The 56,035-nt window shown below is 74.3% G+C and carries 53 protein-coding genes (1 of these 53 cut by a window edge); 29 read left to right on the top strand and 24 right to left on the bottom strand.

The genetic code is table 11. The features are described from left to right. On the top strand, window positions 1-195 hold the 3' end of the coding sequence (locus tag IE332_RS35105; protein WP_189924587.1) for a hypothetical protein. 270 nt of this gene lie to the left of the window's left edge; only the last 195 of its 465 coding nucleotides appear in the window; its start codon lies beyond the left edge, outside the window; it ends in the stop codon at window positions 193-195. Between the two features lie 15 nt (window positions 196-210). Here IE332_RS35105 and IE332_RS35100 read toward each other — a convergent pair whose 3' ends face one another. Further along, the gene (locus IE332_RS35100; RefSeq protein ID WP_189924585.1) at window positions 211-627 is read right to left on the bottom strand and encodes a winged helix-turn-helix transcriptional regulator; all 417 of its coding nucleotides are present in this window, start codon (window positions 625-627) and stop codon (window positions 211-213) included. Between the two features lie 82 nt (window positions 628-709). Here IE332_RS35100 and IE332_RS35095 point away from each other — a divergent pair, with 82 nt between their 5' ends. Next, window positions 710-1,531 (top strand): NAD(P)H-binding protein, encoded by an 822-nt coding sequence (locus tag IE332_RS35095; RefSeq protein ID WP_189924582.1) that lies wholly within the window; start codon window positions 710-712, stop codon window positions 1,529-1,531. A 23-nt stretch (window positions 1,532-1,554) separates the two neighbouring features. Here IE332_RS35095 and IE332_RS35090 read toward each other — a convergent pair whose 3' ends face one another. The 4 genes from IE332_RS35090 to IE332_RS35075 all read right to left on the bottom strand — a co-directional run bounded on the left by IE332_RS35090 (window position 1,555) and on the right by IE332_RS35075 (window position 5,092). After that, entirely contained in the window at window positions 1,555-2,502 is a 948-nt protein-coding gene (locus IE332_RS35090) for an ADP-ribosylglycohydrolase family protein (RefSeq protein ID WP_189924580.1), read from the bottom strand. A gap of 81 nt (window positions 2,503-2,583) precedes the next feature. Then, on the bottom strand, window positions 2,584-3,555 hold the full coding sequence (locus IE332_RS35085; RefSeq protein WP_229929157.1) for an NADPH:quinone oxidoreductase family protein: 972 nt from the start codon (window positions 3,553-3,555) through the stop codon (window positions 2,584-2,586). After that, window positions 3,552-4,337, bottom strand: coding sequence for an SDR family NAD(P)-dependent oxidoreductase (locus IE332_RS35080; RefSeq protein WP_189924577.1), 786 nt, complete (start codon window positions 4,335-4,337; stop codon window positions 3,552-3,554). The genes IE332_RS35085 and IE332_RS35080 overlap by 4 nt, the downstream gene beginning before the upstream one ends. Next, entirely contained in the window at window positions 4,334-5,092 is a 759-nt protein-coding gene (locus tag IE332_RS35075) for an SDR family oxidoreductase (RefSeq protein WP_229929156.1), read from the bottom strand. The genes IE332_RS35080 and IE332_RS35075 overlap by 4 nt, the downstream gene beginning before the upstream one ends. 197 nt (window positions 5,093-5,289) lie before the next feature. Between IE332_RS35075 and IE332_RS35070 the strand changes: the two genes are divergently transcribed. The 4 genes from IE332_RS35070 (at window position 5,290) to IE332_RS35055 (ending at window position 8,760) form a co-directional block, all read left to right on the top strand. Then, complete coding sequence (locus IE332_RS35070; protein ID WP_189924575.1) at window positions 5,290-5,916, top strand: TetR/AcrR family transcriptional regulator; 627 nt, start codon at window positions 5,290-5,292, stop codon at window positions 5,914-5,916. A 396-nt stretch (window positions 5,917-6,312) separates the two neighbouring features. Further along, a complete protein-coding gene (locus IE332_RS35065) occupies window positions 6,313-6,576 on the top strand; it encodes an ABC transporter permease (RefSeq protein WP_189924573.1) in 264 nt (87 codons plus the stop codon). Between the two features lie 18 nt (window positions 6,577-6,594). Beyond that, a complete protein-coding gene (locus tag IE332_RS35060; protein WP_189924571.1) occupies window positions 6,595-7,368 on the top strand; it encodes a hypothetical protein in 774 nt (257 codons plus the stop codon). Between the two features lie 6 nt (window positions 7,369-7,374). Beyond that, entirely contained in the window at window positions 7,375-8,760 is a 1,386-nt protein-coding gene (locus IE332_RS35055; RefSeq protein WP_189924569.1) for a hypothetical protein, read from the top strand. A 105-nt stretch (window positions 8,761-8,865) separates the two neighbouring features. On the opposite strand, the gene IE332_RS35050 is transcribed toward IE332_RS35055, so the two are convergent. From IE332_RS35050 to IE332_RS35035, 4 genes are all read right to left on the bottom strand, one after another. After that, window positions 8,866-9,960: a M14 family metallopeptidase gene (locus IE332_RS35050; protein WP_189924567.1), complete on the bottom strand. Its 1,095-nt coding sequence runs from the start codon at window positions 9,958-9,960 to the stop codon at window positions 8,866-8,868. 15 nt (window positions 9,961-9,975) lie between these two features. After that, a complete protein-coding gene (locus IE332_RS35045; protein ID WP_189924565.1) occupies window positions 9,976-10,302 on the bottom strand; it encodes a hypothetical protein in 327 nt (108 codons plus the stop codon). A gap of 105 nt (window positions 10,303-10,407) precedes the next feature. Further along, a complete protein-coding gene (locus tag IE332_RS35040) occupies window positions 10,408-11,175 on the bottom strand; it encodes a TetR/AcrR family transcriptional regulator (RefSeq protein ID WP_189924563.1) in 768 nt (255 codons plus the stop codon). Window positions 11,176-11,389: 214 nt separating this feature from the next. Further along, window positions 11,390-12,013, bottom strand: a complete 624-nt coding sequence (locus tag IE332_RS35035) for a LysE family transporter (protein ID WP_189924561.1) — start codon at window positions 12,011-12,013, stop codon at window positions 11,390-11,392. A gap of 201 nt (window positions 12,014-12,214) precedes the next feature. On the opposite strand from IE332_RS35035, the gene IE332_RS35030 reads away from it, so the two are divergent. From IE332_RS35030 to IE332_RS35015, 4 genes are all read left to right on the top strand, one after another. Continuing rightward, the gene (locus tag IE332_RS35030) at window positions 12,215-12,844 is read left to right on the top strand and encodes a maleylpyruvate isomerase N-terminal domain-containing protein (protein WP_189924559.1); all 630 of its coding nucleotides are present in this window, start codon (window positions 12,215-12,217) and stop codon (window positions 12,842-12,844) included. Between the two features lie 161 nt (window positions 12,845-13,005). Then, window positions 13,006-13,359 (top strand): hypothetical protein, encoded by a 354-nt coding sequence (locus tag IE332_RS35025; protein WP_189924624.1) that lies wholly within the window; start codon window positions 13,006-13,008, stop codon window positions 13,357-13,359. Window positions 13,360-13,528: 169 nt separating this feature from the next. Continuing rightward, window positions 13,529-15,364 carry a M1 family aminopeptidase gene (locus tag IE332_RS35020; protein WP_189924557.1) on the top strand — a complete coding sequence of 612 codons (1,836 nt, stop codon included), beginning with the start codon at window positions 13,529-13,531 and terminating at the stop codon, window positions 15,362-15,364. 260 nt (window positions 15,365-15,624) lie between these two features. Continuing rightward, window positions 15,625-17,313, top strand: a complete 1,689-nt coding sequence (locus IE332_RS35015) for a S53 family peptidase (RefSeq protein WP_189924555.1) — start codon at window positions 15,625-15,627, stop codon at window positions 17,311-17,313. 296 nt (window positions 17,314-17,609) lie between these two features. Here the strand turns inward: IE332_RS35015 and IE332_RS35010 are convergent, their stop codons facing one another. From IE332_RS35010 to IE332_RS34990, 5 genes are all read right to left on the bottom strand, one after another. Next, entirely contained in the window at window positions 17,610-18,431 is an 822-nt protein-coding gene (locus tag IE332_RS35010) for an anti-sigma factor family protein (RefSeq protein ID WP_229929155.1), read from the bottom strand. Continuing rightward, window positions 18,428-18,988, bottom strand: coding sequence for a sigma-70 family RNA polymerase sigma factor (locus IE332_RS35005; RefSeq protein WP_189924553.1), 561 nt, complete (start codon window positions 18,986-18,988; stop codon window positions 18,428-18,430). Before IE332_RS35005 ends, IE332_RS35010 begins: the two co-directional genes overlap by 4 nt. A 57-nt stretch (window positions 18,989-19,045) precedes the next feature. Beyond that, window positions 19,046-20,056: a DUF1996 domain-containing protein gene (locus IE332_RS35000; RefSeq protein WP_189924551.1), complete on the bottom strand. Its 1,011-nt coding sequence runs from the start codon at window positions 20,054-20,056 to the stop codon at window positions 19,046-19,048. Window positions 20,057-20,127: 71 nt separating this feature from the next. Continuing rightward, on the bottom strand, window positions 20,128-20,763 hold the full coding sequence (locus tag IE332_RS34995; RefSeq protein ID WP_229929154.1) for a hypothetical protein: 636 nt from the start codon (window positions 20,761-20,763) through the stop codon (window positions 20,128-20,130). Between the two features lie 327 nt (window positions 20,764-21,090). Beyond that, window positions 21,091-22,071 (bottom strand): lysozyme, encoded by a 981-nt coding sequence (locus IE332_RS34990; protein ID WP_189924549.1) that lies wholly within the window; start codon window positions 22,069-22,071, stop codon window positions 21,091-21,093. A gap of 279 nt (window positions 22,072-22,350) precedes the next feature. Between IE332_RS34990 and IE332_RS34985 the strand changes: the two genes are divergently transcribed. From IE332_RS34985 to IE332_RS34975, 3 genes are all read left to right on the top strand, one after another. Continuing rightward, entirely contained in the window at window positions 22,351-22,917 is a 567-nt protein-coding gene (locus tag IE332_RS34985) for a GNAT family N-acetyltransferase (protein WP_189924547.1), read from the top strand. Window positions 22,918-23,160: 243 nt separating this feature from the next. Next, entirely contained in the window at window positions 23,161-24,897 is a 1,737-nt protein-coding gene (locus IE332_RS34980; protein ID WP_308437651.1) for a glycosyltransferase family 2 protein, read from the top strand. A gap of 147 nt (window positions 24,898-25,044) precedes the next feature. Continuing rightward, window positions 25,045-27,237: an acyltransferase family protein gene (locus IE332_RS34975; protein ID WP_229929153.1), complete on the top strand. Its 2,193-nt coding sequence runs from the start codon at window positions 25,045-25,047 to the stop codon at window positions 27,235-27,237. Here the strand turns inward: IE332_RS34975 and IE332_RS34970 are convergent. Continuing rightward, window positions 27,228-27,857: a hypothetical protein gene (locus IE332_RS34970; RefSeq protein WP_189924545.1), complete on the bottom strand. Its 630-nt coding sequence runs from the start codon at window positions 27,855-27,857 to the stop codon at window positions 27,228-27,230. The two genes, IE332_RS34975 and IE332_RS34970, sit on opposite strands and share 10 nt — an antisense overlap. Window positions 27,858-27,984: 127 nt before the next feature. On the opposite strand from IE332_RS34970, the gene IE332_RS34965 reads away from it, so the two are divergent. From IE332_RS34965 to IE332_RS34950, 4 genes are all read left to right on the top strand, one after another. Beyond that, complete coding sequence (locus IE332_RS34965; RefSeq protein WP_189924543.1) at window positions 27,985-28,215, top strand: hypothetical protein; 231 nt, start codon at window positions 27,985-27,987, stop codon at window positions 28,213-28,215. A 60-nt stretch (window positions 28,216-28,275) separates the two neighbouring features. Beyond that, the gene (locus IE332_RS34960; protein WP_189924541.1) at window positions 28,276-28,770 is read left to right on the top strand and encodes a hypothetical protein; all 495 of its coding nucleotides are present in this window, start codon (window positions 28,276-28,278) and stop codon (window positions 28,768-28,770) included. Further along, complete coding sequence (locus IE332_RS34955; protein WP_189924539.1) at window positions 28,767-29,420, top strand: class I SAM-dependent methyltransferase; 654 nt, start codon at window positions 28,767-28,769, stop codon at window positions 29,418-29,420. Before IE332_RS34960 ends, IE332_RS34955 begins: the two co-directional genes overlap by 4 nt. A gap of 136 nt (window positions 29,421-29,556) precedes the next feature. After that, window positions 29,557-30,267: a hypothetical protein gene (locus tag IE332_RS34950; protein WP_189924537.1), complete on the top strand. Its 711-nt coding sequence runs from the start codon at window positions 29,557-29,559 to the stop codon at window positions 30,265-30,267. Between the two features lie 90 nt (window positions 30,268-30,357). Here IE332_RS34950 and IE332_RS34945 read toward each other — a convergent pair whose 3' ends face one another. From IE332_RS34945 to IE332_RS34930, 4 genes are all read right to left on the bottom strand, one after another. Then, on the bottom strand, window positions 30,358-31,413 hold the full coding sequence (locus IE332_RS34945) for an SDR family oxidoreductase (RefSeq protein WP_189924535.1): 1,056 nt from the start codon (window positions 31,411-31,413) through the stop codon (window positions 30,358-30,360). Between the two features lie 142 nt (window positions 31,414-31,555). Continuing rightward, window positions 31,556-32,137, bottom strand: a complete 582-nt coding sequence (locus IE332_RS34940) for a TetR/AcrR family transcriptional regulator (RefSeq protein WP_189924533.1) — start codon at window positions 32,135-32,137, stop codon at window positions 31,556-31,558. Window positions 32,138-32,226: 89 nt separating this feature from the next. Then, the gene (locus tag IE332_RS34935; protein ID WP_189924531.1) at window positions 32,227-32,850 is read right to left on the bottom strand and encodes a histidine phosphatase family protein; all 624 of its coding nucleotides are present in this window, start codon (window positions 32,848-32,850) and stop codon (window positions 32,227-32,229) included. 113 nt (window positions 32,851-32,963) lie between these two features. Next, window positions 32,964-33,926 (bottom strand): aldo/keto reductase, encoded by a 963-nt coding sequence (locus IE332_RS34930; protein WP_189924529.1) that lies wholly within the window; start codon window positions 33,924-33,926, stop codon window positions 32,964-32,966. Window positions 33,927-34,000: 74 nt separating this feature from the next. Here IE332_RS34930 and IE332_RS34925 point away from each other — a divergent pair, with 74 nt between their 5' ends. The 4 genes from IE332_RS34925 to IE332_RS34910 all read left to right on the top strand — a co-directional run bounded on the left by IE332_RS34925 (window position 34,001) and on the right by IE332_RS34910 (window position 37,345). After that, complete coding sequence (locus IE332_RS34925; RefSeq protein WP_229929152.1) at window positions 34,001-35,014, top strand: ArsR/SmtB family transcription factor; 1,014 nt, start codon at window positions 34,001-34,003, stop codon at window positions 35,012-35,014. Between the two features lie 87 nt (window positions 35,015-35,101). Beyond that, window positions 35,102-36,070: a glycerophosphodiester phosphodiesterase gene (locus tag IE332_RS34920; protein ID WP_189924527.1), complete on the top strand. Its 969-nt coding sequence runs from the start codon at window positions 35,102-35,104 to the stop codon at window positions 36,068-36,070. 10 nt (window positions 36,071-36,080) lie between these two features. Further along, window positions 36,081-36,473 carry a response regulator transcription factor gene (locus tag IE332_RS34915; RefSeq protein WP_189924525.1) on the top strand — a complete coding sequence of 131 codons (393 nt, stop codon included), beginning with the start codon at window positions 36,081-36,083 and terminating at the stop codon, window positions 36,471-36,473. Between the two features lie 146 nt (window positions 36,474-36,619). After that, complete coding sequence (locus IE332_RS34910; RefSeq protein ID WP_189924523.1) at window positions 36,620-37,345, top strand: rhomboid family intramembrane serine protease; 726 nt, start codon at window positions 36,620-36,622, stop codon at window positions 37,343-37,345. Window positions 37,346-37,628: 283 nt separating this feature from the next. On the opposite strand, the gene IE332_RS34905 is transcribed toward IE332_RS34910, so the two are convergent. Beyond that, complete coding sequence (locus tag IE332_RS34905; protein ID WP_189924514.1) at window positions 37,629-38,828, bottom strand: MFS transporter; 1,200 nt, start codon at window positions 38,826-38,828, stop codon at window positions 37,629-37,631. A 59-nt stretch (window positions 38,829-38,887) separates the two neighbouring features. On the opposite strand from IE332_RS34905, the gene IE332_RS34900 reads away from it, so the two are divergent. Next, the gene (locus IE332_RS34900; RefSeq protein WP_189924512.1) at window positions 38,888-39,901 is read left to right on the top strand and encodes a transcriptional regulator; all 1,014 of its coding nucleotides are present in this window, start codon (window positions 38,888-38,890) and stop codon (window positions 39,899-39,901) included. A gap of 120 nt (window positions 39,902-40,021) precedes the next feature. Here the strand turns inward: IE332_RS34900 and IE332_RS34895 are convergent, their stop codons facing one another. Then, window positions 40,022-41,275, bottom strand: coding sequence for an RNA-guided endonuclease InsQ/TnpB family protein (locus tag IE332_RS34895; protein WP_189924510.1), 1,254 nt, complete (start codon window positions 41,273-41,275; stop codon window positions 40,022-40,024). 134 nt (window positions 41,276-41,409) lie between these two features. On the opposite strand from IE332_RS34895, the gene IE332_RS34890 reads away from it, so the two are divergent. After that, a complete protein-coding gene (locus tag IE332_RS34890; protein WP_229929151.1) occupies window positions 41,410-42,477 on the top strand; it encodes a hypothetical protein in 1,068 nt (355 codons plus the stop codon). A 25-nt stretch (window positions 42,478-42,502) separates the two neighbouring features. On the opposite strand, the gene IE332_RS34885 is transcribed toward IE332_RS34890, so the two are convergent. Then, window positions 42,503-44,161, bottom strand: coding sequence for a M4 family metallopeptidase (locus IE332_RS34885; RefSeq protein ID WP_373313926.1), 1,659 nt, complete (start codon window positions 44,159-44,161; stop codon window positions 42,503-42,505). Window positions 44,162-44,359: 198 nt separating this feature from the next. On the opposite strand from IE332_RS34885, the gene IE332_RS34880 reads away from it, so the two are divergent. Further along, entirely contained in the window at window positions 44,360-45,688 is a 1,329-nt protein-coding gene (locus IE332_RS34880) for a hypothetical protein (RefSeq protein ID WP_189924506.1), read from the top strand. A gap of 65 nt (window positions 45,689-45,753) precedes the next feature. Here the strand turns inward: IE332_RS34880 and IE332_RS34875 are convergent, their stop codons facing one another. Continuing rightward, entirely contained in the window at window positions 45,754-47,868 is a 2,115-nt protein-coding gene (locus tag IE332_RS34875) for an AMP-binding protein (protein ID WP_189924504.1), read from the bottom strand. Window positions 47,869-48,074: 206 nt separating this feature from the next. Here IE332_RS34875 and IE332_RS34870 point away from each other — a divergent pair, with 206 nt between their 5' ends. The 5 genes from IE332_RS34870 to IE332_RS34850 all read left to right on the top strand — a co-directional run bounded on the left by IE332_RS34870 (window position 48,075) and on the right by IE332_RS34850 (window position 53,290). Then, a complete protein-coding gene (locus IE332_RS34870; RefSeq protein ID WP_189924502.1) occupies window positions 48,075-48,890 on the top strand; it encodes an ABC transporter ATP-binding protein in 816 nt (271 codons plus the stop codon). Window positions 48,891-49,018: 128 nt separating this feature from the next. Further along, the gene (gene efeO / locus IE332_RS34865) at window positions 49,019-50,167 is read left to right on the top strand and encodes an iron uptake system protein EfeO (RefSeq protein WP_189924500.1); all 1,149 of its coding nucleotides are present in this window, start codon (window positions 49,019-49,021) and stop codon (window positions 50,165-50,167) included. A 115-nt stretch (window positions 50,168-50,282) separates the two neighbouring features. Beyond that, entirely contained in the window at window positions 50,283-51,587 is a 1,305-nt protein-coding gene (gene efeB / locus IE332_RS34860) for an iron uptake transporter deferrochelatase/peroxidase subunit (protein WP_189924498.1), read from the top strand. Between the two features lie 49 nt (window positions 51,588-51,636). After that, a complete protein-coding gene (efeU, locus tag IE332_RS34855) occupies window positions 51,637-52,488 on the top strand; it encodes an iron uptake transporter permease EfeU (protein WP_189924496.1) in 852 nt (283 codons plus the stop codon). Between the two features lie 142 nt (window positions 52,489-52,630). After that, complete coding sequence (locus tag IE332_RS34850; protein WP_189924493.1) at window positions 52,631-53,290, top strand: DUF4232 domain-containing protein; 660 nt, start codon at window positions 52,631-52,633, stop codon at window positions 53,288-53,290. A 63-nt stretch (window positions 53,291-53,353) separates the two neighbouring features. Here the strand turns inward: IE332_RS34850 and IE332_RS34845 are convergent, their stop codons facing one another. Then, complete coding sequence (locus IE332_RS34845) at window positions 53,354-55,924, bottom strand: ABC transporter permease (protein ID WP_189924491.1); 2,571 nt, start codon at window positions 55,922-55,924, stop codon at window positions 53,354-53,356. Window positions 55,925-56,035: the final 111 nt, after the last annotated feature.

Below are 56,035 nucleotides of genomic sequence, written 5' to 3'. Positions count from 1 at the left end.
CCGAACGGCACCCCGACCACCGCCACGTCGCCCTCGTGCCGTCCGGGCGGCGGCTGCGGCACGGTCACCGCCTCCTTCACCGCCCGCGCCCCGGGCACCGCCCGCCTCACCGCGACCCGCACCAGCTGCGGCGAGGCCCTCAACTGCCTGCCCGAGCAGCGTGATTACCAGCTCACCGTGAAGGTCGCCGGCTGAACCGGCCGAGCCGGCTCAGCGGATCTCCGAGCCCGGGTTGGCCTCGTCCCAGGCGCGGCGGGAGTCGACGATCGCGTCGTGGTGGCCGTAGGACCAGTCCACCATCGCCCGCACCAGGTGGGTCAGGCTGTGGCCGAGCGGGGTCAGCTCGTACTCCACCTGCGGGGGGACGGTCGGGTGGACGGTCCGGGAGACCAGGCCGTCCCGCTCCAGGCGGCGCACCGTGAGGGTCAGCATCCGCTGCGAGATGCCCGGCAGGGCGCGCTGCAGTTCGCGGAACCGCCTTACGCCCTGGGCGAGTTCGACCACGGTGAGGACCGACCACTTGTCGCCCAGGCGGTCCAGCAGGTCGCGGATCCCGCAGTCCACGCCGTCCTCGCACCAGACCACCGGACGGGGGGTGGTGGTTACCGCGGTGTGCCCTGCTGACATGAAAGTGCCTCCTTACGCCGGACGCCCAGGCTACCGAGGATGGACACGTCGCCAACGACCGATCATCCCCGGAGGGAACCCCATGCTGCTCGTCACCGGTGTCAACGGAGGCCTCGGCGCGCTCGTCCTGGAGCGGCTCGCCGGACGCGAGGGGGTCGTGGCCGGCTCGCGCACCCCCGAGCGGGTGCCGGCCGGGGTGCCCGCCCGGCTGGTGGACTTCGACCGGCCGCAGACGCTCGCGGAGGCGTTCAAGGACGTACGGACCCTGCTGCTGATCTCGGCCGGCGCCGCCGAGGACGACGTGGTGATCGCCCGGCACGGCGCGGTGATCGAGGCGGCGGAGCGGGCCGGGGTCGAGCACGTCGTCTACACCAGCCTCTCCGGCGACGGCGACCACCTGCCGTACGCCCTTGCCCACCGCTGGACCGAGCGCCGGCTGCGCGCCTCCGCCACCCTGCGCTGGACGGTGCTGCGCAACGGCCTGTACGCGGAGCTGCTGGGCGCGATCGCCGCGCCCGGCCCGGACGGGGTGATCGGCGCGCCGCTCGGGGACGGCAAGCTGGCGGCGGTGGCCCGGGCGGACCTCGCCGAGGTGGCGGTCACGGTCGCGCTGCGGCCCGAGGAGCACGCGGGCCGGACGTACGAGCTGGTGGGGGAGCGGGCGGTGGGCGGCGCGGAGGTGGCCGAGGCGCTCGGCGCCGAGTACCGGCCGGGCAGGCTGGGGGAGACCCGTACGGCGGTGGCGGCCTCGGACGCGCTGGACTTCCAGGTGCCGATGGTGGTCGGCACCTACTCGGCGATCGCCCACGGCTTCCTGGCCGGCCCGGGCGGGCCGGGCGACCTCGCGGCACTGCTCGGCCGCGAGCCCCGCCCGGCCCTGGAGGTCATCGCCGCCGGGCGTTAGGGCGGGTCAGGTGCCTCCGGGCGTTAGGGAGTGCCAGGTGCCGCCGCCTCCGCCGCGGCCGCGGCGACCCAGTCGGGCAGCGGCTCCCGGCAGGCCAGCCAGTCCCGCGGCGCGTCGGCGAGGCCGGTGCGGGCGGCGACCACGCCGCCGGTGATCGCGCAGGTGGTGTCCACGTCGCCGAGGCCCTCGGCGGTGGTCCACAGGGCGTCGGCGAGGCTGTCCGGGTGGTGCGCGGCCGACCACAGGGCGAACGGCACGGTGTCGCTCGCCCGGATCCGCCGACCGTTGCCCAACAGCTCGGAGGCGCGCCGGGGTTCGGTGTCCGCGGACAGGCCGGCGGCCCGGTGCAGGCCCTCGCGGACCTCGCCGGCCGGGGTGCGCCGGGCCACCTCCGCCAGCAGTTCCGCGCCGACCGGGGCGGGTCCGGAGCGGCCGCGGGCGGCCAGTGCCGCCGCCAGGGCGACGGCCACCGCCCCGGCCACGCCCTCCGGGTGGGCGTGGGTGACCTCGGCGGACAGCGCCGCCTGCTCCGCCGCCTCGTCCAGGTCCTCGTGGAACCAGGCGCCCAGCGGGGCCACCCGCATCGCCGCGCCGTTGCCGAGGCTGCCCTGGCCGTCGAACAACTCCCGCGCGGCGGTACGCCAACTCCCTGGCTCCTCAACGAGCTTGGGGAGCAGCAGGTGCATGCCGTGCCCGTAGCCACGGCCCGAGTCGGCCCGGTAGGCGGCCCCGAAGGCCTGGGCGAGCCGCTCCTGGTGGACGGCGTCGAAGGCGGTCAGGATCCCGAACACCGACAGCGCCATCGCGGTGTCGTCGGTCCAGTGCCAGGGCCCCTCCTCCGGCGTGCGCCGGGCCCGGATCTGCTCGAACGCGTCCTGCGGGGACCGGAAGAGCGGGAACCAGCGCTCCCCGAAGGCGTCTCCCAGGGCCAGGCCCTCCAACGAGTCGCGAGCAGCGGAAACGGATGTCATCCGGGCATCCTGGCAGCGGCGACAGCCCTGCCGCACCTGCTTTCCCGGGTGCGGCGGGACCGTCGCGGGGTCAGCCGGGGGTCAGTCGCCGAGGACGGCGATCCGGCCGGTGCTCAGCCCGTCGGCGACCCGCTGGACGGCGGCCGCGACGCCGGCCAGCGGCACCCGGTCGCTCACCAGCGGCCGGACCGTGCCCTTCGCGGCGAGCGCGGTGAGTTCGTCGTGCGCGGCGCGGACCGCACCCGGGTCGTGGGTGTTGTAGAGGCCCCAGTGCAGGCCGAGGATCGAGTAGTTCTTCACCAGGGCGTGGTTGAGGGCCGGCGCCGGGACCTGCCCGGCGGCGAAGCCGACCACCACGATCCGGCCCTCGAAGGCGACGCACTTGGTGGAGCCGGTGTAGGCCGCGCCGCCGACCGGGTCGAAGACCACGTCCGCGCCGCGCCCGTCGGTGGCCTCCTTGACGGCGGCCACGAAGTCCCGCTCCGTACGGTCGACCACCAGGTCGGCGCCGAGGGCGCGGGCCGCCTCCGCCTTGGCCGCGCCGCCGGCCACCGCGATCACCCGGGCGCCGGCGGCCCGCCCGAGCTGGACGGCTGCGCTGCCGACCCCGCCGGCCGCCGCGTGCACCAGCAGGGTCTCGCCGGCCCGCAGCCGGGCCCGGCGGTGCAGCGCGAACCACGCGGTCTGGTAGCCGATGTGCAGGGCGGCGGCCTCGGCGTCGTCCAGCGCCTCGGGCGCCGGGAAGGCGGCCGCGGCGTCCAGCAGCGCGTACTCGGCGAAGGCGCCGTGCGGCAGCACCGGGTTGCCGATCAGCCGCTCGCCCCGCCGGGGGCCGTCCGCCACCTCGCCGCAGAGCTCGACCCCGGGCGTGAAGGGCAGCGGCGGACGGACCTGGTACTGCCCGCGCACCATCAGCGCGTCCGGGAAGTTGACGGCGGCGGCCCGCACCCGGACCAGCAGCTGCCCCGGGCCGGGAGCCGGCCGCGGTACGTCCTCGGCGAGCCGCAGCACCGCGGCCGGCTCGCCGAGCTCTTGCACCTGCCAGGCCCTCACAGCAGCTCGCTCCTCTCCAGCCCCTGCTGGAGCCGGTTCATCCCGGCGATCCAGCGGTCCGGGTCGGTGGCCCGGACCCGGTAGTACTCGGCGACCTCGGGGTGCGGCAGGATCAGGAAGCGCTCCTCGCGCACCGCGGCGAGCGCGGACTCTGCGACGTCCTCCGGGTCGAGCGCGGTGGGCGCCAGCAGCGCCTCGCCGATCGGGCCGGTGGAGGCGAGCATGTCGGTGCGCACCCCCTGCGGGCAGAGGGCGTGCACCCGTACGCCGCGGTGGCGGTAGGTCGCGGAGAGCCACTCGGCGAAGGCGAGCGCGCCGTGCTTGGTGACGGCGTAGGGGGCGGAGCCGAGCATGGTGAGCAGCCCGGCGGCCGAGACGGTGGACAGGAAGCGGCCCTCGCCGCGCTCCAGCCAGCGGGGGAGCAGCAGTTCGGCGGCCCGTGCGTGGGCGAGCACGTTGACCTCCCAGGCGCTCGCCCAGGCGGTGGCGGCGGCGTCGGCCCCGCCGACCGGGGCGACGCCCGCGTTGGCGCACCAGACGTCGATCTCGCCGAGGGCCGCGCGGGCCCGGCCGACCAGGTCGGCGAGGCCGTCGGCGGAGGCGGCGTCCCCGGGCAGGGCGGTGCCGCCGCACTCCTCGGCGACGGCCCCGGCGGCCCCGGCGTCGAGGTCGTTGACCGCGACCCGGGCGCCGGCCGCGGCGAAGGCCCGGGCCAGCGCGGCCCCGATGCCCCGGCCGCCGCCGGTCACCACGACGCCCTGTCCGGCCAGGTCGGCGCTCACATGCCACCGCCCAGCGTGACGCCGCCGTCGATGACGAGGGTCTGGCCGGTGATCCAGCCGGAGCCGGGGGAGAGCAGGAAGGCGACGGCGCCCGCGATGTCCTCGGGGACGCCGAGGCGGCCGAGCGGGTAGGCGGCGGCGACCTTCTCCTCGCGGCCCTCGTACAGGGCCTCGGCGAACTTGGTCTTGACCACGGCGGGTGCGACGGCGTTGACCCGGATGCCCCGCGGGCCGAGTTCGGCGCCGAGCTCGACGGTGAGCCGGATCAGCGCGGCCTTGCTGACGCCGTACATGCCGATCCCGGCCGAGGAGCGGAGGCCGGCGATCGAGGCGACGTTGACGATCGAGCCGCCGTGCTCGCCCATCCAGGCGGCGAGGGCACGGCGGGTCCAGGCCAGCGGGCCGAGCACGTTCACGGCGAAGATCTTGGCTGCGGCGGCCTCGTCGGTGTCGAGGACCGGCCCGTAGACCGGGTTGATGCCGGTGTTGTTGACGAGGTGGTCGAGCCGGCCGAAGGCCTCCAGGGTGCGGGCGATCGCCTCCTCCTGGTGGGCCGGGTCGTCGGCCTTGCCCGCGACGGCGATGGCGTTCTCCGGGCCGCCGAGGTCCTGGACGGCTTCGGCCAGCGGCTCGGGGTTGCGGGCGGTGAGGCAGACCTTGGCGCCGCGGTCGACCAGTTCGCGCGCGATGCCGAGGCCGATGCCCCGGCTCGATCCGGTGACGACGGCCACCCGGCCCTTGAAGGAGTGCACCACGGAGCGTCCTGCCTTTCCCACGGGGGTCTCGGCCACGAGTTGCCGACTGAGCTGGCCATGCTGACTACGCTGACTAAGCGCTTGCTCAGCATGGTGTCGGTGCGGGAGCCTGTCAACAGTCCGCGGCCGCCCGGGCGGGCGGCCCGACGGGAAAGCCTGTACGAGTTCCGGTCCGAGTTCTCTGCGAGGATGACGCCATGACCAGCACCCCGATGGCCGACCTCTGGCCGACCCTGCCCGGAGCCGGCACCCGCCCCGAGGCGGCGCACCGGCTGCTCCGGGCGGCCGCCGAGTCGTTCGCGGAGCGCGGCTTCCACGCCACCACCACCCGGGACATCGCCACCGCCGCCGGAATGAGCCCGGCCGCGCTGTACATCCACTACCAGTCGAAGGCCGCGCTGCTGGCCGAGATCAGCCAGGCCGGGCACGCGGCCACGCTGACCCTGGTCCGGGAGGCGGTGGCCGGCGAGGGCGGCCCGGCGGAGCGGATGCGGCGGCTGGTCGAGCAGTTCACCGCCTGGCACGCCCGGGCCCGGACGGTCGGCCGGGTGGTCAACTACGAGCTGCACGCGCTGCCCGAGGACGCGTACGCGGTGGTCGCGGCGCTGCGGCTGGACATCGAGCGCGAGGTCAGCGCGCTGATCGAGGCGGGCGCGGCGGCCGGCGAGTTCCAGGTCTCGGAGGTGCGGACGGCGGCCCGCGCGGTCACCTCGCTGGGCATCGACGTGTCCCGCTGGTACACCGACCGCTCGACCGAGACGCCCGAGGAACTCGGCCGCCGCTACGGCGAGTTGGTGCTGCGGATGCTCGGCGCCCGGCTCTGACCGGGAAGCCCTCCGGCAGGCTCGGCCCGCCCTCCGGGAGGCGGCCCCGCGGCACCCCCCGCCGTACCCCCGGCCGGACCGCCCTTGACCTGCTCACGGGGTGCGAGCAGACTCGTATACGACGTACGTGTGCCTCGTAGGCGTACAGCGCTCAGCCGGCTACGCAGGGTGATCCTGCGGACCCTCCCTGACGCACTCCCACCGCAGCCCCGACGCTGCGGATCGAAGCAGATCAGCTCCCGCGGCGACCACGCCCCCCGACCGGCGGCGCCGAACGGGACCAACCCCCGACCCGGGCCGGCCCGGCCGGGTCCTGCCGCCCCACGCGGCGGCAGGACAACGGCGCGTGCCGCGTCACGGCGTGGCCCGGGCGGTTGGAGAAGGGGAGGCGCAGTGATGCCCTTCCGACAAACGAATCCGGTCCGGCCCCGCTTCTGGCTGGAGACGGCCCTCGGCGGGCTGTCCGGACTGCTGTTCCTGCTCACCCTGGTGTGGCCGGAGTGGATCGAGACGCTGTTCGGCCTCGACCCGGACGCCGGCAGCGGCGCGGCGGAGTGGCTCGTGGTCGCCGTGGCGGCCGCCGTCACCGCCGCCTGCCTGCTCGGTGCCCGGATCGAGTGGCGCCGGGCGCACCCGTCCTCGGTCCGCGCCGCGCGGTGAGGGAAGCGGAGGACCGTCATGAGTGACGCGACAGGGGCCGTCTCCCACGAGCGGCTCACCGAACTCGTCCGGCAGGCGCCGCTGAGTTTCCGCGGCACCGTGACCAGGATCGGCGGCACCTCACTGGCCGCCATCCCGGTCGAGGACCGGAACGAACGCACCGCGGTGGTGAAGGTGGACGAGGTGCTGCACGCGCCCGCCGCCTTCAGGCAGCTCGCGGGCAGCGAGGTCACCGTCCAACTGGCGCCCGACGCCGACCTGCTCTCGGTCGGCGACTCCGCGGCGTTCTTCACCCAGGGCCTGGTCTACGGCGAGGGCCTGGGCGTGACCGAGATCGGCCGGCTGCCCGCCGGGGCCGTCCAGCGCCATGTGGCGTTGGCCGCGACCACGGCCGACGAGCTGCCGTTCTCCTCGGTGCAGCGCACGATCCGGAACCAGGACATCGCCGCGCACGCCGCGTCCGCGGACGCCGTGGTGCTGGGCAGCGTGGTCGGTCTGGAGGACCTCGGCCTGCCCGCCTACTCCGAGCACGCCCCGCACTGGTGGCGCGCCACGATCGAGGTGTCGCACGTCGAGACCGGCCCGGTCGAGCCCGGGCGGATCGCCGTCCTCTACCCCAGCAGCGAGGACATCCGCTGGCGCCAGGTGCCGAAGCCGCAGGCCGGACAGCTGGGCCTGTGGCTGCTGCACGCGACCCGGGGCGAGCTGGAGCACGAGGGGCCGTACCAGCTGCTGGACGGCGACGACTACCAGCCGGCGCAGAAGCTCGCCGTGCTGCAGGAAGGGAGGTGAGCCGGCATGCCCACCATCAAGGTCGTCGACATCACTCCCAAGGCGCTGAGCGGCGACCCGCTGCTGGACAGTGAGCCCAGCATCGCGGTCAACCCGGAGAACCCGAAGGAGATGGTCGCGACCGCCTTCACCCCGGATCCGATGGGCGGATCGATGGCGCCGGTGTACGTCTCGACCGACGGCGGCGACACCTGGGTGCTGAACAGCGTCGTCCCGGGCAACGGCAGCCTCGGCACCGGGGACATCAGCGTCGGCTACGGCTCGCTGGGAGGCCGGCTCTACACCGGCATCCTCAACGGCGTGACCGGCGACATGCAGATCCTGCGCGCGCCGAAGATCACCTCGGCCGCTCCGATGAACGTACTGGTCGACCGGGTGGACGAGGACCAGCCCTGGGTGGTCGCCGTCACCGCCGCGGCCAACGGCCAGAGCAGCGACCGGGTGTACGTCGGCAACAACGACTTCTCCTCGCCGACCGGGACGGCCACCGTGGACGTCTCGGCCGACGCCGGTACGGCCGGCGCTCCGGCCGGGTTCGGGCCGATCCGGCTCGACCGGCGGGCCGGCACGATCTTCGACGGGCCGCCGATCCGGATCGCCGTACATCCGGACGGCACGGTCTACATCGCGTTCATGAGCTTCACCGCCGAGGACCCGGTGGACCGGGCCAAGAAGACCTTCGACCTCGTGGTCACCCGCGACGACAAGGGCGGCGTCGGCGCGGCGCCCTTCGAGGCCCTGCTGGACTCGACGGACGGCGAGGTGGGCCAGCGGGCCGCCGCCGACCGCAAGGTCCGCTTCGACCCGAGGCAGCGGTCGCTGGGCCAGGAACGCACCGGGGCGGACGTGTCCGTCGCGGTGGACAGCACGGACTCCAACAGCGTGTGGGTCGCCTACTGCGACAACCTCGGCGGAACGGCCCCCACCGACTACGTGCTGCACGTCCTGCACTCGGCGAACCGGGGCCAGAGCTGGTCCACGGGGCACCCGGACGTGGTCAACGGCAAGAACCCGTCGCTGGCGGTCAACGAGGACGGCCTGGTCGGCCTGGTCTACCAGCAACTGGCCCACGGCCAGTGGTCGACGGTGCTGGAGCTGTCCGACGACGGGTTCCAGACCGTCGAGAGCCATGTGCTGCACCAGGCGCCGGGCGACGTCCCGCGGGCCGGCGGCCAGCTGCCCTACCTCGGCGACTACATCCGGATGATCACCGTGGGAAAGGACTTCTACGGGATCTTCTGCGGCAACAACACGCCGGACCGGGCCAACTTCCCGGTGGGCGTGACGTACCAGCGCAACGCCAACTTCACCACCCGTCAACTGCTCAGCACGGACGGCGTGACCAGGGTCCCGCCGTCCATCGACCCGTTCTTCTTCCACCGGGCCGCCTGAGCCCACAGGGCTCGTACGGTTCACAGCCCAAGGCGCCCGCCACGACCTGGTCGTGGCGGGCGCCCTGCTGTCGGGCACTGTGGTTCGGGGGCGGACAGGGGCGGTTCAGAGGGCGGCCAGGCAGAACTGCACCAGCCCGGCGTCCACGTCGAGGACGATCTTCTTCATCTCCGCCCACGGCGGGTGGAACGGGTTGGGCGACTGGGCCTGGTCGTTGCCCCACTCGATCGTGAAGCCGAGCACCTTGCCCCGGTCGGGATCGGTGAAGTGGCGGGCGTAGACGTAGTCGTCACTGGTCCCGCTGGTGGGGTAGAGGTGGAAGCCGGTCATCGGCTTGTACGGCACGCCGCGCACGCCCTGCACGCCCTGGCAGAAGGCCTCGGCGAGCAGCCGGGCGGTGTCCTCGTCGCCCTTGGGGATGTACTCGGAGTACGCCAGGTCGCCGGGCAGGCCGCGCTTGCCGTCGTACTGGGAGTTGCGGAAGTTCATGTCCGGGTCGACCGACTGGTTGTCGTCGTCGCCCCAGTTGTAGAGCATGTCCTGCGCGTAGCTGTGGACGTCGATGAACCACCTGGTCTGCGGGTTCTGGTCGAGCAGCCAGCGGACGTTGCGGGTCTCCGGCTCGGAGAACGCGCTCGGGCCGCAGTAGACCTGCGGGTCGCACGGGTTCGTCGACACCTGGGGGTCGGCGCTCGGGTCGAAGGCGGTGGTGAAGTCGAAGAGGAAGTCGTAGTTGCGGTTGAGGTCGACGCCGACGCAGTCCGGGTTCGGGCTGCCGCCGGCGTTGGCCGGGTTGCGGTTCTTGCGCCACATCGACTGGACGGTCTGGCTGTAGCGCCGCCCGTCCGGGTTGACCAGCGGGAAGATCACCAGGTCCAGCCGGTTGACCAGCATCTCGACCTGGTCGGCGGTGAAGGTGGTGCCGCCGTAGCCGAGGCCGGTGCCGTCGCGGTGGGCCTCCAGCAGGTCGGCGGCGAAGTGGATGAGGACCTCGCAGCTGCCCCACTCGCGGGCGTGCACGCCGCCGATCATGATCAGGCTGCTCTTGGGGACGCGGGTGAGGGTGCCGATCCTCAGGGCGTGGGCCGTGCGGCCCTCGTACGAGGTCTCGGGCAGGGTGATGAGCTGGGAGGAGACCGGGTAGGCGGTGGCCAGGCTGGTCACGGCGGACTCGACCTCGGTGACGTTCAGGTACGGCATGACGGGCCTCCCGGGTCAGCCGGCGAGCTTGGCGGCCAGGCCGCGCGGAACGGCGTCGGCGGGGGCGAACCGGTCGCCGCTGCCGACCTCGGCCTGGGCGGCGCGCCCGGCCTCACTGGCGTTGCCGGCCCGGGTGACCGTGACGCCCTCGCGTTCGAGGGCGGGCACCTGGGCGGCGGTGGCGTAGACGTCGATGCCGACGCGGCCGTCCGCCTCGTGGTGCGGGCGTCCGCCGGTGTCGGAGCGGGTCTCGCGCAGCAGCGCGCGCAGGGTCTCCAGGTCCTTGGCGGTGACGCGGAGGCGCAGGATGTCGTCGTGTGGTGCGTTCGGAACGGCGGACATGGGGAGCTTCTTCCGGGCGCCGTCGGTACGGGGCCGGAGCGGTCTCTGGCGGCTCGCCCGGCGGCGCCGATGTGAAGGGATATGTCCGACGTGTACCTCGTATCCTCAGGATGCGTCGTCGCCGTAGAACGCGTCAAGGGGAGGCGGCGGCATCCCGTCCAGCAGGCTGTCGAGGCCGCGGATCATCTCCTCGTCGTCGTCGAAGTCGGGGAAGCGGGGCACCAGGGCGCGCAGCCGCGGGTACTCGGCGGCGGGCAGCCGGTGCAGGCCCATCCGCAGGGCCGGGTCCGGCTCCTCCGGGTTGTCGACCACCTGGCGCTTGCCGACCAGCAGGCTGCCGAGGTTCCAGGCGACGAAGGCGCGGTAGACGCTCAGCGCGGTCGCGTCGTCGAAGCCGGCCCGGCCGAGCACGGCGAGGATGTGTTCGGTGAGTTCGAGCACCGGCGCCGGCCGCCGCACCATCGGGACGGTCAGTGGACGGGTCGCCACCAGCGGCAGGATCTCCGGGTGGGCGTGCGCGGCGTCCGCGAACGCCCGGGCGATCCGGCGCAGTTCCAGCCGCCACTCGGGCCGGCGCCGGTCGGAGGAGCGCCGCTCCGGGCGGCGCCGCTCGGGGCCGTGCGGGTCGTTCGCGGCGCTGGTCCGCAGCCGGTCGTTGACCTCGGTGAAGTAGGCCTCGGTCAGGCCGTCGAGCAGGGCCTCCTTGCCCGGGGTGTAGCGGTAGAGGGCCATCGACTCGACGCCCAGTTCGGTGGCCAGCCTGCGCATGGTCAACGCGGTCAGGCCCTCGCGGTCGACCAGGGCCACGGCGGCGTCGAGCACCACCGGCCGGCTCAGCCGCCCCCGCTTCTCGGTGCCGTCCCGCTCAACCATGTCCGCACTCCTCACGGTCGGTGCCAGCGTCGTCGGCCGGGCCCGAGACGGTCGGGCGGACGGCGGGGCCCGCGGCGGATCCTTCCGCAGGGGAACTCTCCGGAACTCTCCGCAACGGATGTCACTCAGCGGATACAGAACCAGGATACAAGGTAGGAATCGGGCGTAAACGGTTATCAGCTGACGGATCCGGCAATTCGGCGGTCCCCGCTGGTCAGCCGACCAGCAGTCGGACGGCGAGCCAGGCGACCAGGGCGGCGGAGCCGAGTGCGGTGAGTAGTCGGCCGCGCGGGCCGGTCAGTGCACGACCCAGCAGTGCGCCACCTGAGGCGAGCAGCAGTTGCCAGCTCGCCGAGGCGGCGAACGCGGCGGCCACGAACACCGCCCGGGCGAGCGCGTCGGAGGTCGCCCCGTCCCGGCCGCCGCCGAGGACCAGCGCGGCGAAGTAGAGCACCGTGAGCGGGTTCAGCAGGGTGATCCCGAGCAGGGTGAGGAACGCCCGGGCGGGCGTGGGCGGCGGCTGCTCGGGCCCGGCGGCGGCCCCGGACCGGCTGCGCAGAGCGGTGTGCGCCGTTCGGGCGGCCAGGGCCAGCAGCACCACCGCGGAGCCGATCCGCAACGGCCGGGCGACCGGTTCGAGCAGGGGCGCGAGACCGCCGCCGCCGACCGCGGCGAGCAGCGCGTACAGCCCGTCCGCGGCGGCCACGCCGAGGGCGGCGCAGGCACCGGTGCGCAGCGAGGTCCGCGCGGTGAGCGCGACGAGGTAGGCCCCGACGGCCCCCACCGGGACGGCGACGCCGTACCCGGCGAGCAGCCCCGCGACCAGCGCGGCCCTCACGCGCGTGCGGCGTCGGGCCTCCGGGGGCGGCCGGGCTGCTGCTGGACCGGGGCCGGAGAGGCGGCGGTCACGGGCAGCGGGCGGGCGGGGGAGGAGGTCATGCGCCGATCCTGGCGGCCGGGGCCCGGGGCGGCAAGTGGTTTTCCGGGGCGCCGGGTAGCGTGGGCCGTTCCGTGACCGCCACCGTTGCGAGGAGACCCGATGGGCCGTCAGAACGATCCGCTGCGTGCCGTGTTGGCCATGACGTGGACCTCCTGGGCGCAGCGCGGCGCCGCCCTGGACGCCGAGGACTGGGACCGGCCGACCCGGCTGCCCGCGTGGACCGTCCGGGAGCTGTACGCGCACGCGGCGCCCGTGCCGGAGATGTTCACCGGGTTGCGCGCCGCCGTCCTGGACGCGCCGGCCGGGATCACCACCGGCGCCGGGATCCTGCGCGCCTACAACCGGCCCGGCGGCCTCGCCCACACCGCGGCCGGGCAGATCGCCGACGCGGCCAAGGAGGCCGCCGGGCGGACCGACCCCGCCGTACTGATCGCCCGGTTCGGGGTCGAGGGGCCGGCTGCCCTGGCCGCACTCGACGACCTGCCGCCGGACACCACGGTGGCGCACCCGCTGCTCGGCAGCGTGCGGCTGGGCGCGCTCGGCGAGGTGGCGCTGATGGAGGCGACCGTCCACCTGCTCGACCTGATCGCGGCCGTCGGCGGCCCGCCGCCCGCCGACGAGGCCCTGGCCGCGACCCGGGCCCTGCTGGCGGAGGTCGCCGACCCGGTGGCCTTCATCGAGGCGGCGACCGGCCGGACCGCGGGGGCGGTGCTGCCGGTCATCCGCTGAGCCGGCTCTCCACCGAGCCGGCCAACCGCTGAGCTCGGCGGCCCCCGGGCCGCCCCGGGGGCCCGGTCGTCCGGCGGGGGTCGGTAACCCCTGGTCAGCAGTATGATCAGCGGCCGGAATAGGCCCGATCGGGGGAGAGTTCAGTGGACCATGTCCTGAGCATGTGGTGGGTGCTGCCCGTCGTGCTGTACGGCAGCGGGTGGATCGTCAAGGACGCCCGGCAGGCGCTGAAGGTGCGGCACGAGCGCAAGATGGAGCTGCTCGCCGCCACCGAGCGCAAGCACGCCGCGCTGGAGGCAGCGAACCGGCCGCCGGAGCCGATCTGCGGCTGCACCCACCACCTGGCCAAGCACGACAAGCAGGGGCGCTGCCACGAGGTCGTCGAGGCCCCGACCGCCTGGGACGCCGACCGCCGTCCGCTGCAGTACGAGGCGCGGCCCTGCAACTGCCAGCAGTACATCGGCCCGGAGCCGCTCGGCACGGTCTTCGCGCAGGAGCTGGTCGACCCGCGCTGACGTTCCCGCGCTGACCTTCCCCGCGCGGGTCCCTCGGGGCCCCTCGGGGCCTCTCGGGGCCGTGAGGGGTCTTCGGGGTTCGCGTTCCGCTTGATGTCATGACCTTTTCAAAGGTGCGGGTTTGCTGTCACGCTGCTGCTCCCGGCCCGCTTCCCCACGAGAGGTCCCGATGAGAAGACTCCTGCCTGCCCTGACCGGCGCCGCCCTGTTCGCGGCCGCCGGTCTCACGGCGCTCGCCACCCCCACGGTGGCGAGCGCCGCGGACTGCACGCCCGCCCAGGTCGTGGCCAACGGCGGCTTCGAGTCCGGCAGTTCGCCCTGGACGGCGTCGAGCGGCGCGATCACCGCCGACAGCGGCCAGAGCGCCCACTCCGGCAGTTCCTACGTCTGGCTCGACGGCAACGGCTCGACCCACACCGACACCCTCACGCAGTCCGTCACCCTCCCCACCGGGTGCGGCACCGCGACGCTCGGGTTCTGGCTGCACATCGACACTGCCGAGACCACCACCTCCACCGCCTACGACAAGCTGACCGTCAAACTCGGCTCCACCACGCTGGCCACCTACTCCAACCTGGACGCCCAGAGCGGGTACGTGCACAAGACCGTCGACGTCTCCGCCTTCGCGGGCCAGACCGCGACGCTCTCCTTCACCGGCACCGAGGACTCCAGCCTGCAGACCAGCTTCGTGCTGGACGACGTCACCCTGGACGCCTTCGGCGGCACCACCCCGCCCCAGCCCGGCGACCCGACCCGCACCCCGGCCGCCCCCGGGTACACCGTCAACCTCACCAGCGACGCCTCGGGCGGCAGTTGGAGCGGGCACGAGAGCGTCACCTTCAGCAACGCCTCGCCCACGCCGCTCACCGAGGTGTACCTGCGGCTGTGGGACAACGCCCACGGCAGCTGCCCCAGCACCCCGATCACGGTGACCAACGTGACCGGCGGCACCCCCGCCCCGCTCAGCGTGAACTGCACCGCGCTCAAGGTCACCCTGCCGGCGCCGCTCGCGCAGGGCCAGAGCGGCACCGTCGGCTTCGACCTCGGCATCACCGTGCCCAGCGGCGCCGACCGCTTCGGCCACGACGGCGCGTACAACTTCCTCGGCAACGCCCTGCCCGTCCTCGCGATACGCGACGCGGCCGGCTGGCACCTCGACCCCTACACCAACAACGGCGAGTCCTTCTACTCGGTGGCCGCGGACTTCACCGTGACCCTGGACCACCCGACCGGCCTGCTGGTGCCCGCGACCGGTACCTCGGTGGACACCCCCGGCGCGGCCGGACGGACCGTCACCAAGGCCACCGCGAGCAAGGTGCGCGACTTCGCCTGGGGCGCCGGGCCGTTCACCAAGATCTCCGGCACCTCAGCGGCCGGGGTGAAGGTCAACGTCTACTCGGTGTCGGGGATCAGCGCCGCCGACGCCAAGTCGATGCTCACCACCGCGACCTCGGCGGTCGACGCCCACGCCCAGCGCTTCGGCGCCTACCCGTACGGCGAACTGGACGCGGTGATCGACAACAACTTCTGGTTCGGCGGCATGGAGTACCCGGGCTTCGTCCTCGACCTGGTCAGCACCACCGCGCTCACTCACGAGATCGGCCACCAGTGGTTCTACGGCATCGTGGGCGACGACGAGTACAACGCCCCCTGGCTGGACGAGGCCTTCACCGACTACGCCACCGACCTCGCCCTCGGCAAGACCGGCAACGGCTGCTGGAACAGCGTCTCCTGGGCCTCGGCGGCGGAGAAGATCACCAACTCCATGGCCTACTGGGACGCCAACTCCTCCCGCTACTCCACGGTCGTCTACGGCTACGGCAAGTGCGCCCTGCACGACCTGCGCCGCACCATCGGCGACAGCGCGATGACCACGCTGCTGCGCGGCTACGCACAGTCGCACTGGTACGGCGTCTCCACCACCGCTGAGTTCAAGGCTGCGGCCCAGGCCGCCACCACGGTGGACCTGACCTCCTTCTGGAGCCAGCACCGCATCGAGGGCTAGCTGTGACTCGCCCGCTCGCCCATGACGCGGCTCGGGGCGGGTGACTCGCCCGCTCGCCTCCGGGGCGCTCTGACCCGGTGCCGAAAGGTAGAAGCGAGGTGTCGCCCCCGGTTCCGGCCGGGGGCGGCACCGCTTGACGTCGCGCGGGACCGGAGAGACGCTGTCCGTATACGACATAAGCGTGTGCCGTATACGGACAGTCGAAAGCGCACGACCCACCGTCGCGAGCTCCCGGCGCAGCCCCGACCGCTGGAGCGATCATGTCGAGCACCCACTACGTGGCGCTGCCGGACAGCTCCCGCGTTCCGCTCGGCGGAGCGCGGGTCATCGGACCGGCCCACTCCCAGACCCCCCTGACCGTCACCGTCTACCTGCGGCGCGCCCCCGACGCGCCGGCCCGGCCGGACGTCTACCAGCTGGCGCTCCAGGCGCCGACCAGGCGCTCGCTGCCCACCGACGACCAGTACGCCGCGGCCCACCGGTGGCTGGACTCCGACCTCAGGGCGGTCGAGGACTTCGCCGCCCTGCACGACCTCAAGGTCGACAACCCCGACCCGATGGCCCGCAGCATCCAGCTCACCGGCACCACCCAGGACGTCGCCGACGCCTTCCGGGTCACCCTGGCCCGCTACCGCTACCAGGACGCCGGCGGGAACCCCCGGACGTACCGCGGCCGGGAAGGCCAGATCTACCTGCCCGCCGAGCTGGACGGCATCGTCACCGGGGTCTTCGGCCTGGACGACCGGCCGATCGGCGCACGGCTGCTGATCCGCCGGGCCGCCGACACCGTCCCGGTGGCGCACGCCGCCCCGACCGTCCGCCCGGGCGCCTTCCTCCCGCCGCAGCTGCAGGCGCCGTACGCCTACCCGGCCGGCACCGACGGCAGCGGGCAGTGCATCGCCGTCCTCGCCTTCAACGGCGAGACGCCGCCCGGCATCCCGTCCGGCGGCTACTCGCTCAAGGCACTGCGGAACTACTTCGTCAACGTCCTGCACCAGGACATGCCGGACATCACCAACGTGGTGATCCCGGGCGTCGGCACCCCCGGCAACGAACCGGGGCAGGACGCCGACTTCGAGACGGCCGACACCAGCGGCGAGATCATGCTCGACCTGGCGATCGTCGGCGCCCTCGCACCCAAGGCGAAGATCGTCGTCTACTTCAGCGCCTTCACCGAACAGGGCTGGGTGGACGTGATCACCCGGATCGTCAACGACACCGAGAACCGGCCCACGGTGATCTCCTCCAGCTACGGCAACCTGGAGGCCGTCCCGGGCGGTCGGTGGACGGCCGGGGCGATGAAGCGGGTCGACGCCGCCTTCGCCAACGCGGCCGAGAAGAACATCAGCATCTGCTGCGCCTCGGGCGACGACGGCTCCCGCGACCAGGCCGACGACGAGCGCGCCCACGCCGACTTCCCGGCGTCCAGCCCGCACGTGCTCGGCATCGGCGGCACCAGTCTGGTGGTCGACCACGGGAAGGTCGTCAGCGAGGTCTGCTGGGACGACGGCCCCGGCAGCCGCACCGGCGGCGGAATCAGCAAGGTCTTCCCGGTGCCGCCCTTCCAGGCCGCCGTCCACGTGCCGCCCTCCGTCAACCCGCCGCACGGCCACGGGCGCGGCGTGCCCGACGTGTCCGGGCTGGCCGACCCCCGTACCGGCGTGGTCATCCCGAGCGTGGACGGCGTGCACTTCAACCAGATCGGCGGCACCAGCGCCTCCGCCCCGATGTGGTCCGCCCTGCTCGCCCGGATCAACCAGGGACTGCCCGGCTCCGCCCAGGTCGGCTTCCTCAACCCGCTGCTCTACGCCAAGTTCGCGACCGGCGTGCTGCGGGACGTCACCCAGGGCAGCAACGGGGCCTACGCCTCCGGGCCCGGCTGGGACCCGTGCACCGGCCTCGGCAGCATCGACGGCCAGCGGCTCCTGGACGGCCTCAAGGCCCTGTGAACCTTCTCTTCGGTCCGACAGGCCGGTGCGGGGCGCGCTGCGGCGCCCCGCACCGGTGCGTGTGTCTGCGTTTGCGTCTGCGGGCGCGGGCGCGGGCGTGTCAGCCGAGGGCGAGGGCGGTCGGCGGCGCCGTTGAAGTGCGGCCTCAGTGACACGAGTTCTCCTCACGTTCTCCCGAGTACGCGGCGATCGCCGCCGACCGCCGCCGACCGCCGCGCCGGACTGCTCCCGGAGCAGCCGGCGCGGCCGGGCCTCCCGGTGTCGACCGGGACACCGGGGCGTCGTCGGGGCGGGCCCTACACCGGGACCGTCACGAAGGTCTGCCCGGACTCGTTGACGACCGACACCGAGACCACGTCATCCGGCGGGACGATCGCCGAACCGTCCAACGTGGTACCGGACTTGGCGCCGACAGTGGAGACCAGCCAGCTGCCCGCGTCCGACGTCGCCCCACCCCTGGCGTTGACCACCAGGTGGCAGCGCTGGCCGGCCGGGATTCCGGTGACCGCCGCGTTCACCCGCACCCAGCCCATCGCCGGGGTCATCGTCAGTGTCATTCGGGCACCGGTGGCCGGATCCGTCACGGAGCCGGTCCTGGTCCCGGCCGGCGGCGGGGTGACGGTCGCGGTCGGCGCTGCGGTCGGGGCCGGGCCGGCGGCCACCGGCGGTGCGGTGACCGTGCCGCGGCCCACGGCGATCCCGAGGACCAGCGCCGCCACCGCCGCGACGGCCGCGACCGCGCCGATCCGGGTCCGGCGCCGGACCAGCGACGCGCCGCGTTCCGCCCGTGCCTGCCGCAGGGTCCGCTGCAGCAGCAGGTCACCGCCCGCCGGCGGGCCGTCCACCAGTAGCTCGGGCGGTACCTCGCCCAGGACGGTCTCCAACTCCCGCAACTCGGCCACCTCCTGTCGGCAAGCGGGGCAGTCGGCCAGGTGTCGTTCGACCGCCGCCGACTCGTCCGGATCGAGCACACCCAGCACGTGGGCGCCGACGAGCTCGGCGATCCGCTCGTGCGACACCGGGCCCGTACCCTCCGTGCCCATGCCGTCCGCACCCGCACCGTTCGTGTTCACATCTTCCGTGCCCATGCCGCCCATGCCCGCGTCGTCCCTGGTCACACCGACACCTCCTGCCACGTCCCCGTCCTGTCGGTGTACGAGCGCCGGAGCGCCCGGAGCGCGTAGTGCGCGCGGGACTTGACCGTCCCGGCGGGTATGCCCAGTTGCTCCGCGGCCTCGGTGACCGACAGCCGCTGGAAGTAGATCGAGCGCAGCACGTCGCGGTGTTCGGGCGACAGGCGTTCCAGCGCCTGCGACATCACCAGCGTCTCCACCACGCCCTCGGCGTGGTCGCGTTCGACCGGCACGGTGGCCGTCGCCTCGGAGACCTCCGCCACCTCGGCCGGCCGTGCCGCCCGGGCCCGGAACCGGTCGGTGATCAGGTTGCGCTCAACGGTCAGCAGCCAGCCGCGCACCGACCCCCGGGCCTCGGTCAGCGCCTCGGGGTTGCGCCAGGCCCGGATCAGCGTCTCCTGCACGGCGTCCTCGGCCGCCGCGCGGTCACCGGTGAGCCGGACGGCGTAGGCGAGCAGTGCGCCGCCGTGCTGCTCGTAGAGCGTTCGGATCAGTGCCTCGTCGGCGGCGTCCTGCCGCCCGCCCGGTCGTGTCCTCGCCATCCGCCATTCCTCCGTCGTCGGGTGCCACGTCCAGCACGTACGCGGCGGCCGTCCGGTTCAACCGGATTCCCGACAGTTGCGGTTCTCGTTCAGGCAGGCCACCACGGAGGCCATCTGCCGGTCGGTCATCAGGCCGATGTACACGGCGTGGTCGGTGAGCGGGCTGTGCCGCTGCTCGGGGAAGGCGTCCAGGGCGAAGGCCCGGGGTGGGGGCGGGAGGTAGCCGACGGTCACCCGCAGGTGCGGGATCGCGAAGGTGCCGTGCGGGCAGAGGCCGCCGGCGGACGGGAACCGCACGTGGGAGCGGTGGCCCGGGCTGTCGGTGCCGCGTCCGTCCCAGCAGCTGGGGAAGTCCAGGGTGCGGGTGAGCATGCTGCCGGCGGGGCAGAGCGGGTAGCGGTCGGTGGTCGTGCGGTCGGTGAATCCCGCACAGCCCCAGCGGGCGCCGGCCTCGGCTCCGCCGTCGGTGGCGGCGGTCGGGTCGCCCTCCAGGAGCCGGAGGAAGCGCGGCATCGGCACGACCTTCGACCACGGATTTCCGAGGTACTCGATGGAGACCCGCTCGGGAGCGAGGATCTCGCCGGGGACGTCGTGCGGGTCGTCGGAGGCCGCCACGGCGGTGCTCGGCGCCGGGGCGACGCGGTCGGTGCGGCGCAGCACCGGCCAGTAGTACGTCGAGCGGTCGCCGTCGGTGCAGGTGGTCGGAGCCGCGGAGAGGCTGTCGTCGGTGGAGTCCGCGTCCGTGGAGAGGTTGCCGACGTAGTCGTGCACGTGGTGGGCGCCGCCCGCCGTCCCGGGGGAGACCACCACGTTGTCGGCGTTGCGGTGGCCCTCCTGGTTGCGTCCGCAGTCCTGGGCGTACGAGCCGCCGGAGGCGTCCGGGCCGACGGCCGACGGCGCGGGCGCGGTGGCCGCCACCGCGGTGATGTCGACGAACTCGGACGCCGGTTCCGGCCCGCCGGGCCGGAACCGGACCGCCAACAGCGACAGCCCCAGGACGAGGCAGAGCAGGACGCCGACCGGGAGGGCGACACCCCCCGACCAGTGGTGACTGCGGTTCCGGTGCACCGCGACAGTCTGGGCGACGGGTCCCCGCACGGGCAAGGCGGCGCCGGCCGCCTCGCCGCCGTGAACGGGGGTCAGTAGCCTCCGGAGTAGCCGCCGCTCTGCGCGGCGGTCGGCGACGCGGCCTGCCCGGTCGTGCCCGGCGCCTTCTTCCCCTCGGGCGTGCTCGCGAACCACGTGCCCCCGACGCCCTGCCCGTTGGTCTGCCCCGCCGCGGTGTCCCCGGCGAAGCGGTAGAGCGGCCAGCCGTTGAGGGTCACCTGCTTCGTCCCGTCCGGCCGGGCCACACTGCCGACCAGGGCGGAGTCCACGCCGGTGACCTGGACCGCGTCCTGGGCGGTGAGCGGCGGCCACTTCGCGGCGCAGGCGTCGACGCAGGTGCTCGCGGACGGCTTGGCGGTGTCCTTGTCGAAGCGGTACAGGGTCCGGCCGGCGGAGTCGGTGACGACCGGCCCGAGCGTGGCCGACTTCACGGCCACGAGCCGGACCCCGCCGGTGCCGCCGGTGCCGCCCGTGGCCGGGGCTGACGACGTGGCGGCCGCGGCCGGAGGGGCGGCGGCGGACGTGGCCGCGCTCCCGCCGGACCCGTCGGCCGTGTCCGGGCCGCAGGCGCCGGCCGCGAGAGCGAGCACGGCGACGCCGGTGGCGGCGAGCATCCGGCGCGCGGTGAACCCGGGCCGGGCGAACGTGGGCGTGGCGAACTTCGGCATGGTGAACTCCCCCTGGAGAGTGGGTGTTTGACGATCCGGGCGGTGGCCGCCCGGGCACCCTTCACACGAGTCCCGAAGGGGAACGGTTCAACGTCGGCGGGAAATTCTTTCCCGCGGGTGGCGAACGGGGCGTGTCGACGGTCTCCTGCACGATCCACGATCCCGTTCCCGAGGGCCGGCAGGCGATCAAGCACCCGAACGCCCCGCGAACCCCCGTCCCGTACCGGGACGAGTCGGCCCCGCACGCGCGGGGGTTGCTCGGAGGCCGAGCCGGTGCGGGGCGCGCTGCGGCGCCGCCCCGCACCGGTGCGTCCGTCCGCGGGGGTGTCAGCCGAGGGCGAGGGCGCGCAGGCGGTCGGCGGCGCCGTTGAAGTAGTTCTGGTCGCCCGGGAAGGTGCCGGAGTCCGCGAACTGCCAGAAGGTCTGGTAGCCCCAGCCGTTCGGCAGGGTGCCGACGGTGGAGGCGTAGCGGGCGACCCAGAGCGGGTTGGTGGTGCCGAAGCCGCCGTTGTTGCCGGTGCACTGGGTCCACCAGTTGGTGGTGGTGTAGATCGTGGGGTAGCGGCCGGTGCGGGAGTGCACGGTGTTGCTGAAGTCGCGGATCCAGCTGACCATGGCGCTCTGGCTGAGGCCGTAGCAGGTGGCGCCGTAGGGGTTGTACTCGATGTCCAGTGCGGGCGGCAGGGTCTTGCCGTCGGCGGACCAGCCGCCGCCGTGGTTCACGAACCAGTTGGCCTGGGTGGCGCCGGAGGAGGCGTTCGGCAGCGCGAAGTGGTAGGCGCCGCGGATCAGGCCGGCGTTGTAGGAGCCGTTGTACTGCTGGGCGAAGTACGGGTTGGTGTACCCGGTGCCCTCGGTGGCCTTCACGTAGGCGAACTTGGCGCCGTTGGCCGCGACCGAGGACCAGGCGACGTTGCCCTGGTAGCTGGCGACGTCCAGCCCGGGGGTCTGGGTGGCGGCGAGGGAGGCGAAGGGCGCGGCGGCGGTGCGGCCCTCGTGGGCGGCGACGGTGGAGCCGGCGAAGTCGCGGTCCGGGTGGAAGGCGGCGGTGCCCTCGGCGACGGGGGCGACGGCGGCGGCCGCGGCGACGCTGGTGTCCTGGTCGGCGAACGCGGGTGCGGCCGGGGCGGCGAGGCCGGCGGCCAGGGCGGTCGCGGCGGCGAGCGCGGCCGCGGCGGGCAGCCGACGGGCGGTGCGGGCGGTGGCGGTGCGGGCGGTGGCGGTGCCGGGGGCGGTGGCGGTGCCGGGGGCGGTGCCGGGGGTGGCGGTGCCGGGGGTGGTGCGGGCGGAGCGGGAAGAGCGGGGCATGAGCACTCCTCTGGTCCGGTGCGGGAAGGGCCCAAGTGGCCCGGTGAGGCCGGGGGTTGGCGCGGCCGTACCGAACAGTAGCCAGGCCCCCGGCCGTACCGCCAGGCATCTCGGGACACATCGTGAACCGCCGCCACAGGTGCCGGATCGGCCCCAGCGGCAACACCCGTTGCCGGTCTTGCCGGTCCCCGGCCCCGAGGGCGGCCCGGGCGCTGTGACACGATGCCCGCGGGCCGGCCGGAACGGGGCCGCGCCGCAGCACGGAGGAGAGGACCAGCCATGACCGACACCACCACCGACGACGCCCGACCCGTGGGGGAGCCCGTCTTCCGGCCGGCCACGCCCGCCGACGTCCCGGCCCTGGTCGAGCTGGTCGAGTCCGCCTACCGGGGCGACGCCAGCCGGGCCGGCTGGACCACCGAGGCCGACCTGCTGGCCGGGCGGCGGACCAACCCCGAGGCCGTCGCGGAGGCCGTCGGCCACGCCGAGGGGCTGGTGCTGCTGGCCGAGCGCGGCGGCGAGCTGGTCGCCTGCTGCCAGCTGGAGCGGCGTGGCGAGCGCGCCTACTTCGGCATGTTCTCGGTGCGCCCGGGCCTGCAGGGCGGCGGGGTCGGCCGGGCGGTGCTGGCCGAGGCCGAGCGGCTGGCCGGGGAGGAGTGGGGCGTCGGTGCGATGGAGATGACGGTGATCGAGCAGCGCGCCGAGCTGATCGCCTGGTACGAGCGGCGGGGTTTCCGCCGCACCGGCGAGTTCAGCCCGTTCCCGTACGGCGACGAGCGCTTCGGCGTCCCGCTGCGGCCCGACCTCCGCTTCGAGCACCTGGTCAAGGAGCTGAAGGCCTCCTGACGGCTGCCTGACGAGCTTCCGAAACCTCCTGGGGCGGGCCCCGGGCGTGGTCCGTCCGACGGGCCGCGCTCGGGGCCCGGTTCAGTTCCGCTCGACGTGAATCCGGCAGGTGATGCGGCGTCAAGTCGCTGAGCTGGGCCGATGCGGAGATGTCATACCTCGTTCATGATTGGTCTAGGCCAATGTGAGAGGCTGGGCGCGAACGGCCACGTTCCGTCCATCGCCCAGGGGGGCCACTTCCGCATGCCCGTACTCCATGGCACCGCCATGCCCGCACCCGACGCCGGTCCGCGCCGGACACCCGCGGACCCCGACCTGCGCCTGCCCAGCCCGCCCGACGACGAGGAGCTCTACTGGTACTTCGGCCCGCAGCGCCGCTGGGTGCTGCTCTGCGCCACCCTCTCCTACGCGGGAGCCACCGCCACGCTCGGCCTGTTCGCCCTCAGCAAGCCGCTGCTCTGGCCGTTCCTGGTGCTCACCGTGCTCAACGCGGCCACCTGGCTGCTCTCCCTCACCGACGGCCAGCGCGCCCGCCGCTTCACCCGCGACTCGCACGACCTGCTGATGCGCGCCTGGCAGCCCGCCCGCCACCCGAGCGTGGACCTGCTGCTGCCCACCGCCGGCGAACCGCTGGCCGTCCTCGACAACGCCTACCGGCACACCGCCGCCGTCCGCTGGCCCGGCGAACTGACCGTCCTGGTCCTCGACGACGCCGACCGCCCCGAGGTGCGCGAACTCGCCGAGTCCTACGGCTTCCGGTACCGCGCCCGCCCCGACCGGGGCCGCTTCAAGAAGGCCGGCAACCTCAACCACGGCCTGGCCGAGGGCACCGGCGAGATCGTCGCCGTCCTCGACGCCGACTTCTGCCCCCGCCCCGACTTCCTGCACCACCTGGTGCCCTACCTCGACAACCCCGAGGTCGGCATCGTGCAGAGCCCGCAGTGCTTCGACACGGACGCGGACATGTCCTGGCTCGAACGCGCCGCGGGAGCCACCCAGGAGATCTTCTACCGCTGGATCCAGCCCTCCCGGGACGCGCAGGACGGCACCGTCTGCTGCGGCACCAACGCCCTCTACCGCCGCGCCGCGCTGAAGCGGATCGGCGGCTTCGCCGAGATCGACCACAGCGAGGACCTCTACACAGGCCTCGCCCTCGCCCGGGCCGGCTGGTCCACCCGCTACGTGCCCGCGCTGGTCGCCAAGGGCATGTCGCCCACCGGCCTGCCCGCCTTCATCAGCCAGCAGTACCGCTGGTGCCTCGGCTCCCTGGCCCTCGTCGGCGACCCCGGCTTCCGCAAGGGACCGCTGCCCCGCTCCGCCCGGCTCTGCTTCTGGAACGGCATCCTCGGGTACGTCACCAGCGCGGTGAACGTCTTCGCCGTGCCGCTGCCCGCCCTGATCATGCTGTTCTTCCGCCCCGAGGAGATCCAGCCCTGGCAGGTGCTCCCCTTCCTGCCGCCGATCTGGGTCGCCCTGGTGCTGCTGCCCGCGATGTCCCGCACCCGCTGGCGCTTCGAGGTCACCCGGGTCCAACTCCTCGGCGGGCTCTGCCACGTGGTCGCCATCGCGCACGCGCTGCGCCGCCGCTCCGCCGACTGGGTGCCCACCGGCGCCGTGTCGGGTGGCAGTTCACTCGCCCGCGCGGTCGCCCGGATCGGGGTCGGCTGGCTCGGGTTCGTCGTCCTCGCCGGCGTCGTCGGGCTGGTCCGGGCCGCACTGCTGCACGGCTGGCGGCCGTACTGGGCGCTCGCCGCGCTGCTCGGGCTCACCGCGTACACCATGATCCCGCTGATCAAGGCCCTGTGGCCGCTCCTGAACGGTGCGAACGGTGGCAAGGGCGCCACCGTCGGCGAGGTCGCCGCGCCCGTCCGGAGCCGCTCCGAGCTCGGGTTCGGCCATGCCGAGTCCGTCGCCGTCACCGCCGTGCTGCTGCTCTGCGGGCTGCTGGCGTCCGGCTGGGCCGATCCGCTGATCTTCTGAGTTCGTTTCTGACGGATCGTCAATTCCATGACGGCGATCCACCACTGAGACTCCTCGCGCGTCGCCCCACCGGCGCGGAATCCGCCCGGCCGCCCCATCGGCCCGGCGGGCCCGACCACCGCTGCCACCCTGCCAAGGAGCGCCGCCGTGCCCACGGCCGTACCGCCATCGCCTTCACCGTCCTCTTCACCGTCCTCGTCCGCGCCCTCCGCGCCCGCTCCGGGCGCCGCCGATCTGCTCCCCGGGGTCGTCCGGGTGGAGCGGGAGATCGCCGCCCCGAAGAGCACCGCCGTCGCCGACCGCGGGCAACCCCGCCGACGCGCCGCCTTCCGCCCCGACATCGAAGGACTCCGCGGCCTCGCCGTGCTGTCCGTCCTCGCCTTCCACGCCGCCGTACCCGGCCTGACCGGCGGCTACATCGGCGTCGACGTCTTCTTCGTCATCTCCGGCTTCCTGATCACCGGGATGCTGACCGGCCGCCCGCTCGGCCTGCGGGACTTCGCCGCCCGCCGCGCCCGCCGGATCCTGCCCGCCGCCGCCACCGTCCTGGTCGCCACCGCCGCCGCCGGCGGAGCCCTGCTCGACCCGCTGCGCGGCACCGACCTCGCCCGGGACCTGATCGCCGCCGCCGGCCAGTTCGCCAACTGGCGCTTCGTCGGCCAGCAGACCGACTACCTGGCCGCCGAACGCGACCCCAGCCCGCTCCAGCACTTCTGGTCCCTCGGCGTGGAGAACCAGTTCTACCTGCTCTGGGGCGTCCTGCTGCTCGGCCTCGCCCGCTACCTGCACGGGCGCCGCCGCACCCTCGCGATCACCCTCGCCACCGCCGCCATCGGCGTCGTGTCCCTGGTGCTCTGCCTGCGCTGGACCCAGACCTCGGCCCCGCTGGCCTACTTCTCCACCGGCAGCCGCCTCTGGGAGTTCGCGGCCGGAGCGGGCGCGGCCCTGCTCGGCGGCGCCCTGGGCGCCCGGGCCGAGCGGCGCCCCGCCCGGTGGTCGCTGCGACTGCTCGGCTGGCTCGGCCTCGCGGCCGTCCTGGCACCGCTCTTCCTGTACGACCGCACCACCCCGTTCCCCGGCGCCGCCGCGCTGCTGCCCGTCCTCGGCACCGCCGCCGTCCTGCTCGCCGGGCACCACCCGCCGGGCCGGGCCGACGCCGGCGGTCTGCTCGCCGCCCGCCCGCTGCGCGCCGCCGGACGCCTCTCGTACGCCTGGTACCTCTGGCACTGGCCGGTGCTGACCATCGCCCAGGCCCGGTACGGCGCGCTGCCCTGGACCGCCCTGGTCGCGCTCACCGCCGCCGCCGCGCTGCCCGCCTGGCTCACCCTCCGGCTGGTCGAACAGCCGCTGCGCCACGGCAGCAGCCCGGCGCCCCGGCGCGGCCTCGCCGTCGGCGCGAGCGCCCTGGTCATCCCGCTGATCGCCGCGCTCACCCTCGGCGGCGGCACCGTCCGCGCCCTCGGGGGCACGGCGGACACCCCCGCCGTCGCACCCGCCGGGGCCGTCGACGGGCCCGGCCTGCTCGCCCCCGGCGCCCGGGTGCTCACCCTCACGCCCTCGCTGGCCCGCGCCCGCGAGGACTTCCCGCCCGGCAAGGGCTGCGAGATCCCGCTCAACGCCGACAGCAGCCCGCGCTGCCTCTTCGGCGCCGAGGACAGCCCCGACCGGATCGTGCTGCTCGGCGACTCGCACGCCGGGCAGTGGATCTCCGCCGCCCTCGCCATGGCCGAGCAGCGGCACTGGGCCCTGGAGGTCCTGGTCAAGCCCGGCTGCCCGCTGGCCACCCTCACCGTGCGCAACAACGTGCTCGGCCGCACCTTCGAGGAGTGCGACCGCTGGCGCGAGAACACCCTCACCCGGCTCACCTCCGGCCCCAAGCCGCGCCTGATCATGCTCTCCGGCCTCAACCGGTACGGCAGCCCCGAGGAGCGCACCGAAGGCTGGACCCGCACCCTCGACCGGCTCACCGCACTCGGCGCCCCGCTCGCCTACCTCGGCGACACCCCGATGCCCGGCAAGGACATCCCGACCTGCCTGGCCGCCTCGGACGGGCGTTCGGACGCCTGCTTCTTCCCGCGCGACACCGCCTTCGAGCCCGACCCGCTGCTCGACGGCGGACTCGCCGCCCGGTACGGCGTCCGCACCCTGGACCTCGGTCCGCTGCTCTGCCCCGGCACCGGGCCCTCCTGCCCGGCCGCGCTCGAAGGCGTGGTGCTGTACCGGGACACCGGGCACATCACCGACACCCTGGCGCGGGTGCTGGCGCCCCGGCTGGACAAGGGGCTGCTGGGGGTGACCGGGGGCGCGGCGGCTCCCGGAGCGGTGCCGGCTCAGCCGTAGACGCCGCGGCAGAGCCGGGCCTGCTCCGAGCCGGCCGGCCAGCGGCCCATGCGTTCGGCCTGGTCACAGATGGTGCCCGGGCCGGCGCCCGGCACCGAGGCGCCCGCCCCCGGAGCCGCCGGGGCGGGCGCGTCCGACGCCCCGCGGGCCGGACCGGTGGCCTTCGAGCCGTGGCCCGGCTTCGGACGCGGGCTCGCCGACCCGTGCCGGGCGTCCGCCGTCCCGGCCTCGGCCGCCGCCGCCGTCCCGGTTCCGCTCGTGGTGCCGCCCTCCGGGACCGGGGCCGGCAGCGGGGACGGCGCGGGGGTGGCCGGCACCGGGGACACCGGCAGCAGCCGCGCGGCCGGGTCCGAAGCGGACGGCGAGGCCTCCGGCAGGGCCGTCACGCTCAGCACGTCACCCGAGCCCGGACCGCACATCACCAGCACGGACGCCAGCACGGCGCCCGTGCCCGCCGCCGCGGCCGCCCACACCCGGCGCGACCGGCGCCGGGGCGCGCCGGTCGATGCGGCGGCGGTGGAAGCCGTGGTGGTCGCGAGCGGAGGAGCGGTGGGGACCGGAGGGGGCTGCCACGCGTCCCGCGGCCACTGCCACTGCCCTCCGGTGGGCTGCTCAGTCATGTGCTCGTCCTTCCCGCAGCCCCCCGTCGTACCTTTCCGTGCTCAACGAGCGCGCCGACGCCGGGACATGACCCGGAAGAGGGGTCTGAGCGGGCGTTGATTGCCACCGCGCCACATGCTTGGGGTCATGGAGACCAACAGCACGTCCGCACCCGTGGTCGAGGTGGCCGAGTTCCGGACCGACAGCCGCTACCGCCTCGTCCACTTCGAGGGCCACGGCTGGGAGCCACTCGCCCCCGAGGAGTTCGAGCCGCGTATCCACGAGCTCTTCCCCGACCTCGACCCGCGCGACCCCGAGCGCGTCCGCTGGGCCGACCGCCCCTGGGAATGGCCCGCCTGGCACCCCGGCGAGGCCTGAACGCATGCCCTACGGCGGTCCCGCTCCACGGCGCGGCCGGGCCTTCGTTACGCTGAGCGGGTGAGTGTGGATCACTTCTGGCGCCGCCTGCCCGGTCAGGCCGTCGACACCTGCTCGCCGGAGGAACTCGGCGAACTCGTGCCCCGGGACCACGACGTCCGGTACGACCGGCTGGCCGCCGCCGGGCTCGCCCTCGGAGTCCGGCGCACCGCCGTGCTGATGGAACTCGCACTCACCGAGAACGGCCTGCACCCCGATCCGGCCGCCCGGCTGCCCGTCTACGGCGGCGAGCGCCCCGAACCGGGCACCGGGATGCCCGTGCTGCGCCCCGACCAGGTCGTGGCGGCCTCCGCCTTCCTGCGCGGCTCGGCGCTCGGCGAACTCGTCCGCCAGCAGGACAGCATCCTCGCCCGGACGGTCGCGCACCTCGGCTACCCGGCGCCCTGGTCCGAGTCGGTGGCCGCCCGGGTCGTCCACGACCTGCGCGAACTGCGGGACTTCTTCGCCGGGGCGGCCGCCGCCGGCGACGCGGTGATCGTCCGGGAGGTCCAATGAACGACGTCGACGGCACCGGGAACGGCGAGCTCCCGAGCACCGCGGGATACGGCGAGGCGGCCGAACAGCTCGCCGTCCAGTACGAGAGCGTGAGCTTCGCCGAGGTCCACGGCGAACTGCTGCACCACTACCCGGCGCCACCCGCCGCCGTCCTCGACATCGGCGCCGGCACCGGCCGCGACGCCGCCGCCCTCGCCGCCCTCGGCCACCGGGTGGTGGCCGCCGAACCCACCCCCGAACTCCGCGCCCACGGCGAGCGGTTGCACGCGGGAACGGGCATCCGCTGGCTCCCCGACGCACTGCCCGGGCTGCCGGGACTCCTCGCCGAGGGCGAGCGCTACGACCTCGTCCTGCTCACCGCCGTCTGGATGCACCTCACCCCCGCCGAACGCCCGCCCGCCATGGACGCCCTCGCCACCCTCCTCGCCCCCGGCGGCCGCCTCGCCCTCACCCTCCGGCACGGCCCCGTCCCACCCGGGCGCCGGATGTTCGACCTCCCACCCGAGCACACCGTCGACCTCGCCACCGACCGCGGCCTGCGCCTCCTGCACCGCACCACCCGCGGCGACCTGCACGGCCGGGGCGCCGTGCACTGGACGGAGCTGGTCTTCGAACGGCCGGCCGGCTCCACCCCGGTCGGGGACTCATGACGACGGACCGGACCGTCCGGACCCCGCCGTCCGGACCCCGCCGACCTGACCCCGCCGTCCGGATGCTTGCCGCAAACACGGGCACGGTAGCGTCCGTCAGATGTCGAAGCGTGGACGAGGGAATCGTTTGACCGCCGTGGCCGCCGTAGCCGTTCTCGGTGGCGGGCTCGCGATCAACGCGTGGATCAACCGGGGCCCGGAGACGAAGGTCTACGAAGGCCCGGTGGCCGGCTATCCGCTGCTGGTCGGCTCGGACGGCCGGACGCTGACCCTCAGCATCGGCTGGGGCTGTGAGAAGCGGCCCGAGCTCGTGGTGCGCGAGTCCGCCGACGCGGTGAAGGTGTCCCTGCGGCACACCGTCGCCCCGGGGTTCTGCGACCCGGGCGGCTACGGACAGATCACCACCCACCTGAACAAGCCGCTCGGGACCAGGGCGATGCACGACGCCACCGGCAAGCCCGCCGTCCACTTCGACGAGCGCGACCTCCGCCGGCCCGCGTTCCTGCCGGAGAACTACTATCCCTATCCGGCAGGCAGGATGGCCCAGGTGCCCGGGCTGGCCCCGCTCCCGACCGACACCCCGGCCTGGGCCATCGGGTACACGCTGGGCACGGAGCCCGACGTACACGGGTCCCTGATCATCAGTCAGATTCGTCGGAGCAGCACGCCGCCGGACGGCCGGGCCGCCACCGTCAAGGGTCACCCCGCGACGATCACCCAGGACGGCAACGGCAGTCCCCGTTCGCTGACGTGGTCGGACGGGACCTACACCTTCGTCGTCACCACCGGCGCCCCACCGAGGCTCTCGGACGAGGAGCTGATCCGCGTCGCGGAGAGCCTCGGGTAGCCGGCGCCGCGACTCCCGTGGGACGTCCACGCCGCTCCTCGGCGGCGCCGTCGCACAGGAAGTCGGCCGGGCCGACTTCCTGTGCGGGTCTCATGAGGCCCCGAAGTCCTCCTCGACCAGGCGGGTGGCCCAGCGGGTCAGGGCGGGGGTCAGCGGCGGGTGGGTGAGGTCGGCGGCGGTGGCGAGGCGGTCGGCGGAGGCGGTGTCGTAGCGGTCCTCGGAGAGGAAGGTGAGGGTCTCGGGGTCGGCGCCGGTGAGGGCGCGGGGGAGGCGGCGGACCAGGCGGACGGGGATCAGGCCCCGGGGTGGGCGGACGCCCAGGTGGGACGCCAGGAGGCCGATCAGCTCGGAGAGCGCCGGGGTCGCGGGGTCGAGGACGGTGTGGGCCCGGAACGGGGCGCGGTCGTGCTCGGGGACGGCGGTCAGGAAGCGGGCCAGGTGGTCGACGGTGACGACGGGCAGGAAGGTGCGCCGGGTGCCGGGCAGCAACGGGAGGCGCCCGCGGTGGAGTTGGCGGACCAGCTGGGCCAGGCCGAGGTACTGGCCGGCCTCGCCGGTCCGGGAGTGGCCGATCACGCTGCTCGGGTTGACGGTGGTGAGCGGCACGCCGAGGCCGGGCGCGGTGACGCGGACGGCGGCGTCGCCGAGCTGCTTGGAGGCCTCGTACGCGCCGAGGCGGGTGTAGAGCGCGGAGGTCGCGCGCTCGTCCAGCGGGTAGCGCGGGGCCGGGTCGCGGCCGACGCGGTAGCCGGAGAGATGGACCAGCCGGCGTAGTCCGGGCCGGGTGGCGGACCACCGCAGCGCGTGCAGGGCGCCGTGCACGTTGGGGGGTTCGGCCTGGGCGCGGGTGAGGCCGAAGTCGTAGCGGGCGGCGAGGTTGTGGACGTCGCGGACTCCGGTGAGCAGGTCGTCGTCCTCGGGGGAGAGGCCGAGGCCGGGGCGGGTGAGGTCGGCGGCGACGGTGGTCAGGGCGGTGTCGTCGGCGCCGTGCGCGCGCAGCCAGTGCCGGAGGGTGGTGGCACGGGCGGGGTCGCGGACGGCGGCGGCCACCGGCTCGCCGCGGGTGAGGAGTTCGAGGACCAGCCAGCGGCCGAGGAAGCCGGTGGCGCCGAGGACGAGCGTGCGGGGCGGCGGGACGGACGTCATGCTGCGCTCCAGGACTCAGGGACTCAGGGACTCAGGGACTCAGGGACTCAGGGACTCAAGAAAATCAGTAGACCGGTCTGCATATTTTTCGGGTACGCGAAGGCGCGGGCGCGCCGCCGGGCGAACGGCGGCGCGCCCGCGGCTACGCGTCGTGCTTGCCGAGCAGGTGCCGGACGGCGTGCCGGGCGTGGTCCAGCGGTTCGCGGCTGCGCCGGACGGAGGCGAGCAGGACGGCGCCCTCCAGCAGGGCGAGCACCTGGCCGGCGGCGGTGTCGGCCTCGGCCGGGCCGAAGCCCTCGGCCTCCAGCCGCCCGGCCAGGACCCGCTGCCAGCCCCCGTACACCTCGGCGCAGACCGCCCGCAGCGCCTCGTTGGTGCCCGCTGTCTCCAGGGCGACGGTCGCGATCGGGCAGCCGCTGCTGTAGTCGGACTTCACCAGGCGCTCGGCGAAGGCCTCGACGAGCAGCTCGGTGAGGGCGGCGGTGTCGGCGCCCTCGGCGGCCGGTGCGCTGAGCAGCGCCTCGACCTCCTGGCCGGCCTCGGTGAGGGCGGCCGCCACCAGCTGGTCCTTGCCGCCGGGGAAGTGGAAGTAGAGCGAGCCGCGCGGGGCGCCGGTGGCGGCCACGATCCGGTTGAGGCCGGTCCCGAAGTAGCCCTGCGCCTCGATCAGTTCCCTGGTGCCGGCGACCAGCCGGGCCCGGGTCTCCTCGCCCTTGACTCCCATGCGGGCGATAGTAGACCGGTCTGCATATTCCTGTCGACGGCGGGTCGGCGAGGGGGCGAGGGAGAGCCGAGGGGCAGTCACCCTCCGGATCAGTAGCGCAGTTCGGGCGGGAACCCGGTCCACCGCAGCTCCTCGGGCAGGTGCCCCTGGTCGTTCAGCAGCAGGATGCCCGACGGCCGGCCGGGCGCGTAACGCAGCACGGTCAGACCCGTGTTGGCGGAGTTGAGGCCGAGCCAGCGCCAGGCCGGGGCGCCCAGGGTGTGCCGGACCAGCCACCCGATCAGGAAGGCGTGGGTGACGACCAGCTCGTGCTGCTCCGCGCCGCCCGGCACCGGACCGGTGAACCGCTCGATCGCCCGCCGCGCCAGCACCGGCCCGGTCGCCAGCTCCTCGGGGGTGGTGTCCGCGAGGAAGTCCAGCAGGTAGTCCGCGCTGTCCTCGGGCAGTTCGGCCCGCTCCGGCATGTGCGGGACGTAGTCGCCCGCCTCCTCGCACACCACCGGCGGAACACCGTTCAGCTGCTCCGCGACCAGCCGCGCGGTCTCGGCGGCCCGGGGCAGCGGACCGTGGTGCAGCGCCGAGATCGGCCGGCCCGCCAGCCGCCGGCCCAGCAGGGCGGCCTGGCGGCGGCCGGTGTCCGTCAGCCCGCTGCCGTCGGGCGCGGCCTCGCCGTGGCGGGCCAGGTAGAGGTAGCGGGTGGCGAGGTCGGTCATGCTCGGGGCTCCTCAACAGGATCGAGGTCAAGTCGTCCCGAGCGACGCGCGACGGGCCCCGCCCGGTTCCGGGGCCGGTTCAGCTGGTGGCGGCCCTGCCCTGGTGGGCCGGTTCAGCCGGTGGCGCTCTCGCCCTGGTGGGCCTGGTCGAGCAGGGCCAGTTCCTTCGCCGTCAGCCGCAGCGCGCCGGCCGCGATGTTGTCCTCCAGGTGCGCCACGTCGCCGGTGCCCGGGATGGCCAGCACGTGCGGGCCGCGCTGGAGCGTCCAGGCCAGGCGGACCTGTGCGGTGCTCACCCCGCGGGCCTCGGCGACCGTCCGCACCGCGGCGGGCTCGCTCGCGCCCGCGCCGCCCTCCCGGCCCGCGCCGGCGATCGCGTAGAAGGGGACGAAGGCGATGCCCAGCTCGCCGCAGAGCCGCAGCACCTCGTCCTGGGCGGCGGAGGCGCCGATGCCGTACGGGTTCTGCACGCAGACCACGGGGGCGACGGTCCGGGCCTCGGCGAGCTGGTCCGGGTGGACGTTGGAGACGCCGAGGTGGCGGATCAGTCCGGCCTGCCGCAACTCGGCCAGCGCGCCGAAGCGTTCGGCGACGGAGTCGGTGCCGACGACGCGCAGGTTGACCAGGTCGAGGTGGTCGCGGCCGAGCTCGCGCAGGTTCTGCTCGACCTGGGCGCGCAGCCCTTCCGGGGTGCGGGCGTGCTCCTCCCACCGGCCGTCGAGGCCGCGGGCCGGGCCGACCTTGGTGGCGATGGCCAGGTCGTCGCCGTAGGGCGCGAGCGCCCGGTTGACCAGCTCGTTGGCGGAGCGCAGCGGGGAGAAGTAGAAGGCAGCGGTGTCGATGTGGTTGACGCCCAGTTCGACGGCGCGGCGCAGCACCCGCAGGGCCTGCTCCCGGTCGCGCGGCACGGCGTCCGGGGTGAGCGCGGGGCCGGTCTGCGGCAGGCGCATGGTGCCGAAGCCGATGCGGTGGACGGCGCGGTCGCCGAGGGTCCAGGTGCCGGCGGCGGCAGCGGTCACGGGGGTGCCGGGGGTGGCGGGTGCGAGGGGTACGGGGGTGGTGATCCGGGAAGTCATGCCGATCATGATCGCTGCTGCACTAGCCTGACCGCCAATGATTCGAACATGACTGAATCCACGGGGGTGGGGGCTTGACGGCCGAGCTGCTGTTCACGGCGGGCGACCTGGCGCGGATGCGCTTCGCGGTCTCCCCGATGTGGGAGGTCGGCCCGAGCCTGCGGCTGCTGCGCTCGGGGCTCGCCCACCCCGTCCACCGGCCCTGGGCGGACCAGGTGCGGCCCCGGCTGGCGGCGCTCGGCCCGGCCTACGCGCTGCTGGCCGAACTCGTCCCGCCCGCCGGATATGTGCCGGACTTCATCAACCCAGCCCCCACCGGCCCCGCCCCCACCCTGGCGGAGGAACTGGCCGCGATCAGGGCCACCCCGGCCGAGCGGGTCCGTCACGACCTCGACCGGCTCGGGGGCGGCCTCGACCGGGCCCGGGACGGCCGCGGCGGGCTCGGCCCCCGGCTGCGCGCCCTGTACGGCGATCCGGCGGGCGGACTGGTCCGGCTCACCGAGGCGGTCGAGGCGTACTGGGAACTCGCGCTCGCCCCGTACTGGGCACGGATCCGCGCCGTCCTGGACGCCGACGTGCTGCACCGGGCCCGGCAGGCCGCCGAGCACGGCGCGGCCCGGGTGCTGAACGACCTGCACACCGAACTCCGCTGGACCGAGGACACCCTGCGGCTGCGCCACCGCACCCGCCCGCTGCCGGGCCGCACGGCGGGGGCGGGCCTGCTGCTGGTCCCGTCCGCCTTCACCGGCCCGGCGCTCTACACCCGCCTCGCTCCGCCGGAGCCGCTGCAGCTCGCCTACCCGGCGCGCGGCATCGGCACGCTGTGGACCGGCGCCCCGGCGGCCGGCACCGAGGCGCTGGCCGCGGTCCTCGGCCGCTCCCGCGCCCGGCTGCTCACCGAGCTGGCGGCCCCGGCGTCCACCACCGAGCTGGCCCGGCGCACCGGACTGTCCGCGTCGGCGGTGTCCCAGTACCTGACGGCCCTGCGGGACGCCCGCCTGGTCAGCGCCCACCGGGCCGGGCGGTCGGTGCTGTACGCGCGGACGGCCTCGGCGGAGGCGCTGCTGGCGCCGCTGGGGGAGGGCTGACGGGGTGTTCCTCCGCCTGCCGCAATCGTCGGCCGGCTTCCCGGTGTCGTCTGGCCCGATCCGTCCGAGGTCCGTAGCGTGCGGGACATGACCTCCAGTCGGCACCCCCGGAGCCCGCGCCGCCGGGCCGCCCCCGTCGCCGCGCTGCTCGGTGTCGCCCTCGGCACCGTCGCGCTCACCGGGGCCCCGGCGCCGGCCCCCGTGCCGCGGGCCGCACCGCAGCAGGACGGACCGCAGCAGGGCGAACCGCAGCAGGGCGCGCCGCGGGACGGGTCGGCCGCCCACGCCGGGCTCCGCCGGGCGGACGCGCCGCCGACCGTCTACGCGCACCGCGGGGCGTCCTCGGCCGCGCCCGAGAACACCCTGGTCTCGGACGAGGTCGCCCGGCGCGGCGGCGCCGAGTGGATCGAGAACGACGTCCAGCCGAGCCGGGACGGCGTCCCGTACGTGCTGCACGACGACACGGTGGACCGCACCACCGACGGCAAGGGCCGCATCCGCGACCTGACCGCCGCCCAGCTGGACACGCTGGACGCCGGCTCCTGGTTCGCCCCCGCCTACGCGGGCACCCACCTGCCGACGCTGGCCGCCCAGCTGGAGGACCTGCGCACCCGCGGCGGCAGGCTGCTGCTGGAGATCAAGGGGCCGCACACCCGCGAGGAGGTGTCCAGGATCGTCCGCGAGGTGCGCGACCACGGCATGACCGGCCGGGTCTTCGTCCAGAGCTTCGAGGCGGACGCCCTGCGGTACACCCGCGAGCTCGCCCCCGAACTCCCGCTCGGCCTGCTCCGCGCCACCCTGGACGCCGACCCGGTCGCCACCGCCCGCGAACTCGGACTGGCCGCCTACAACCCCTCCGACGAGGCGCTGTCCGCCCGGCCCGACGTGATCCGGGACCTGCACGCCGCCGGGGTGGCCGTCAACGTCTGGACGGTCGACCAGCCCGCCCGCTGGAAGGCCCTCACCACCGCCGGCGTCGACGGCATCATCACCAACCGCCCCGCCGAGCTGGCCGGTTGGACGGCGGCCTGGTCGCCGTCGAACAACCCGGGTTAGGCTGCCCGGCGTGACGGAGGAGCAGGCGGCGGGTGGCCGGCCGGCGGAGCGGACGAGCGCCGAGGAGTTCGTCCTGAGGCACTTCGGGCGGCTCCCGGAGCCGCAGGGCTCGCTGAGCGCCTTCGACGGGCGGCTGGTCGTCGACCTGGACACCAAGGCCGTCACCGTGGACGGCCGGGACGTACGGCTCACCCACGCCGACGTCCGACTGCTGCGCGGTCTGATCGAGCTCGGCGAGGGCGTGCACCAGCCGCACGTGATCATGGGGAAGGTCTACGGCGCCCCGCTCCTCACCCACGAGCTCGGGTTCCCGATGACCGTCCTGAGGACCGAGCTCGGCGAGCCCTCCTGGATCGAGCGGACCGAGGACGGTTACGCCCTGCGGCCCCCGGAGCAGGCGTAGGACCTGTTCGGGCTCCGCGGTGCGAGTGTGACGGCCGTCATGCCGGATCCATGATCATCCGCCCTGGTGCCGGGTCCGGTCCGACCGGGATGATGGGCCGTCGGCCGGGCGGGACCGCCCGGGTCTGTGGCAACGGGGGGTCGGCGATGTCGCCGCACGAGATCGGGTTGTACGCGAGCGCGGCCGTGGTGGTCGGCGTGGGGTTGCGGACGCTGGTGCTGGCCGGCTCCGGAGCCGGCGGTCCGGCGGCCGGAGGGCCCTCGGCCGGAGGGCCGGGCGAGGTGCTCGCGGTCGTCCGCACCGCTCTGGCACGTCGCCCGTGGGCCACGTTCGCGCTGTTCACCGTGATGGCGGTGATGGCCGTGGTCCAGTACGCCGTGCCCGCCGTGGTCGAGGACCTGATGCGGCAGCCGGACGCGCTGCACGACGGACAGTGGTGGCGGGCCGGAACGGCGCTGCTGGTGCAGTCCTCGGGCCTCGTCCAGATCGCGTTCAACCTGCCGGCCCTGCTCATGATCGGCGCCGTCGCCGAGACGGTCCTCGGGTGGTGGCGGACCCTGGCCGTCTTCCTGGTCAGCGGCGTCCTCGCCCACGTGGTGAGCCTGGCCGGCTGGGCGCCGCGCGGCGGCGGCGACTCGGTGGCCGTCTGCGGCCTGCTGGGCGCGCTGGCCGTCACCTGCCTGCGGCGCGGGAGCCTCCGCGGCCCCGGACTCAAGGCCGGCTGGTACCTGCTGCTCGTCCCGGCGGCCGCCGTGTTCCTCTGCGCGCTGCGGAACAACCACGGCGCGGGCCTGCTGGCGGGCTGTCTGCTCGGGCTGCTCCTCGCACCCGGCGCGACGCCCGGGCGGAGCAGCCGGCCCGTCACGGCCTGACGGCGGGGGCACGCCTCCCGCACCGAGAGGTCCCCGAAGGCCGCCCGGCCGGCGGGGCGGCAGGTCCGGATCGTCACCCCGGCGCCGGAAGCCGCGCGCCGGGGCCGAGGACCACCGGAAGGGGCAGCGGGTGGCACTCGTCGATCAGGTCATGGGCCGTCAGCGAGCGGGCCGGCGCCCGGCTGCCGTGGATCCGCCGCTCGTCGTCCGGGCCGAGTCCGTCCTTCAGCCGGGCGACACCGTCGGCGTCTCCTCGCGGGCCGTGTCGGCGATTCCCCGCGGGTCAATCCGGCAGGCCCGCCGCCGGGAGCGGGTCCCGGCGGGCCGGGGCGCGGCGCAGCCCCGGTGCCAGCAGCAGGGTGGTGGCGAGCGACGCCGCCGCGGCCGTCGCCATGCCGGTGGCCGGGGAGGTCAGTTCGGCCACCCCGCCGGCCAGTGCCGCGCCGGCCCCCTGCATGGCGAGCATCCCGGAGCTGTGCAGGCCCAGCGCCTGCCCGCTGAGCTCGTCGGGGGTCAGCGCCGTCAGCCGCTCCTGCAGCAGCAGCCCCGACGCGTACCCGAAGGTGGCGACCGTGACCAGCGCCAGGGCGACCGGCAGCGCCGGTTCGAAGGCGAAGAGCAGGTACGGGGCGGCGAGCAGGACGCACAGCGGGACGGCCAGCCGGTCCCGCCACCCGGGGGGCAGGAGGCGGCCCGCGACGGCGTCGCCGGCCAGCATGCCGACGGCCCCGCAGGCGAACAGCGCGCCCGCGTCGCCGGGGGAGTACGGGACGTAGAGCGACTCCGCCCCGACGATCAGGCCGCTCGGCAGCCACAGCGCGAGGTAGACGTACCGGCGGGGTGCGCAGGACCAGAGCCGGGCGTTGGTGCGCCACGTCCCGGCGACGGACGCCGGCCCGGTGGCGCGGGGCGGCCGCCGGCTGAGCCCGAACCGTGCCACCGCGGTCGCGGGCAGGTACAGGCCGGCGGCCAGCAGCAGGGTGCCGCGCGCCGAGAGCACCGTCACCAGCGCTCCGCCGAGCGCGAAGCCGCCGATCTGGACGATCCCGGCCGCCATGGTGAGGACGGAGCGCCCGAGCAGGTAGCCGTCCCGGGTCAGGACCTCGTTGAGCAGCCCGTACCGCACGCCGCCGCCGACCGACCCGGCCACGCCGAGCGGCAGCAGCGTCGCGAACACCGCCCAGACCGGCAGCCCCGGCAGCGCCTGTACGGCGGTGCCCGCGCCGAGCAGCAGGCCGAGTCCGGTCAGGGCGGCGCGCGGTGGCAGCCGGTCCGCGCCGGACAGCACGGTGGCGGCGCCGACCAGCTGGGCCAGCGCGGGTCCGAACGCGGCGAGGGAGGAGAGCAGGGCCGAGCCGGTCCGGTCGAACACCAGGACGCCGAGGGCGAGCCCGCTCACCGTCTGGGCCGCGGTCTGCCCGGCCGAGGCGAGCAGGAGCGGGGTGAACTCCGGGGTACGGAAGAGCTGTCGGTACGTACGCATGCGGCAGAGTCTCGGCGGGCCGGCGGACGGGCCGTTACTCTTTCGCGGGGAGGCGAAAGATGAGCTGGTGGCGGGTCGACGCGGACACCCTCGCCGGGGGCCGCTTCGTCACCTCCCCCCTGGCCGAGGCGCTCGCCGGCCTGAAGACCCTGCACCATGGCACCGCGGCGCACCCGGGCGAGCACCACTGGCTCGCCGCCCACCTGGCCGGCTACCGCGAGCGCCTGGCCGCGGACCCGGTCACGGCGGCCCTGGTCGGGGCCGCGCTGGGGCGCCGCTGGAACGCGACCTTCCTCACCCCCACCCCCCTCGGCGACGGCGGTCCGACCTTCGCCGAGGAGCTGGAGCAGGTCCGCGGCACGCCGCCCGCCGTCGTGCGCGCCGACCTGGCGGAGACCCTGGGCGGTGCGCTGCCGGAGCCGCTGCGGCGCGACGACCTGGCGCCGCGCGCCGCCGACCTGCTGGAGTGGGTGTGGACGGAGACCGTGCTGCCCTCCTGGCCGCGCCGCCGCCGGATCATCGAGGCCGACGTCCTCGCCCGGACCGCCCGGCTCGGATCGCACGGCTGGGCCGCCACCCTCGACGACCTGCGGCCCGGGATGCGCTGGCTCGGAGCGGACCGCCTGCGGGTCACCGGCGGGGACGGTCCGCCGCTGCAACTCTCCGGGGCCCGGCTGATGTTCGTCCCGGTGACCCCGGCGCAGAGCTGGGTCTGCTGGGACGTCCCGGCGGTCGACGGCCGGCGGGCGGGCCCCGGCGGGCGGTACGCGGTCGTCTACCCGTGCGCGGGGGTCCTGGCCGACGACGGGCGCCGCCCGGTGCCGACGGCCCTGGCCGCCCTGCTCGGCTCCGCGCGCGCCGAGCTCCTCACCCTGCTCGACACGCCGAAGACCACCACCCAGCTGGTGGCCCTCACCGGCCGACCCCTGGGCGCGGTCGGCGGGCACCTGCGGATCCTGCGCGAGGCCCGGCTGGCCGAGCGGCGACGCGCGGGCCGCGTCGTCCTGTACCGGCGGACTACGGCCGGCCGGGTCCTGGTCGACGCGCAGCGGTCCGGGCCCGCGGCGCTGTGACGTCGCTGCCGTGACGACGGCGTCGTGCGGGCGCGCCGTCGCGGGACCCGGCCGGCATCCCCGGCGGTGCCCTGCCCCGGGTCGCATACTGACGGCATGACCGTTGACATCCTCCCCGCCCTAGCGGACGGGGATTCCTCCCGCGCCCGCGGCACAGACACCCGTGCGTGGCAGGTCGCCGAGGCGGGTTCCCCGTTCGACGGGCCGTGCCCGGCGTGGGATCGCCACGCCGGGTCTTGCCGGTCCTCCAGGGGCGTTTAGCCTGTCCGCCTGCCCGGCGGCCAGGATGTTGCGAGCAGCGTTGAGGTCACGGTCATGCAGCACACCGCACGCCGTACAGGCCCATTCCCTCACGTGCAGGGGTTTGGGTCCGTCGCGGTGTCCGCACTCCGAGCAGAGCTGGGAGGACGGGAACGCGCGGGACACGATCCCGATGGTCCGTCCGTAGCGGGCCGCCTTCTCTTCGAGGAGACGCCGGAAGGTGGACCATCCGGCGTCGTGGACGGACTTGGCGAGTCGGCCACGGCTGAGGCCGCGCACGTTCAGGTCCTCCAGGTACACCGCTTGGGTTTCGCGGATGATCCTGGTGGTCTGCTTGTGCAGCCAGTCCATGCGGGTGTCGGCGACCTTGGCGTGCGCCCTGGCGACCTTCCTGCGGGCCTTGGCCCGGTTCTTGCTGCCCTTGGCCTTGCGGGACAGTTCCCGCTGCGCGGCCTTCAACCGCTTCTCGGCCTTGCGCAGGAAGCGCGGGTTGTCGATCACGCTGCCGTCCGAGAGGACGGCATAGGTGGTCAGCCCGAGGTCGATGCCGGCCTCGGCATCGACCTCGGGCAGGTGGCCGGGTTCGACGTCCACGACGAAGCTCGCGTGGTACCGCCCCGCCGCATCCAGCACGACCGTCACCGAGGACGGGTCGGCGGGCAGAGCGCGCGACCACTTCACCCGCACATCGCCGATCTTCGCCAGGTTCAGCTTCCCGTTGCCCCGGAGACGGAACCCGTTACGGGTGAACCGCAGCGACTGCCGGCCATCGCGCTTCGACTTGAACCGGGGAAGCCCGATCGGCCGACCGGCGCGCTTACCGGACACCGAGTCGAAGAAGTTCCGGTACGCCGTGTCCAGGTCCCGAAGGGACTGGATCAGCGGATCCACGCCGACCGAGGCCAGCCACGCCCGCTCCGCGGTCTTCTTCGCCCCGGTGATCACCAGCTTCTGCAGATCCGCGCTCCCGGGGTACGGCCGCCCGGCCTTCCGGGCCTCCTTCCGTGCCGCGAGAGCGTCGTTGTACACCACCCGGGCACACCCGAACGTCCGGGCCAGTGAAGCTCGCTGACCCGCCGTCGGGTAGATGCGATAGGAGTACCGAAGGTGCACACGACCAACCTACCGACAGGCACTGACAACGGCTCACGTCAGAACCTCCGGAGACCGCTCCGCCGCTACGCGGCTCCGCGTCAAACCCCCATTCCTCCCCGGCCTGAAGGCCGGGGCATCCTGGGAGATCAAAGGTGAATCAGGTGGCGGGGGGCGGTGCGGGTACGGGCCGGCGCGAGGTGCTGCGGGTGGGCGCGGCGGCACTGCTGCTCGGCGCCGCGGGGTGTACGGGCAAGGGCAAGCCGCAGACCGCGGCCCCGAGTTCGAGCGGCGTGGCGAGCACGTCGACGGCGGGAACAGCCACGCCCGAAACGCCCACGTCTGGAGCGCCCACGCCCGAAACACCCACGCCTGGAACGCCCGCGCCGACCCCGCTGCCCGAGCGGCCGCTCTGGCAGCCCGGACCGGACGAGATCCAGCCCGACGTCAAGCGCCGCGCCGTCGAGCTGGTCGTCGCGCTGGGTGCCTGGCCGCCCGGCGGGCAGGGTGTGGAGGCGGCCCGGGCCCGGGTGGCGGCGCTCGGTCTGCCGCCCGCGCTGGCCGAGCAGGCCGGGCCGTTGGCCCCGGCGGCGGCCGAGGCGAGCCTGGAGGTGGTCGTCGCCCAGTACGGCGGGATCCTCGACGACTCGGCGAGCGTGCTGGTGGTCTGCCGGCAGTGGACCAGGGGTCCGGACGGGTCGGTGGCCGAGGGCGGCACCACCGTGGACGTCCGGCTGAGTCGGGCCGAACCGCGGTGGACCGTCACCGCCCTGCACCCGGGGGTCGCGGGCCCGGCCGCCGCCGCACCGTCCGCGACGGTGGCCCGGGTACTGGCCGAGCCGAGGATCGAGCTGCCGCCCGAGGCGGCGGCGGACCTGCGCGGTGGCGCCGTGCACGACAGCGTGCTGGAGGCGATGCTGCGGCTGGCCGGCCCGTACACGCTGTTGGTGAGCGTGGTGCGGACCGGCCACCCGTTGGACGTCTTCGGGACGACCCGGCCCAGCGACCATCCGCTGGGCCGGGCCTTCGACGTCTGGCGGATCGACGGCATGGCCGTGGTGGACCGGGCCACGCCCCGGCGGCTGGTCGAGTCCTTCATGCGGGACGCGGCCGCCGCCGGTTCGTACAACGTGGGCGGTCCGGTGGCGATCCCGGGCGCCGGCAGTCAGTTCTTCACCGACGACACCCACCACGACCACTGCCACGTCGGGTTCAACCACTAGGAACAGCGGTCGAAGGAGGCGCAGGTCAGCTGACGTTGACGCCGCTCCAGGCCGCCGCGACGGCCTTGTACTCGGTGCTGGTCGCGCCGTAGAGGTCCTTGGCCGCGTTGAGCGAGGCGGCGCGGGCACCCTTGTAGTTGGTGGTGGACGTCATGTAGACGGTCAGCGCGCGGTACCAGATCTTGGCGACCTTCTGGTTGCCGATGCCGGTCACCGTGGAGTTGTTGCAGGTGGAGCTGTTGTAGGTGAAGCCGTTGATGGTCTTGCTGCCGCTGCCCTCGCTGGCCAGGTAGAAGAAGTGGTTGCCGACGCCCGAGGAGTTGTGCACGTCCAGCCTGCCGACCGAGCTGCTCCAGCAGTCCGCCGAGTTGCCGTCCAGCGAGGGCTTGTCGAAGCGGCGCAGCCACGGCGGGGTGGACTGGTCGCTGAACAGGTAGTCGGGGGTGTCGACCTTGTTGTTGGCGTACCACTCCACCATCGTTCCGAAGATGTCGCTGGTGGACTCGTTGAGGCCGCCGGACTCGCCGCTGTAGCGCAGGTTGGCGGTGGCGCTGGTGACGCCGTGGGTCATCTCGTGGCCCATGGTGTCGAGGTCGACCTGCTCCGGGTCGTGGGAGCCGTCGCCGTCGCCGGTCATCATGCAGAAGCAGCTGTCGGACCACTGGGCGTTGTCCCAGTTGGTGCCGACGTGGACGAAGACGGTGGCGCCCTTGCCGTCGTTCTTGATGCCGTTCCGGCCGAAGGTGTTCTTGTAGTAGTCGTACGTCCAGGCGGTGTTGGCGTGGGCGTCGACGGCCGCGGTGGAGCGGTCGGTGGAGAACTTCTTGCCGTCGCCCCAGACGTTGGTGGCGCTGGTGAAGGCGGTGCCCGAGGTGGCCTTGACCGAGCTCGACGAGAGGTTGTGGGCGTCCTTGGTGACGTGGCCGCGGACCGGGTCGGTCAGGGTGAAGCCGCCGCTGACCGGGGTGGTGTCGATGCCGATCGTGCCGGTGTACTCGGAGTTGCCGGTGCCGGTGGCCTGGTGCTCCGCGTCGTAGGACTCGATCTGCTCGCCGGTGGTGGCGTCGGTGACGACGACCTTGCCGGCCGGCTGGCCGTGCTCTCCGGTGCCCTCGACGGTGGTGCGCCAGGCGAGGCGGGGCGTGCCGTCGGCGGCCCAGACGATCAGTTCGGGGGTGCTGACGGCGTCCCGGACGCCCGGGGCGGCGGACAGCGCATTGGCGGCGCCGGACTGTGCGGGGACCTTGGGGACGGTCGACTTCACGGCGGCGTCGTGGGCGGCGGCGCGGGTGGTGTCCTTCAACTTGCCCTTGGCGTCCTGGTGGACGACGAGGTCGCCGCCGACCACGGGCAGGCCCTGGTAGGTGCGGTCGAAGCGGACGTGCGAGGTGCCGTCGGCGTCGAGCACGACGTCCTTGAGCACGAGGTCCTGGCCGGCGCCGAAGCCGAACACCGCGGCGTTGTGGGCCACGTTGGCGCGGGCCTGGGATATCGCGGCCTCGCGCGGGTTGGGCGCGGCGGAGGCGGTGGCGGCGGGAACGGTCGCGCCGGCGAGGGCGGCGACGATCGCGACGGCTCCGGCCACGCGGGCACGGCGGAAGGAGGACGTGGGGGTCACTCTGACTCCAGTGGGGGTTAGCTGCAGGGATAGGAGCTGGGTCAGAGATTGACGGCGATCAGTCATGTTCAGCTAGAGGGATGGTCATAACTTTGCCAAGCTGTGTCCTTTGACAGTCAAAAATGATCAGAAGTTAACAAGCGGTCTACAGTGCCGTCGTGACGATCGACTACACGTGGCGTGGACCCCGCACCGACGAGGCCGGCCTGTCGGCACTGTGAAACCCCGCGCGGCCGGACCGCGCAACCCCTAGGCTTCCGGCCCATGGACGGATGGGTGGGGGCCTGGACCGGCGGGCGGGCGGCGGTCCACGTGGGCGACGTCGCGGACTTCAACGCCCAGTTCCTCGCCCCCGGCACGGACGCCGCACAGCGCCTGCGGCGACTGCGGCACGCCCACCACTACGCCTGCCTGGCCGTCGCCTACAGCCCCGAACCCGCCCTGCTGGTGCTGCCCGCCGACGTCGACCGGGAGTGGACCGACTGGCTGGCCCGGGAGTTGGACTGGGGCCCGGTCGAGGTGCACAGCGGCGTGGCGCCGGACCGGACGATGGCCGAGGCGCTCGCCGACCGCCCCGCGCTGGCCGCCCGGATCGCCGACTCCGGCCGTCCGGTGATCGGCTGGGGCCGGACGGCCGCCCGGGGCGAGGGGCCCGAACTGGCCGCCGTGCGCCGCTACGAGTCCAAGGCCGCCGCGCACGACCTGTTCACCGCCCTCGCCCCCGGCCACCCCGGCGTCCGCCCACCGGACCAGGAACGCCCGGACGGCCGCCGCCGCGCCGCCCGCCGGCTCACCGCCCGCGCCGCCCGGGGGCGGACCACCGTCCTGAAGAGCCCGTACGGCGTCGGCGGCTACGGCACCGTCGTGGTCGAGCCCGCCGAGCTGTTCGCCGCGGGCGGCGGCGCGGCCCTGCTGCGGCGCCTGGTCCGCACCGAACTCCTGCCACCGGACGGCCCGCTGCTGCTGGAGGAGCACGTGGACCCGGGCCCGGCCGCCCGGCTGCGCGACCTCACCTACGACGCCCTGGTCGGCCCGGACGGCACCGTCCACCCGGTCGGCGCGGGTGCCATGGACGTGGCCGGCACCCGCTACCAGGGCGTCACCGTCGGCCCCGGCGCGGTGCCGGCGGCCGCCGCCGCGACCGCCCGCCGGTTGGCCCTCGCGGTGGGCGAGCGGCTGGCCGCCGAGGGCTACCGCGGCTGGTACGACGTCGACTTCGTCACCGACCGGGAGCGCCGGCTCGCCCCCACCGAGATCAACCTGCGGCTCACCGGCCCGGCCGTCGCCTTCGTGCTGGCCGCCCGGCTCGACGAGGTGCGCGGCCCTGGCCACCTGGTGCGCACCCTGGACGGGATGCCGCTCGGCGCCCGGCTCGCCCCGGCCGCGCTGCACGACCACCTGGAACGGCTCCGGCCGCGCTGCGCCCGGCTCGGCGTCACCCTGCTGCCGCTGATCCCGACGGCCTGCCGCGAGCCCGAGCCGACCGTCGGCCTGGCCCTCGCCGGGCCGGACCCGGAGGCGCTGGACGCGGCCGAGGCGCTGGTCGCCGCCGCGAACCACGGGCTGGCCGGGATGTTCGAGGCGCTCAGATGAGGTGGCGGCGGTGCGGCGGTGCGGCGGCGTCGGTGCAGCGATGAGGTGGCGTCGGTGAGGCGCCGTCACTCCTTCCCGACCGGCGGGCGCCAGAGGACGAAACGCACCAGCACCAGCGCCGCCAGCATCAGCGGAACGTTGAAGGCGAACACCAGGGCCGCCTCGCGCGGCCAGTCGTCGGCCCTGGTGAGCCGGTAGAGGTTGTCCTGCGGCCACCAGTTGACCAGCAGCCAGGTGACCGCCAGATGGGTGAAGGCGGACAGCCGGCGCGGCCGGCCCATCCGCAGCACCGCCTCGAAGCCGACGGAGAGGTAGACGATCCCGGCGCCGAAGGCCAGGTTCTCGCACAGGTAGAGGAGACGGAACAGGGCGTCGTACGGGGAGGGCACGCCGGTGAGGTCGGTCGAGCCGGGGAACAGCACATCGGTCGTCACCCACGCGCCCCCGCCGAACAGCAGCACGCAGAAGACCGCCGCGCAGCCGTTCGCGACCGGCCCGTCCCAGGAGCCGCCGCCCCCGCCCTTGCCGCCGCCCTTGCCCCCGCTCCGGCCGCCGGCCTTGGCGGAGCGCGGTGCGGTGTGCTCCGGCGGGGCGGGCAGCGGCAGGGCCGTACGGTCCAGCTTGCCCGCCCGGGTGCGCGGCAGCTCCGGCACCGGGACGACGGCGGCCGGCACCGGGCCGCCGTCGAGCTCCGCCTCCAGGTACTGGGAGAGCGACCAGCCGTCCGCCCCCTCCGCCCCCGGCGCGGTCACCGCGTAGCCGACCAGCTGCCGCTGCCCCGGCCTCGGCTCCACCTCGACGACGGCCGCCTCCCGCACCGCCGGATGCCCGCGCAGCGCGCCCTCCGCGCGGACCGCCGCCCGCACCCGCGCCAGCACCGTGATCGGCCGTTCCGCGCCGAGCGGTCCCACCACGGTCGCGGCCCGCGCGGTGAACTCCAGGACGCCGTCCGCCCGCAGCACCCCGAGGTCGCCGGTCAGCAGCACCCGGCCGTCCGGGTCGAAGTCCGCCCGGACGAAGCGGCGGGCGGTGTCCGCGGGCCGGTTGAGGTAGCCGCGGGTCAGGCCGGCGCCGCCGATCGCGATCTCGCCCGCCAGACCGTGCCCGGCGGGGGTGCCGTCCGGGCCCAGCACGTACACCCGGGTCCCGGGGAAGGGGCGGCCGACCAGCGAGACCCGCTCGGCGCCGTCGGCGGCGGCGGTGCCCTGCGCGTCGAAGTAGGTGCTGTCCACGGTGGCCTCGGCCAGCCCGTAGACGTTCAGCACCCGGGTCCGCTCGCCGAGCAGCCGCTGCAGGCCCAACTGCTCCTCCAGGTACCACTTCTCGGCGCCGACGGTGAGCAGCCGCACCCCGGGCAGGCCCGCGCCGGTCGCGGCCAGCAGACCGGTCAGCCGGCGCGCGGTGCGGACGTTCAGCTCCAGCACGGTGATCCGCTCGGCGGCCACCAGGGCGGGAAGCGCGCCGAGGTCGGCGGTGCGGTCCAGGGTGAGGTTGAACGGGGTGACCACCAGGGTGGCGCCGGTGCCCAGCGCCCGGACCCAGTCGGCGGTGAAGACGTCGAACTCCAGGCTCGCCGTCTGCAGGATCCGGTCCTCGGCGGTCAGCCCGTACACCTCGCGCCAGCCCTCGTACGCGGCCAGCAGGTTGCGGTGCTCGACCAGCGCGCCGACGGGCAGTCCGGTGGAGCCGGAGGTGTAGAAGACGCAGGCCAGGTCCTCCGGACCGGCCTCGGGTGGCGCCTTCGCCTCCGCTGCCGCGAGCGGGGCCCGCGCCGCCTCCGCCGTGTCGACGCAGACCAGCCGCGCCCCGCCCGCGTCGGCCAGCCGGACCCGGTGCACCTCCTCGGTCACCACCACGTCCGGCGCGGCGTCGGCCAGCACGTGTCGCAGGAGCGCGTCCGGCGCGCTCGGCTCCAGCGGCACGTACGCGGCGCCCGCCTTGAGCACCGCGAGCAGCGCCACGTACACCTCGGTGCCCCGGCCGAGTGCGACCGCCGCCCGGCCGCCCGGGGCCAGGCCCTGCTCCGCCAGTACGGCGGCCAGCCGGGTGGCCCGGCTGTTCAGTTCCCCGTAGGTCAGCTCGCGCTCGCCGCAGCGCACGGCCACCGCCGCCGGCGCCCGGCGCGCCTGCCGCTCGACCAGCCCGTGCAGCGTCCCGGCCCGTCCGGTGTCCCCGCTCATCCGGCCTCCCCCTCGCCCCGCGTCCCCTCGGAGGGACGATCCTCCTCCCAACTCCCGTCGGGCAACAGGGTTATGGGGTGTCCACCCAGCGGACGGTCCGGCTCCGCCCCGGCCGACGGTTGTAGTCTGCACGCGGACGGACGGCGCCGCGCCCGTCCGGTGCGGCGCCGCGCCCGCTCCCCGCCGCGATCGGAGACCGAGCCCCCATGACCGAGAGTTTCGACGGCCCCCTCCTGCGCACCAAGGACGTCGACGTCGTGCGCGACGGACGCCACCTGCTGCGCGGGATCACCCTGGAGATCCGGCCCGGCGAGCACTGGGCGCTGCTCGGCCCCAACGGCGCCGGCAAGTCCACCCTGCTCGCCCTGCTCGGTGCCGTCTCCCACCCCACCCGCGGCGAGGTGGACGTGCTCGGCCGCCGGCTCGGCCGGGTCGACGTCCGCGAACTGCGCGCCCACCTCGGGCACGTCAACCCGCGCCACCCGCTGCGCTCCCCGCTGACCGTGCGCGAGGTGGTGCTCACCGGGCACGCCAACACCATCGAGCCGGAACTGCACCGCAAGCCCGCCCCGGAGGTGCTGGAGCGGGCCGACCGGCTGATCGACACGCTCGGCATGAGCGCGATGGCCGAGTCCCCGTGGACCACCCTCTCCCAGGGCGAGCGCGGCCGGGCCCTGATCGCCCGCGCCCTGATGCCCAGCCCCCGGCTGCTGCTGCTCGACGAGCCCGCCACCGGGCTGGACCTCACCGCCCGCGAGCTCCTCCTGGACAGCCTGGACCTGCTGCGCCACGAGCACCCGGACCTGGCCAGCGTGCTGGTCACCCACCACCTGGAGGAGCTGCCGGAGAGCACCACCCACGCCCTGCTGCTGCGCGGCGGCGAGTGCGTGGCGGCCGGGCCGGTGGCGGAGGTGATGACCACCGGGCTGATCAGCGAGACCTTCGGCCACCCGATCCGGATCAGCCGGCACGAGGGCCGCTGGACGGCCCGGGCCGCCGCCCGTCGTACACCGGGAAGGTAACGGTTCCGGGGGTGGGTGTAGACGCTGGGACATCCATACGTAAGGTATGCCTTAGCTAAGGACGGAGCCCCGGCCCCGTCCGTCCCTCATTGCCTGGCACACCCATGCCCTTTTCCGTTGGAGCCCGCATGTCCGCCCGTCGCCGTTCCACCGCAGCCGTGCTGCTCACCCTCGCCGTGGCGACCGCTGCCCTGGCCGGCTGCTCGTCCAAGAGCGACGACAAGGCGGGCTCCTCCGACGCGGTCAAGGTGAACGCGACCGACACCGCGTGCGAGGTCTCCAAGACGACCTTCGCGGCCGGCCACGTCGTGCTGGACATCAGCAACAAGGGCTCCAAGACCACCGAGGTCTACGTCTACGGCGACGGCGACAAGATCGTCACCGAGCGCGAGAACATCGGCCCCGGCACCAAGGCCAGCATCAACGCCGAGATCAAGGCCGGCTCGTACGAGATCGCCTGCAAGCCCGGCATGGTCGGCGACGGCATCCGCCAGAAGATCACCGTGACCGGTGCCAGCGGCAGCGCCGCCCCGGCCGACCCGCGCCTGGCCGCCGCCGTGGACGCCTACCGCAAGTACGCCCAGGAGCAGGCCGACGCGACCATCCCGGCCGTCGAGGCCTTCGCCGCCGCGATCAAGGCGGACGACCTGGAGAAGGCCAAGTCGCTGTTCGCGGCCTCGCGCACCGGCTGGGAGCGCACCGAGCCGGTCGCCGAGAGCTTCGGCGACGTCGACCCCAAGACCGACACCCGCGAGGACAAGGTCGAGGCCGGCCAGCAGTGGACCGGCTGGCACAAGCTGGAGAAGTCGCTCTGGGCCGACGCCAAGATCGGTGACGACGAGAAGAAGCTCGCCGACCAGCTGGTGAACGACCTCAAGGACTGGCAGAAGAAGATCCCCGAGGCGGAGATCACCGCGACCAGCATGGCCAACGGCGCCAAGGAGCTGCTGGACGAGGTCGCCACCAACAAGATCACCGGCGAGGAGGACCGCTACAGCCACACCGACCTGGCCGACTTCCAGGCCAACGTCGAGGGCGCTCAGAAGGCCTACGAGCTGCTGAAGCCGGTCGCCGCCGAGAAGGACGCGGACCTGTCCAAGACCCTGGACTCCGAGTTCGCCGCCATCAACGCCCTGCTCGCCAAGTACAAGCAGGCCGACGGCACCTTCACCTCCTACGACAAGGTCACCGAGGCCGAGCGCAAGACCTTCTCCGACGCGGTCAACTCGCTGGGCGAGCCGCTGTCGAAGCTGGCCGCCGCCGTGGTCGCCAAGTAACGGCCACGCGGTTCCCCCACCACCCACCCCACGACGCCGTGGCGGCCCGGACCGGCCGCCACGGCATCCGTGAGTCAGCGCACAGCACTCAGTACCGAGAAGGGCCCGCCCGCCGATGGACGCCGAGAACGAGCAGCAGAACGCGACGCCGGACACCGCCGACGCCGCCGCGACCAAGAGCGCGGTCAGCCGACGCGCCGTCATCGGCTGGGCCGGCGCGGGTGTCGCGCTCGGCGCCGCCGCCGTCGGCTCGGTCGCCGCGGCCACCAGGCAGGACGACCCCGCCCCGGCGGCCGCCGCCCCGGCCGGCGCCGAGGTGCCGTTCTACGGCGAGCACCAGTCCGGCATCGCCACCCCGGTCCAGGACCGGCTGCACTTCGCCGCCTTCGACGTCTCCGAGAAGGCCACCCGGGAGTCGCTGGTCAAGCTGCTCAAGGAGTGGACCAAGGCGGCCGCCGCGATGACCGGCGGCCGCGAGGTCGGCACCGGCGCCGCCACCGGCCTGCCCGAGGCGCCGCCGGACGACACCGGCGAGGCCCTCGGCCTGCCCGCCTCCCGGCTCACCCTCACCATCGGCTTCGGGCCGAGCCTGTTCGAGAAGGACGGCGTGGACCGCTTCGGCCTGAAGGCCAAGCGCCCCGAGGCCCTGATCGACCTGCCGGGCTTCAAGGGCGACAAGCTCGACCCCACCCGCAGCGGCGGCGACATCTGCGTCCAGGCCTGCGCCGACGACCCGCAGGTCGCCGTGCACGCGATCCGCAACCTGGCCCGCATCGGCATGGGCACCGTCAACATCCGCTGGTCCCAGCTCGGCTTCGGCAAGACCTCCTCCACCACCCCGGACGCGCAGACCCCGCGCAACCTGATGGGCTTCAAGGACGGCACCCACAACATCGCGGGCACCGACACCGCGAAGCTCGCCGACCACGTCTGGGCCGCCCCCGGCGACGGCCCCGAGTGGATGACCGGCGGCTCCTACCTCGTCGCCCGGCGGATCCGGATGCACATCGAGACCTGGGACCGCACCTCGCTCAAGGAGCAGGAGGACGTCTTCGGCCGCACCAAGGGCGAGGGTGCGCCGTACGGCAAGGCCAAGGAGCACGACGCCCCGGACCTCAAGGCGATGCCCGCCGACTCCCACGTCGCGCTCGCCCACCCGGACGCCAACAGCGGCCTGATGATCCTGCGCCGCGGCTTCTCCTTCACCGACGGCACCGACGGCCTCGGCCGCCTGGACGCCGGCCTGTTCTTCCTCGCCTACCAGCGCGACAGCCGCAAGGCCTTCGTGCCGCTGCAGACCCGCCTGGCGTCGAGCGACAAGCTCAACGAGTACATCCAGCACGTCGGCTCCGCCCACTTCGCCTGCCCGGCGGGCGTGCGCAAGCCGGGGGAGTGGTGGGGCCAGGCCCTGTTCGGCTGACCCGCCGCCACCCCCGTACGTACCACCTCTTCACCCCCAGGGAGCCAGCGTGTTCGGCAACTACCTGATCGGCCTTCGCGAAGGCCTCGAAGCCAGCCTGGTCGTCTGCATCCTGATCGCCTACCTGGTCAAGACCGACCGCAAGGACAAGCTGCCGCCGGTCTGGCTGGGCGTCGGCGCGGCCGTGGTCCTCTCGATGGCCTTCGGCGCGGTGCTGCAGTTCGGCTCCTCGCAGCTCACCTTCGAGGCCCAGGAGGCGCTCGGCGGTTCGCTGTCGATCATCTCGGTCGGCCTGGTGACCTGGATGGTGTTCTGGATGCGGCGCACCGCCCGGCACCTGAAGACCGAGCTGCACGGCAAGCTGGACGCGGCGCTCGCGATGGGCACCACCGCCCTGGTGGTCACCGCCTTCCTGGCCGTCGGCCGCGAGGGACTGGAGACCTCGCTGTTCATCTGGACCGCGGTCCAGGCCACCGGTGACGGCTGGAACCCGCTGATCGGCGCCGCGCTCGGCCTGCTCACCTCGGTGGTGCTCGGCTGGCTGTTCTACCGCGGCGCGCTGAAGATCAACCTGGCCAAGTTCTTCACCTGGACCGGCGCGATGCTGGTCGTGGTCGCGGCCGGCGTGCTCGCCTACGGCGTGCACGACCTGCAGGAGGCCGGCTGGCTGCCCGGTCTGCACAGCACGGCCTTCGACATCTCCAGCACCATCCCCAAGGACAGCTGGTACGGCACCCTGCTGAAGGGCGTCTTCAACTTCCAGCCCGACCCGACGGTGCTGCAGCTGGTGGTCTGGCTCGCCTACCTGGTCCCGACGCTGGCCGTCTTCTTCAACGTCCTCGGCGGCGGCAAGTCCACGCCCAAGCCCGCCCAGCCGGTCACGGCCGAGCCGGCCGCCTGACCCCGCGGATCCCCCGAACCGCCCCGCCCGGCACCCGCCGGGCGGGGCGGTTTCGTCATGGGTCCGTTACAGCCGCAACCGGCGCGGTCGTGGGCGGCGTGCTCGGGGACGGAAAGACCGACCGTTCACCCGTGGGGGGACCATGACCGTTCGCAGGCCTGCCAGGCTCGCCGCCGCCGCCGTGACGGCGCTCGCCGCCGCCGTGCTGCTGACCGCGTGCGACGACGACGCGGGGGCGGGCGCGCAGCCGGCGCCGACGGTGACCGTCACCGGGGCGGGATCTGTGCAGCCGACGAGCGCCGGCAAGGGGACCGTCCCCGGGGCGACGCCGACCGGCCCGATGGTCGGCCAGTCGGCCGGCGCGCGGTGCACGGCCGACGAGCTCACGGCCACCGTACAGCTCCAGGAGGCCGGTTCGGCTATGGTGATGGTCACCAACAAGGGCAGCCGGAGTTGCACCCTGTTCGGCTACCCGGGGTACGGCGGCCTGCGGCCCGACAACAGCGCGGACACCCTGGCCGTCAAGCGGGAGCCGCACCCCGGGCCGCCCATGGCGATCACCCTGAAGCCGAGGACGACCGCCTTCTCCGGACTCAAGTGGAGCTCCTGCGACAAGGCCGACCCGACCTGCCACGTGATCACCGGCCTGCGGCTCACCCCGCCGGACGAGACGAAGCAGCTGACCGCCGAGGTGCTCGGCCTCGACGGCAAGCCGGTCGTCCAACTGCCCGTCTCCGCTCAGGGCCTGACCACCGGCAGTCTGCAGCCCTCCAACCAGGGCGTGGTGTTCGCCGGGCCGTGACACGAGGGAGCCCCGGGGCGGTCCGATCGGACCGCCCCGGGGCTCCCTGGCGTACGTACCGGACTAGTCGCTCTTGATGGCGCCCAGGATGTCCATCTTCGCCGCCTTGTGGGCCGGCCAGAGGGCGGCCAGCAGGCCGACCACGGCGGCCGCCAGCAGGAAGCCGAGGATCTGCACCGGCGGCACCTCGGTGGTGATGCCCTTGAAGGTGTCGGCCAGCGTGCGCAGGCCCGCCCAGGCGACCACGACGCCGAGGACGACGCCGACCAGTCCGCCGAACAGGGCGATCAGCAGCGACTCCAGCCGGACCATCCGGCGGATGCCGAGCCGGTCCAGGCCGATCGCCCGCAGCATGCCGATCTCCCGGCGGCGCTCGAACACCGACATCGCCATGGTGTTGACCACGCCGAGCACCGCGATCACCACGGACATGCCGAGCAGGCCGTACATCATGTTCAGGATGCTGGTGACGATCTGCCGGCTCTCCGCCTTGATGTCCTTCTCGCCCTTGACGGCGATCAGCGGGTTGCCGCCGGTCGCGTCGCGCACCGCCTGCTTCAGCTTCCCGGTCGGGCCGTCGGTGCCCTTCACCAGGACCTTGTTCGGGCCGGTGCCGGGGGCCGCGTGCGGGCCGACGACCGACTCGGGGGCGACGATCCCGGCCAGCGCGGTGTTGGACTCCAGCACGCCGCCGACGGTCAGCGAGCCCTTGGCGCCGTCCGGGTAGGTGACGGCGAGGGTGTCGCCGACCTTGTAGCGGGTGCGGTCGGCGGTGCCGGAACTCACCAGCAGCTTGCCCTGCTTGAGGGCGTCCGCGGCGCCCTCCTTGACCTTGACGGTGGCCAGCTGGTCGATGGTGGCGGCGTCCACCGCCGTCAGCCACTCGGTGTCCGCGTCCTCCCCGCCGTCTCCCAGGGTGACCGGGACGGTGCGCTCCATGCTCATCGCGGCGACGCCGGGCGCCTTGGCGATCTGGGCGCCGACCTCGGGGGAGAGCATCGAGTAGTTCTGCATGGTGACCGTGAAGTCGGCCTTGAAGTCGCTCGCGGTCGCCTTGTCCACGGCCTTGTTCACCGAGGCGCCGACCACGGTCAGCGCGGTGATCAGGGTGACGCCGATGGTCAGCGCCGAGGCGGTGGCGGCGGTCCGGCGCGGGTTGCGGATCGCGTTCTCCTTGGCCAGCCGGCCCGGGGTGCCGTACAGCCCGCCCAGCAGCGGGGCGAACAGCGCGATCAGCGGCCGGGACAGCAGCGGGGTCAGCACGAACACGCCGATCAGCAGCGCGCCGGCCCCGGCGCCGACCAGCTTGACCTCCTTGCCGGCCGCACCCGCGGCCAGCGCGGCCGCGCCGGCCAGGGCGAAGACCAGGCCGATGCTGTTGCGGACCACCAGGCTCTTCTGGGTGGCGGGCTGCTCGGACGAGCTCATCGCCGCCACCGGGGCGATCCGGGAGGCGCGGCGGGCCGGGAGCCAGGCGGCGACCAGGGTCACCAGCACGCCGACCGCCAGCGCGGCGATCACCGTGCTCGGGGCGATCACCAGCGGGCCGTCCGGCAGGTTGGCCTCCAGCGGGCCGTTCAGCAGCGACTGGAGCCCGGCGGCGATGCCGATGCCGGCCACCAGACCGGCCACCGAGGCGGTCAGACCGACCAGCGCCGCCTCGATCTTGACGGAACGGGTGATCTGCTTGCGGCTGGCGCCGATGGCGCGCAGCAGGGCCAGCTCCTTGGTGCGCTGGGCGACCAGCATGGTGAAGGTGTTGGCGATGATGAAGACGCCGACGAAGAGCGCGATGCCCGCGAAGACCAGCAGGGCGGTGCTCATGCCCTTGGTGCCCTGCTGGATCATCCGGTCCTGCTCGTCGGCCAGGTCGCGGCCGGTCCTGGCCTCGATGGTGTCGGCCTGCGGGAGGGCCTGCTTGACGGCGGTGAGCAGCGCGGTGTCGTCGGTGCCCGGCTTGGCCTTGACGTCCAGCTCGCCGAAGCGGCCCGGGGTCAGGTAGAGCTGCTGGGCGGTGGCGCTGTCGAAGGCGGCCAGCGAGCCGCCGGCCTGCACCCGCGGGTCGTTGGTGCGCAGGGTGCCGGTGAGCTTGAGCTCCATCACCGGGCCGTTGACGGCCACCCGCACGGTGTCGCCGACCTTGTAGCCGCCCTTCCCGGCGGTCTTGGCGTCCAGCGCGATCTCGCCGGCGTTCTTCGGGCCGCGGCCCTCGACCAGCGGGTAGCGCGGGTCGGTGCCGTCGGCGCCCGGCACGTAGTTGGTGCCGGTGGTGGAGAAGCCGTCGCCGATCAGCGCGCCCTTCTTGTCGGCGATGCCGGCGAAGCCGCTGACCACGCCGCGGGCCTCGGCGACGCCGGGCAGCGCCGCGACGGCCTGGCGGGTGGACTCGGTGAGGGTCGGCCCGGTGTGGGCCCGGCCGCCGTGGTCGTAGCCGCGGCCGACCGCGTCCCGGTCGCTGACCGTGACGGCGATGTCGGTGTAGCTCTTGGAGTTCTGGGACCTGAGCGCGCTGCCGAGGGTGTCGGTGAAGACGAGCGTGCCCGCCACGAAGGCGGTGCCGAGCATGACGGCGAGCGTCGTCATCAGCAGTCGGCCCTTGTGGGCCAGCACATTGCGCAATGCGGTGCGGAACATGAGGGGTCGTCAGTCCTGGGGGGCTCGTGGGGCGGATGGCTTCGGGGTTGCCGGTTCAGCTGGTGCGTGGTGTCAGCTGGTGCGGCCCTTGGCGTCGAAGCGGCGCATGCG

This window comes from Kitasatospora xanthocidica (assembly GCF_014656195.1).
Classification (GTDB): Bacteria; Actinomycetota; Actinomycetes; order Streptomycetales; family Streptomycetaceae; genus Kitasatospora; species Kitasatospora xanthocidica.
Note: the sequence above shows the minus strand (reverse complement) of the source record. Positions and strands in the feature narration are given on the sequence as shown.

Bases quoted from the DNA above. Each gene is read 5' to 3' on its own strand.
- IE332_RS35100 (WP_189924585.1), bottom strand. From the start codon at position 627: ATGTCAGCAGGGCACACCGCGGTAACCACCACCCCCCGTCCGGTGGTC.
- IE332_RS35095 (WP_189924582.1), top strand. From the start codon at position 710: ATGCTGCTCGTCACCGGTGTCAACGGAGGCCTCGGCGCGCTCGTCCTG.
- IE332_RS35090 (WP_189924580.1), bottom strand. From the start codon at position 2,502: ATGACATCCGTTTCCGCTGCTCGCGACTCGTTGGAGGGCCTGGCCCTG.
- IE332_RS35070 (WP_189924575.1), top strand. From the start codon at position 5,290: ATGACCAGCACCCCGATGGCCGACCTCTGGCCGACCCTGCCCGGAGCC.
- IE332_RS35065 (WP_189924573.1), top strand. From the start codon at position 6,313: ATGCCCTTCCGACAAACGAATCCGGTCCGGCCCCGCTTCTGGCTGGAG.
- IE332_RS35060 (WP_189924571.1), top strand. From the start codon at position 6,595: ATGAGTGACGCGACAGGGGCCGTCTCCCACGAGCGGCTCACCGAACTC.
- IE332_RS35055 (WP_189924569.1), top strand. From the start codon at position 7,375: ATGCCCACCATCAAGGTCGTCGACATCACTCCCAAGGCGCTGAGCGGC.
- IE332_RS35050 (WP_189924567.1), bottom strand. From the start codon at position 9,960: ATGCCGTACCTGAACGTCACCGAGGTCGAGTCCGCCGTGACCAGCCTG.
- IE332_RS35045 (WP_189924565.1), bottom strand. From the start codon at position 10,302: ATGTCCGCCGTTCCGAACGCACCACACGACGACATCCTGCGCCTCCGC.
- IE332_RS35040 (WP_189924563.1), bottom strand. From the start codon at position 11,175: ATGGTTGAGCGGGACGGCACCGAGAAGCGGGGGCGGCTGAGCCGGCCG.
- IE332_RS35030 (WP_189924559.1), top strand. From the start codon at position 12,215: ATGGGCCGTCAGAACGATCCGCTGCGTGCCGTGTTGGCCATGACGTGG.
- IE332_RS35025 (WP_189924624.1), top strand. From the start codon at position 13,006: ATGTGGTGGGTGCTGCCCGTCGTGCTGTACGGCAGCGGGTGGATCGTC.
- IE332_RS35020 (WP_189924557.1), top strand. From the start codon at position 13,529: ATGAGAAGACTCCTGCCTGCCCTGACCGGCGCCGCCCTGTTCGCGGCC.
- IE332_RS35015 (WP_189924555.1), top strand. From the start codon at position 15,625: ATGTCGAGCACCCACTACGTGGCGCTGCCGGACAGCTCCCGCGTTCCG.
- IE332_RS35005 (WP_189924553.1), bottom strand. From the start codon at position 18,988: ATGGCGAGGACACGACCGGGCGGGCGGCAGGACGCCGCCGACGAGGCA.
- IE332_RS34995 (WP_229929154.1), bottom strand. From the start codon at position 20,763: ATGCCGAAGTTCGCCACGCCCACGTTCGCCCGGCCCGGGTTCACCGCG.
- IE332_RS34990 (WP_189924549.1), bottom strand. From the start codon at position 22,071: ATGCCCCGCTCTTCCCGCTCCGCCCGCACCACCCCCGGCACCGCCACC.
- IE332_RS34985 (WP_189924547.1), top strand. From the start codon at position 22,351: ATGACCGACACCACCACCGACGACGCCCGACCCGTGGGGGAGCCCGTC.
- IE332_RS34980 (WP_308437651.1), top strand. From the start codon at position 23,161: ATGCCCGTACTCCATGGCACCGCCATGCCCGCACCCGACGCCGGTCCG.
- IE332_RS34970 (WP_189924545.1), bottom strand. From the start codon at position 27,857: ATGACTGAGCAGCCCACCGGAGGGCAGTGGCAGTGGCCGCGGGACGCG.
- IE332_RS34965 (WP_189924543.1), top strand. From the start codon at position 27,985: ATGGAGACCAACAGCACGTCCGCACCCGTGGTCGAGGTGGCCGAGTTC.
- IE332_RS34955 (WP_189924539.1), top strand. From the start codon at position 28,767: ATGAACGACGTCGACGGCACCGGGAACGGCGAGCTCCCGAGCACCGCG.
- IE332_RS34945 (WP_189924535.1), bottom strand. From the start codon at position 31,413: ATGACGTCCGTCCCGCCGCCCCGCACGCTCGTCCTCGGCGCCACCGGC.
- IE332_RS34940 (WP_189924533.1), bottom strand. From the start codon at position 32,137: ATGGGAGTCAAGGGCGAGGAGACCCGGGCCCGGCTGGTCGCCGGCACC.
- IE332_RS34935 (WP_189924531.1), bottom strand. From the start codon at position 32,850: ATGACCGACCTCGCCACCCGCTACCTCTACCTGGCCCGCCACGGCGAG.
- IE332_RS34930 (WP_189924529.1), bottom strand. From the start codon at position 33,926: ATGACTTCCCGGATCACCACCCCCGTACCCCTCGCACCCGCCACCCCC.
- IE332_RS34920 (WP_189924527.1), top strand. From the start codon at position 35,102: ATGACCTCCAGTCGGCACCCCCGGAGCCCGCGCCGCCGGGCCGCCCCC.
- IE332_RS34910 (WP_189924523.1), top strand. From the start codon at position 36,620: ATGTCGCCGCACGAGATCGGGTTGTACGCGAGCGCGGCCGTGGTGGTC.
- IE332_RS34905 (WP_189924514.1), bottom strand. From the start codon at position 38,828: ATGCGTACGTACCGACAGCTCTTCCGTACCCCGGAGTTCACCCCGCTC.
- IE332_RS34900 (WP_189924512.1), top strand. From the start codon at position 38,888: ATGAGCTGGTGGCGGGTCGACGCGGACACCCTCGCCGGGGGCCGCTTC.
- IE332_RS34885 (WP_373313926.1), bottom strand. From the start codon at position 44,161: ATGACTGATCGCCGTCAATCTCTGACCCAGCTCCTATCCCTGCAGCTA.
- IE332_RS34880 (WP_189924506.1), top strand. From the start codon at position 44,360: ATGGACGGATGGGTGGGGGCCTGGACCGGCGGGCGGGCGGCGGTCCAC.
- IE332_RS34875 (WP_189924504.1), bottom strand. From the start codon at position 47,868: ATGAGCGGGGACACCGGACGGGCCGGGACGCTGCACGGGCTGGTCGAG.
- IE332_RS34870 (WP_189924502.1), top strand. From the start codon at position 48,075: ATGACCGAGAGTTTCGACGGCCCCCTCCTGCGCACCAAGGACGTCGAC.
- efeO (WP_189924500.1), top strand. From the start codon at position 49,019: ATGTCCGCCCGTCGCCGTTCCACCGCAGCCGTGCTGCTCACCCTCGCC.
- efeB (WP_189924498.1), top strand. From the start codon at position 50,283: ATGGACGCCGAGAACGAGCAGCAGAACGCGACGCCGGACACCGCCGAC.
- IE332_RS34850 (WP_189924493.1), top strand. From the start codon at position 52,631: ATGACCGTTCGCAGGCCTGCCAGGCTCGCCGCCGCCGCCGTGACGGCG.
- IE332_RS34845 (WP_189924491.1), bottom strand. From the start codon at position 55,924: ATGTTCCGCACCGCATTGCGCAATGTGCTGGCCCACAAGGGCCGACTG.